This is a genomic window from Sharpea porci (genome assembly GCF_009695655.1).
Lineage (GTDB): Bacteria > Bacillota_I > Bacilli_A > Erysipelotrichales > Coprobacillaceae > Sharpea > Sharpea porci.
This window is the reverse complement of the sequence record NZ_VUNM01000005.1, coordinates 1-57,671: the sequence shown is the minus strand read 5'-3', so window position 1 is coordinate 57,671 and position 57,671 is coordinate 1. Positions and strand designations below refer to the sequence as shown.

Sequence of the window (57,671 nt, the reverse complement as noted above, 5' to 3'; positions counted from 1 at the left end):
TGCATCATTTCTCCTTCAGGTGTCAACATGACACCTTTAGAGAGTCTGATAAAGAGCTTTACATCCAATTCTTTTTCAAGGCTGTTGATGGCCTGTGAAACGGCGGATTGGGAGATATAGAGATGATGGGCTGCTTTGGAAAAAGAGAGAGTTGTCGCTGCTTCATTAAAGATACGATATTGTTCAAGTTTAGTATTCATGATATTAGTCCTCCTAATATCTAGTATTATATTTATTAATTTTACTTATATCAATAAGCATATTATAATAAGTATGTCATGAAGTCATATATGACAAGAAAGGATGAAATTTATGGCAGGAGTTGTAGTAGTAGGTAGCCAATGGGGCGATGAAGGTAAAGGTAAGGTCACCGATTATCTTGCGCAACAGGCTGATTTAGTTGTGAGATATTCAGGCGGTAATAATGCGGGTCACACAATCGTTTATGATGGAAAGAAGTTTGCCTTAAGACTTATTCCTTCAGGTATCTTTACAACAGGTGAAGTTGTCATGGGCAATGGCATGGTCATTAACCCTAAGGCTTTACTAGAAGAAATCAAATACTTAAATGATGCAGGTATTAATACAGATAAGATTCATATTTCTGATCGTGCACAGGTTTTACTTCCATATCATATTGAAATTGATGCAATGGAAGAAGCCTTACGTGGTGACGCAGCAATTGGGACAACTGGACGTGGTATTGGTCCATGTTATGTTGATAAATATGATCGTGTTGGTATTCGTATGGGTGACTTCATTAATGAAGAACGCTTTAATAAGAAACTCCATCAGGTTATTAGCTTCAAGAAAAAGCTTTATCCTGATTTAAAGGCTGATGCCGATCAGATCTTTGAAGAATATAAAGAATATGCGAAAGTCATCAAGCCTTATGTCTGTGATACAGGTGAATTCTTAGATGAAGCCTTTGAAGCCAACAAGAAAGTGCTCTTTGAAGGTGCTCAGGGGACAATGCTGGATATTGACTATGGAACATATCCATATGTCACTTCATCAAATCCAGGTGCCAATGGCGTAAGCTCTGGAGCTTCTATTGGTCCATTATATCTTGATGATGTTGTAGGTATTGTCAAAGCTTATACAACACGTGTAGGTGCTGGTGCTTTCCCTACAGAACTAGATGGTGAACTTGCCCATCAAATACGTGAAGCAGGACATGAATATGGCACAGTCACAAAACGTCCTAGACGTGTCGGCTGGTTTGATGCCGTTGTCGTTAACCAGAGCAGACGTATGTCTTCTTTAACTGGTATTTCATTAATGTTGTTGGATGTACTCACAGGTATTCCTACACTTAAACTCTGCTATGCTTATAAACTAGATGGCAAGGAAATTCATTCCTTACCAGCATGTGTAGAAGACTTAGAAAGAGTAGAACCACTCTATATTGAACTTCCAGGCTGGAGTGAAGATATCTCAAATGTTACTTCATTTGAAGAATTACCAGTGAATGCGCAGAACTATATTGATAAGATTTCTGAGTTAGTACATTGTCCAATTGATATGTTCTCAGTTGGTCCTGATCGTAAGCAGACAATTGTCTTACGTAATGTCTTTGAAGATAAGAAGTAATACTTTCTATATGTTTGAGTTTGTATTATAATGTCGTATAAATTAAAGAAAAGGAGAAATGCATGAAGAACGAATTAATGATTGTCATTGACTTTGGTGGTCAATATAATCAGCTCGTTGCACGCCGTGTACGTGAGAATCAGGTTTATTGTGAAATCTATTCCTATAAAACGGATATCGAAAAGATTAAAGCAATGCATCCTAAAGGAATCATCCTGACAGGTGGCCCTGATAGCTGCTATGTCGAAGGTGCTGCAACATATAGTAAAGAGCTCTTCAATCTAGGTATTCCAGTACTTGGCTTATGTTATGGAGCACAGCTTATGCAGCACTTGCTTGGTGGCAAGGTGGAAAGAGCTGACTTTAGAGAATATGGCAAGACGAATGTCCATTTTGATACAACAAGCCCTTTATTTAAAGATTTAAAGGAAGATTCTGTCGTTTGGATGAGTCACTTTGACTACATCAGTCAGTTAGGTCCAAACTTCAAGAGTATTGCCCATTCAGAAAACTGTCCTGTTGCCGCATTTGAATCAACAGACGACCGTCAGCTTTATGGCATTCAGTTCCACCCAGAAGTCTTACATACAGAACAGGGTACTGAGATGATCAGAAACTTTGTCGTAAATGTCTGCCACTTCTCACAGGACTGGATCATGGCTAATTTCGTTGATGAACAGATTAAAGCCATTAGAGAAAAAGTCGGTGATGGTAAGGTTTTATGTGCTCTTTCAGGAGGCGTTGATTCTTCGGTAGCCGCTGTCCTTCTTTCTAAGGCTGTTGGTAAACAGCTGACTTGTGTCTTTGTCGACCATGGACTACTTAGAAAGAATGAAGGCGATGAAGTCGAAGCAGTCTTTGGACCGGAAGGACCTTATGACTTGAACTTCATTCGTGTTGATGCCGCTTCTCGTTATTATGAAAAGCTTAAAGGCGTAACGGAACCAGAAAGAAAGCGTAAGATTATTGGTGAAGAGTTTATTCGTGTCTTTGAAGAAGAAGCCAAGAAGATTGGTGCAGTTGACTTCTTAGTTCAGGGAACAATCTATCCTGATGTTGTTGAATCAGGACTAGGTGGAGAATCAGCTGTTATTAAGTCCCATCATAATGTTGGTGGTTTACCAGATTATGTTGACTTTAAAGAAATCGTTGAACCATTACGTAATTTATTTAAAGATGAAGTACGTAAAGTTGGTCTAGAACTCGGTATTCCAGAATACTTAGTCTTCAGACAGCCATTCCCAGGTCCAGGCTTGGGCATTCGTATCATTGGTGAAGTTACACCAGAAAAAGTACGTATTGTCCAGGATGCTGATGCTATATATCGTGAAGAAATCGCTAAGGCTGGCTTAGATCGTTCAATCGGTCAGTACTTCGCAGCACTTACGAATATGCGTTCAGTAGGTGTCATGGGTGACGAAAGAACATATGACTATGCGATTGCATTACGTGCTGTCAATACCATTGATTTTATGACGGCTGAAGCAGCCAATATTCCATTTGATGTCTTAAGCACAGTCATGAGTCGTATCATCAATGAAGTTCGTGGTGTTAACAGAGTAATGTATGATATTACTTCTAAACCACCAGGAACTATTGAGTTTGAATAATGTATTATCGCTGGAAACGGGCATAAATACTGGACCTTCAAATTCTTTGGTTGCAGAAGTTGTTATCAGGGAAATGAAACCTTGTCTCGCTTCGTCCTGTCTTGACCGACATTGGACATAAACACGGGTGAATAGCAATGATATTATTAGTATAGAAAAAGCAAAGGCATTTAAGATGCGTGAGAAGAATTGATTCTCTTCCCACGCATTTTTTATATATTAAGAAATTGGTTTGTTCATAGTCGAAGCATTAATCGTGATGCAAAAAAACGAGAAAAATGTCAGAGAGCAGAAATAAGTTTGATAACAATATATAATCAATGCCTAGTGGGATAGTATCACCATGTCAAAGCGATTGCATAATGTTAAAATATTGATTTGAATTCTGGAAACCATTCTGAATTAAAAAACTGACTATTGAACTACTTCATGACAGGAATGTCGATGTTCATTTTACAGATAATGAATGGGAAATGATAGAAATAAAGGCTGCTGTTGCGTCAAGGGCTCAGACTCATAAAGAGTTTGTTGAAAAGCTTTATAAGATTAATCAAAATATAGAGGTTATAGATCATTTTATTAATGTCAATATACGGATACATGTACGCTGTCGTAAGTGTAATAATGAGTGGAATGCTATACCAGCACAATTATTATAAGGATATGGGTGCAGAAAATGTGGAACTGAGAAGGCTCATTCAAGTGTTCGAAAAACGCAGTTCGAATTCGTCAACGAAATGACTGACAGCAATCCTAATGTTGAAGTTATAGGAGAGTATAAAAGTCGACATAATAAGGTCGCAGTGTGCTGTAAGCTTTGTGGAAATGAATGGAATGCTGAGGCGAAGTGCAAAGCATAACATAATTAAGTTGCCGTAATAAGTGAAGCAATAAATGCCGTAATAGTTTTATTCACTATTGCTTGCAAATGATAAAACCAAGCGATAAAGGTGCAAACGCGCCTTGTATTGTAACGCAAATAGCGTTACAATTAAATAAAGAGGAGTTGATAGTATGGAGAAAACAGCAACACTTAATTTACGAGTTAATCCTTCAACGAAAAAAGCGGCTGAAGATGTACTTTCACGTCTTGGAATCCCAATGTCTACAGCTATTGATATGTATTTAAAGCAGATTACGCTTACAGGAGGTATTCCGTTTAAAGTAGTATTACCGCAGGCTCCAGATGCTATTAATGCAGATCTTATGACAACTGCAGAGATTCATACAAAATTACAGGAAGGCTTTGATGATATTGAAGCAGGCCGTGTACAGGATGCAAAGTCAGCATTTGCAGCTTTTAGAGAGAGTCACAAATGAGAGAATATGCTGTAAAAATCACTGATAAAGCACTGACAGATATAAATGGGATATATGAATATATCGCATTGAATTTGCAATCGCTGGAAAATGCTATGGGCCAGTACAACAAAATAGCTGATGCTGCACTCGAACTTGGCTTTTTCCCAGAGAAATTCAGACTGGTAGATTTTGAACCAGAACGCTCGCAAGGGCTTAGGCGAATGCTGGCAAATAATTACTCGATATTTTATGTATTCAAGGACGAGACTATCACGGTAACTAGAGTATTATACAGTGCCTCTGATATTGAAAAGAGACTGAAAGAAGATTATTAATTTCCGATTGCGCTTTGGTTGCAAAAAGTCATAAAAAGCAAAAAAATCGATGGAATAAACGTAAAACTACAACAACATATAGCTATAAAAGAAAATCAATTTCGCAAGATATTGATGCCTTTCTAGAGATGGAATAACGAGTGAGTAGTTCCAAGTGGTTTGCAAGTGTATAGAAAACCAGTAATATCAAGGGTTGAGAGCGTTCGTTCCCGGTCCTTTTTTATTATGATTCTATGATTGATTCTAAAATGATTCTGGAAAATGAGTTTATTTCTTTTACAGATATAGCATAATATAGGAGTGATTATGAAGGCCCTCGAATTCGAGGAGTTTAGAAGTCAGGCTGGTGATAATGGTTCTTTCAAATTTGGAAAGTTATTATGCTAAATGAAAAAAGGGGATAATAATAAATGAAAAAGGAGATCGTATTTGGACTTAGTGTGGGAGCAAGTTTAAGAGCTGCTCAAGATGTAGGAATAGGGGAAAACTCAATGGGTGCAAACGATATTACCTGTTTGGAATATAATCTTGCCTTTGGGGATATATCTGAAAAAATTCCGTCTGACAGGAGATATCAGTATTTATATAAAAGTATAAGTACTATGTATCCAGCGGGAATAGCCGGATCTCTTGCCAAAGATTGGATTGATGATTTAAAAAAGAAGAATAATAAATATTTACAGGAATTTAAAATTGCCATAAAAATGAGGAAGAAATACGAATATGGTATAGCAGTGCTCCTGATGAAATAAATGCCTTCTATTGGCTTATGAGTTTTTTGGATAGCCAAAAATATTATAAGAATATCAGTACAGTATTTATTCCACCGGATTATTGGACCGGTTCTTATTATTGTCGGGGAACGGCCATGCTTGGGCCTGAAATGTATTATGAAGCACTGAAGTTGGAAAAGGAAATTACAAAAAAGCAGATTGAGATTTGTTCTGATAGGTGGAAAGAACTTTGCAAGGAAAACGCACCGATGAGACTTATGGTTAGCGGAAATCTTGTAAGTTTACCGGAAGATTTCCTGGATTCATTTATCAGAAATACGACAATTAAGCTCCCGGAAAAATTTACAATTGCCAGGTTAGTAGGAGATGTAATGGGAGTATACGAATTAATGGTTGGAGATTTTTCTTTGTATGAGCGGGTTCTTTGCTTTGTGGAGCGTGGAGAACTTGAAATAGTTGAAGAATGTAAAGAAAAGCCAATGGTGACAAGAGTAAAGAAAACAATTTGATAAATGGATTGTAAATGGGGGTGTTTATAATCATTGATTTTCAGCACAAAAAATGAAAAGAGAATATATAAAATAATAGGTTTTTATTTAGGCGGAGAGAAATCTCCACTTTTTTGTATCATAGGAAATTGCTTTCTTATATAGTTGAAAAGTTCAAAATTTCGTTTTACAATAAAACCACACAATGAGTGGCTAACATAGGAGGCTATCATGGGAGAAAAAAAAGAAGAATTAAAAAACCAGATAGAAACTTTGAAGAATATTAGAGCGGATTTGGGACTTAATCGTAAACAGTTTTCCGAATATATGGATATTCCGCTTCGTACATTAGAGGAATGGGAAGCCGGAAGAAGAAAGATGCCAGACTATGTTTTGAGACTGATATTGTATTATTCCAAAATGGAAAAGATTTTAGAAGATAAGGGAAGTGTCAGGAGGGAGGATATAGATGGAACAGAATAATGAGATAATTTTATTTGAAACATCTGATAAGAAAGTGACATTGTCTGTGCCGATGGATGGAGATACGGTATGGCTTTCGCAAGCTCAAATGGCAGAGTTATTTGATACAACAAAACAAAATGTGAGTTTGCATGCAAATAATTGTTTTAAAGAAGGAGAGTTGAATAAGAAATCAGTTGTCAAGGATTTCTTGACAACTGGGGGTGCGTCAGGTGAAGATTGATTTCCTATGTCTACAACTATTGATATGTATAAAAATAAATTATGCCTATACCTTTAGGGTTACATTGCTGCTGTAAAAACAACTCATGAATTGAAACAATAGACATATAGCGATATAATGTGTCTATCAAGGAACGGAGATGATAATAATGTATGAATTAAAAGAAATAATTCGCCCATCAGCAGATCTTAGAAATCATTATAACGAAGTATCAAAACAGTGCCGTGAAAATAATGAGGCTGTAATCATCACAGTAAATGGAAGAGGTGATACAGTTTCTCTTGGCTATGAAGAATATAAGAGAATGAAGGCTAGAATAGAACTTTTAGAAATCCTGGCTGAAGCTGATGAAGATGTTAGGTGTAGAAGAGTAGCTCCGATTAAGGATACATTCGATGATTTGCGAAAGATACTTAAGGAGGGCTAAGCTTGAAGTATAAAGTTGAAAGAACGGATACAGCGGATTCCTTAATTCGTCATATAGTTTTGTTAATAGCTCAGAACTTTGGAAACGACGTAGCACTTGAGAAATTGGATTATTTGGAAAAATCTATTATGAATTTGGGGGAGAATCCTTACATCGGTGTACACCCAAGATACAATGTGTTAAAGCGTCAAGGATATTTAGGACTTATTTTAGAAAAAGATCTTGTCTTTTATAAAGTTGATGATGACAAAAAAGTTGTAACAGTTTATGCAGTGGTAGACCAGAGACAAGATTACTTAAGTATTATCCGAGGCCTTTAAGATTAAACCTATTCATGTTTATAGAGGCATGACGCTTTCTCTTGAAGTTCAGATAAATGAAATAGAAACAAATAAAATTGCCATTTATAGTAGTGTAGGAGTTAATATGAGCCTAACACAATTTAGGAGAGCCATAAAAGTTAAGGACGGAAATACCACCCAGTTTTTAAGAAAGTGATTTTGCGATTTTATCTGTATTGTCCTATATAATCCTGAAGTATATAAAAAGAGTACCGAGGTAGTTACAAGTTAGCAGCATAGAAAAGACGTTGAAGTTATTCTCAAACTTAACTTAGTACCACAAAATTATAGATACTATTTTTTACAGCTTTATAAAAGAATAATAGCGGGTGAATAAGAAAACTTGTGCAATATAATTATGTATAACTAAAATAAGCAATGTAGATGATTTTGTTGTAAATTTTCAAAAGAAATATAAAACTAATGTTGGAAAGCTTTTGTGAAATAAAGAAGAGATTAGAAGAATACTGTAAATAAGGTAGTGCTTGATTATTAATTGAATATGTGATAGAATATAGCTAATAGAAAGAGGTGGAAGGATGATTAACTTTTCTTGCAAATAAAACTGGAAGATGTGGTTGTACTTTTAATAGTACAACTATGCCTGTTGCAAGAAAGTTATAAGTCTATTTCATCTCAATATAGTTAATTGTCCCTATTAAAGGGCTTTATTTTGCTATGAAGAGCTGTAAGAATGAATTTCTTGCAGCTCTCTTTTTTTGAAAGGAAGTGGTACTAATGAGAATGGAGAAAAGTTGGCATATATGGTTTTAGTGATATAGGTTAGTGTTGAATTTATAAATTTTGAAAATTGAAAGGAGTATCATATTATGTCGATGATTAAAATAGAAAATCTCACCTTCTCCTATCCAACAAGCTATGAGAATATCTTTGAAAATGTTAATTGCCAGATTGATAGCAATTGGAAAACTGGCTTTGTTGGGAGGAATGGAAGAGGAAAGACAACATTATTAAAGCTCTTACTTGGTCAATATGAATATAATGGAAATATTGAAGCATCTGTTGAGTTTGATTATTTTCCTTATCCTATAGCAGACAAAACAAAGCTTACCAATGAAATATTCCTTGAAGTTGCACCAATGGCTGAAGAATGGGAATTAATGCGAGAACTGTCATATTTAGATATGGAAGCTGATGTGCTCTATCGACCATTCAATACACTTTCTCATGGCGAACAGACAAAGGTCTTATTAGCTGCTTTGTTTTGTAATGAAGAACATTTTCTCTTGATTGATGAACCGACCAACCATTTAGATGTAGAAGCACGTGAGATTGTTGCTGGGTATTTGAAAAAGAAGAAGGGATTTCTACTTGTCTCACATGATCGTCATTTCTTAGATGGGTGTGTTGATCACATTTTATCTCTCAACAGATCAACTATTGAAGTACAAAGTGGTAACTTCTCTTCTTGGATGCAAAACTTCACACAACAACAAAACTTTGAACTCGCCCAGAATAAACGTTTAAAAAAAGACATCAATAGATTACAACAATCCGCAAAGCGTTCGTCACAGTGGTCTGATCGTGTGGAAGCATCAAAAATTGGTGCAGCAGACAAGGGCTTTGTAGGCCATAAAGCAGCTAAAATGATGAAGCGTTCGAAAAACATCGAAGCAAGACAGCAACAAGCCATAAAACAAAAATTAAGTCTATTAAAGAATATTGAAACAGTAGAAAATCTCAAACTTTCACCACAAAAATATCATGCTAATACGCTTGTTTCTTATTCTGAAGTTGCTTGTTGTTATGATGGAAAGGTTATATCTGATCCTGTTACATTTACAATCCAACAAGGAGAACGTATTGCGCTTGATGGCAAAAATGGAAGTGGGAAGAGCAGTTTACTGAAGCTTTTAATCGGCGAGTCAATTGAACATACTGGTACAATACAACGTGGCTCTAGGCTTGTTATTTCTTATGTACCACAGGATACATCACACATTAAAGGCAGATTGTCTGACTATGCACAAGATAACTCTCTAGATGAAAGTCTATTTAAAGCAATACTAAGAAAAATGGACTTTGAACGCATACAGTTTGAGAAAGACATGCAGGATTTTTCAGCTGGACAAAAGAAAAAGGTCCTTATTGCCAAAAGTCTATGTGACCAAGCACATCTCTATGTTTGGGATGAACCTCTTAACTATATTGATATCTATTCCCGGATGCAAATTGAACAACTGCTTAAAGCATTTTCCCCAACAATGATATTTGTTGAACACGACAAAGCTTTTCGAGATGCCATCGCAACAAGAATAATTCAACTATAAGAAAATAGGATGTCAAAGTGTCTTGAAACAAAATGGCTAATCTTGACAATATGTTGATCTTTTTGTTTAAAGGCAGGGTATTGCTTCAATATTATAAAGTTTTCAGTACAGGAATAGCATCCTTAATTCTTGTGGGTGCATGATAAACTAGGAATGTAATTTGTTTCTATCAATCACCTGGCTTTATGATTACAAATGAGCGAAAATTATGTTCGTAAGAAACAATCGATAACAATATAAAACGCAATATGAAAAGTATTGGTTTATTGCTTATTAAGAAAGCAACAACCAATACTTTTTTCATCCATTTAACTTTAAAGAAACATATTTGAGATTAGTCCTTCATAGAACTTTTTTTCGTAGAAAACAGAGATATTTATAGAAAAATAATCATAAACATTTTTCTTAATCTGTCATTAGATAAATCTTTTCCTGATTAAAGCATATTTGTGATGTATGATTGAAGATTTGAATCATATCATCCATTCTATCTTCAAATACACTTGTTTCTGGATTGCCCAATGTCGCAAATGAACGTATCGCTTTTTGTTCTATTTTCATAGCATTTTTCTGCAAATGGGAACCTTTATCTTGCAAGAATTCATCAACAGGACCTTCTTTAATTAAAGGAATATTCCCAATAAATTTTCCCAAAGTATTACCAGCAGTTCCTATTCCCTTTACAATATTGGTTTCTATGCCAATATTAGCCATTTTTTCTAAATACAAAGAAGCTTTAGTGAATTGCATACGATATGTATCAGACATTGTTTTAACTTCTTTTTTGATTCTACAGATATAATCTTCTCTATAATTTTCACTTAGCATAATTTCTATCAATGATGCTAATGAGAAAATGTAAAGAGATAATCTGTAATACTTAAATTTCTTTTCTAATTCTGATAGGAATGCATTTATTTTTCCTTGGGCAACGACATATTGTTTTGATGAGAGTGAATCAGTGACTTTCTTTTGATAGGCATTCATGTTTTTTCTAGCACGATTTTTAATGTCAATAACAAGTTTATGACTACTTGCTATTGAGAGCTTGTTATCCCAATTATATTTGTAATTCGAAACAATACTCATAAGGGATTCAAGATCAGCTTCGATTTGCGATTCATTTTCTATTTCTAAGAATGACATGATCTTCTTTTGCGTTTTCTTTATTTCATCAAGATTCTTTTCTATAGAATATAGAGCTGCGGCCATTAACATCGTCCCTGGATTGAATGCAGCCACAGTTTGTGTTGTTGCATTCAAAGGACCTACTTCAGCAAATTTGGCCATTTTAGAACGGCCAGTTGCTGTTTTCATAGCTCCCCAATATGTACCATCTTTAGCTTGCTTTAAAATATCACCTGCCGCTGAATTTGCAACTCTGTATAAACCATCTGTCGCAATTGATGTTGTTTGCGTAACTGTATTAAATGCTGGAATCAATGAAGAAATACCTGCACCTAAAGTAGATAATTCTGCAATAGGAACACTTAATGTTTTATTGTTATGAATAGAAGCTTTAGCATCTCTTAACAAATCTTCAGTAAGCTCTATTAATTCGTTTTCAGTGTTAGTTATAGTGAGTTCGTTTGGGCTGATAATGCTTTCTTTTTGATTCATATTCTACCTCCAATTTATGAAAACTATTATTTCGTTAGAGACTATGTAAATTTCGCGAACAAACCCAGTGTTAAACTATTGATAGTGTTATCTAATTCAATTCTAACATAGGGAATAATTGAAATCAGTAAATTCAGGTGCTGTATAAAATATTTTGCGTATGTTATTCTTTTTGCAGCAACGTATATGAAATGTTTATAACGTAAATACTATGAAAATGATTTGCTTTGGGTGATTCAAGCTATGAGAATGCTTTGACTTGTGATGAATCTCGTTCTATCTTGACTCATCCTTAAAAGGATCTTCTCATTAGATGGAAAATGAGACATTATGACAAATGGTATAAGTTAACGAAATACTTACTTTCCTGAAATAAGTAGAAAATTATACTTACGCTTATCTCAAGAAGTCTTATGAACATCATTTGATAGTATTAATTGGTACTATCAATTTTTTTGAGAAAAATATAAGATATTATTTGTCATTAAGAATTTACTACAAAAATAGGAGACTGTATGAATATCAAGGAATATAAAATACTGCTTGTAGATGATGAAAAAGAAATCATTACACATATAAAACAAGAGCTTCTAAGAGAAGGCTTCTATAGAACAATTTCAGCTAGTACTGTAAAAGAGGCTAAAACATTATTTATGTCTGAAAGACCTCAATTACTTGTCTTGGATATTATGCTGCCTGATGGAGATGGATATGAAATATTACAATTTGCAAGAAAGTATGTAGATGTGCCAGTTATTTTCTTAACAGCTAAAGATGAGGATGTCGATAAGCTTGTTGGGCTTGGACTAGGGGCTGATGATTATATCACTAAGCCTTTTTTGATGAAGGAGCTCATCTTTAGAATTTCAGCGATATTAAGACGTGCTTATCAATTTGATCATTCAAGAGATCTGTTCTTTAAATTAGGAGAAGTGGAGATTGATTTCTCACAAAATCTTATTATTAAAGGACAAGAAAGTGTTGGCATGACAGCTACAGAGAGAACAATATTAAAAAAGTTATATGAAAATAAGAACCGCGTTGTGACAAAGGATGCACTTGCAGAAACCATTTGGGGAGAAGAAATGGATGGCAATGAACAGAGTCTTATCATGCATATAAGAAGAATTAGAAAGAAGATAGAGGCGCATCCATCTGAACCACAATATTTACTTACTATTAAAGGAATTGGCTATAAATTAAAAGTCTAACACGAATATCATGAAGAACATAATTAAAAGATATATCAAGATCACAGTAGTGATTGTTTCCATATTAATCATTATCAACACCATTTTTATTAAAGTATGGACTCATTCCATGGAAAGAAAAGATCCTGAAAGAATGATTCAATTTATTGATGGGATAAAGATAGATGAGAAGTCTTGTACAGTCAGCAAGAATAGCAAAAAGTATATCAACGATCATTATCAATGGATGATGGTTCTTAAAAAGAATGGAAGTTTAGCTTATTCATATAAACTTCCAAAGAAATTAAAAAGAAATTATGAATTGGGAGAACTTATTGATTATTCAAAATGGTATGTTGAAGACTATCCAGTAGAGATGTTGAATATACCAGGAGGGCTTGTTGTCTTGGGAAATGCGCCTGATAGTATCTGGAAGGCAAACCTATCTGTTGGAATTCAAGAGGCAAGAATGATTCTTGTGCTTCTTGTATTCTTTAATGTACTTATTACCATTGTATTAGCATATTATATGTCTTTAATATTTATGAAAGAACTGAATACTGTTGTATCTGGCATACTGGATGTATCGCAAGAAGAAGAGATTGCATTAGAAGAAAAAGGCTATCTCAAAGATATAAAAGCAGCTATCAACAAAGTATCAAAGAGACTCAACGAACAAAAGCTTATAGTCAAGAAAACAAATGCTATGAAAGAAGAATGGTTAGCAGGCGTGTCACATGATATCAGGACGCCTTTATCAGTTATTGTAGGAAAGACAGAGGAGCTTGGTGACTTAGAGCAGGACATTGAAAAGAAACAAATGCTAGAAGTGATTAAGAATCAATCATTCAAAATCACATTTCTCGTCAACGATTTAAATCTTATCAATCAATTAGACAATCAACAATTTATTCTTAAATCGAAAACTATTGATATATGTAGACTTATGAGGGAATGCATCGCTGATGTGATGAATATCTATGCATTGGATCAGTATGAATTTGTATTTGATCATGATTCTAAAAGAGGAAAAATCTATGTAGAGGGTGATGAGCATTTATTTAAGAGAGCTGTCGATAATCTTCTTATCAACAGTATTGTTCATAATGAACAGGGGTGTCGCATCTCTATTTATATCAAAGAAGAAGTTGATCATATAGTCATGACTTTTAGTGATAATGGTGTTGGGATGAATGAAGAGAAGGCGCAAAGAATAAATAATGGACAACAAAATATCAATGAAGTCCACGGTTGGGGAACGGTTGTTGTTAAGAGAATTATTGAATTACATTCAGGAACTACAGAATTTAGAAATCATAATGGAATGCAAGTAAATATCACATTGCCTAAAAAGTTAGGTTAAAGTGAGGATGAAGTTATGATTCTGTTATTGAGAGTTGATATGATTCCTTTAGGTAAGAGTTATAGAAAAAAGGAGAACATAAGATTGAAAAAAGTTATATGATAGGGAACTTCTCTCCGCTTTATGCATATTAAAATATGAAAGATAAAAAGTAGTGAATTCAATATTCTTGAGAGTTGTTCCGTATCAGATTCATATTTTAGACTCTTACCTAATTCTTTAGGAATGGTAATATATATGAAAAAATTTCTTCTCATTTTTCTTGTTGGACAAATGTTAGTATGTTCCTTTATTTATGGGCAGTCCTTTTATGATATTTATTTTCTCAATAATATGGGAGTTAGCCATTACAATAGCTATTATGTAGAAGAAGCCAATGGTGAGAACTTAGGGCAGCTCTATAATGAATTGCTGGCAAGAAATATCTCTGTAGAGATTATTAAAGAACCAGTATCCATGGATGGCATGCAGAAATATGAAGTTTATGATACGAAGGATATCTCAGTGTCTCCCTTAAAACCACTAAGTAAAGAAAAAGAAATCAAATATCTAACACTAGGTAAAGAGGATTTTATTGATTCAACAGGAACATTCAAAACCAATGCATCTTCTAAGCAACTAAGAGATATTGCCCAAAAACTAGGAATAACAATCAGTCCTGTAAAAAATGACAAGGTAAGCTATATGCAAGTAGCTAAGAATAATGCAATGAATCTATTGATACTTCTTCTCATATCACAATTTATTTTATTGGCTTATACAATATCTAGAATGAAAGTCAATGCTATTAAGAAACTTAATGGATTTTCATCGGGAAGAATGATTGTGGATTCATTTTCTGAATTTATCCCAATGGAGTTTATTGCTTTTGTTGTAACGTTCTTGTTGCATTTTAGTTATTGTATGTTGAATAAGAATGTAAGCAGGGATTACTTTATTGGCCTGTTGATAACATTTTGTGTGGTTGGAATAATGAATATTATTCAATTAATGTTTACCCAGTTTAGTATAAGAAACATTGATATCAATGCTGTGATAAAGAATCATATCTATTCTTCAACAATGAATAATGCCATTCATGTAATAAAAATTGTATTTATTCTTGTTGTGACGATATCAATTTCAATACTCTCTCATCAACTGAAAAACTATAATGCCTCAGTTCATACAATCAACAAATATAGAGTTCTATCAAAGTATTTCACATCCAATGGCTTTAATTCAGATGAGTATGACAAAGTATTTTCAGATCATAATCATATTGAGCATCTCGCAAAGAATGTGAAAAGCCTATATAGAGAATATAACAATCAGGCTTTACTTGTGGATGCGAATATGACATCTATCACCAATGATGCCTATTATAAAATACACCAGACAAGCTTTGAAAAATTAAATGATTCCTATTCTGATAATTATGTAGTTGTTAATGAGAATTATTATGAGAGGTATATGAATTTTGTGGGGGTGAATGGTAAAAAGTTATCTTTGCCTAAAGATCAAGCAGTTATATTAGTGCCTGAGAAATATAAAGGTGATAAAGATGTAGAAGCATTCTGTCATGAGCAATATAATGCCATGATGAACTATGACAATTACTATCTAGGTAAAGCAGAACAAGATCATCATGATTTTCAAATCATCTATATTCAAGATCATCAGATAACACCTTTACTTAATGAATACTTATTAGAAACAGGGAAGGAAATAAGAAATGCGATTGTCTTTATTGATCATAGACAGTTTGCAGGAACATGGTATTTATCAGAAATGTCTAATGGGAAACTGGCATTTGAGTTAAAAGATCGAGATGCGTACAAAATGCTTTTAAAAAAGTATGATCTTAACAATTTGCTTTCAGCAGGAACTATGTTGACACCGCTATCTGATGATATTAGATATTATGAATTTCTTGTTTATCAGTCTTTTGTTTTTGTAGCGTTATTTGTCATAACGTTGATAATGATTATATTCTTTTCAAACTATTTAGAGATAATGGTTAATAGAAAAAGATATGCTCTCAAATATTTAATGGGCTTTTCAAGAATAAAAAGTATGAAATACCAACTGATCATCGAAATGATTATTCTTGTTCTTGCAATCCCATTATTCCTCTTACAACAAAATATACTTATTATCTTTGTTTCAGTCTTCTTAGATTTTGTATTACTTTTTATTATGTTTAATAAGCTGATTTTATGGAATATATCCGAAATCATGAAAGGGGAATAGGAGATGAAGCCAATTATTGAAATAGAAAATCTTAATAAGACATTTGCAGGAACAACAGTACTACATAATATGAATATGCAAATCAATGAAGGAGAGATGGTTGCTATTGTAGGTGAGAGTGGATGTGGTAAAACAACATTACTTAATATCCTTGGATTAATCTCTTTGCCAACATCAGGCCATTATATGATAAAAGGGAAAACTATAAAGCATATCAATACAAAAGATGCTATGATGCTTAGAAGATATACAATAGGCTATTTATTTCAGAACTATGGTTTGGTTGAAGATGAAACTGTTGAATGGAATTTAAAACTTGCCTATGCTTACAAGAAGACTTCAAAGAAAATACAAAAAGAAGAAATGGAAAGACTTCTTGATGAATTCCAATTAACAGGTAAACTTAAAAATAAAGTCTATCAATTAAGTGGAGGAGAGCAACAAAGGCTTGCCCTAATTAAACTGATCATTAAAGATTGTGATATTATCTTAGCAGATGAACCAACAGGATCTTTAGATGCAAGCAATAGGGATCTCGTCATGCATAAATTACTTCAAATGAATCAACAACATAAAACAATTGTGATTGTGACACATGATATGAATGTCGCAAATAGCTGCCATAGAATCATTGAATTAAGTCATACATAAGCAATATGATATAAGCTTTGTTCATAGAAATGTGATAAAAATGATATTAGGTAGGATTGAAAGATTACATGCCTAAAAGACCTATCATTCGTTTATTCGACTGATAGGTCTTTTGTCTTGATCTTAATTTTAATGTTGAGTTTTTTCCATGCATCCTTGAATTGATTGACAAATTCAGCAGGATATGAACAACTTAGTTTCTTTATATTATTCTTTGCATATTTCTTTTGAGCCTTGTATTTATCTTCTATATTTTGTTCCTTCCTGTGATAGCTATGAGTTGATATACATAAGTATATCAAAATCTCGAATATGCAAAATCTAGAAGAGAGCATGTAAAGTTATAAGTGCTTTTTGTATCTTATAAATTCTTGAGGACATGTATGGTTTTGATGTCATATTTCATTAAAACTATGATAGTTTGTGCATTGATGACTTCACCAGGGACAATGGGAAGAATGGCAGGGGGACAGCCAATATGACATCTGACACAGATACGACCAATACATTTTTCATCAACATTGATTTCTTCTTCTGAAGCAAAAAGGACTTCATAAGGCTGATACTTCACTTCAGGAAGAGATGTTTTCATCCGCTTCATTCTATTTTGAAGATATTTTTCCTTATGAGATAAGGAGGCAAACACATGATTAATACGACTAAGATCTTCATCGCTATTAAAGGGAGTTAACATCAATACGACAAAGTCCGGATCAGCATACTCACATTCAATATGATGGGCAGTAAGGTCTGCCATCAAGGATTTTCCCTGATTAGGAACGGACAGCGTAATTTTGAATGGTTCATTCTCTCTTAAATGAAAACCTAATGCTTTGATATTTTGTTTTAATTTGCTTATTTTGATGGCAAATTGCTTATAGGCGTCAGGATGCTTAATGAGCCACTCATTTACATGATCCATTGACTCCATGATGAGATAAGAAGGACTTGTTGAACCAAACATGACACTATAATCCCTGATGGTAGCTGAGAGCTTGAGAAGAGCTGCTGGCGCATGCTTGCTTATATGAAGATAAGCTGCACCAGTGAGAGCAGGTAATGTCTTATGGGCAGAATCACAGACTAGATCAGCCCCAGCATCAATGGGGTGAATGAATGGTTCATCCATGAATTTCAGATAAGCACCATGTGCGTTATCGACAAGTAAGATCATATGATATTTATGACACACTGCAGCTAGCTCTTTGATATCTAAGATATTACCAAGATAGTCAGGACTTGTCAGGTAAAGCGCACAAGGCAATGCATCTAAAGAAGAGAGTGCTTTTTCAAGTGAAGCAGGGGTTATCTTGCATTCACATAAGGAATCATCATCGCTGCTTTCTAGCCATCTGATATCAAATCTTAGTAGCTGTGAGGCATGGATGAATGTCTTGTGGGCATTACGTCCAGCAAGTATCAAAGGGCGTTGTGTATGATTTTGGTAATGGTAGGCACAAGCTAGGGCACACATCGTTTTGATACATTGTGAAGAGCCTCCTGCTGAGTAATAGGTATGATAGGAACCAAATAGCGAAGTTGCAATCTCTTCACTTTGAAGAAGAATACCTTCTGCTTCATAGAGTGAATCTGCACCGGTGATTTCTGTAAGATCATGAGCATAGATGGCATCCTGGTTATCTGTTGGGGCTCTACCTTTATGACCAGGCATATGGGCACGTACTGTATGACTTTGAATATAGTCTTCGATAAAGTCGGCGACTGGGGTATATGTATTATGGGTTGGTTTCATGACAATCATCCTTTCGCTTTTCTATTCTAATTGAAAACTACCAAAAGGAAAAACTTTTGGTAGTCTATTTTATTTCGTTGTTGTGCAATCATCAGATGAGCAATCACTGCAGTCATCATCAGCTAAGTTTCCTTCACCAACTGAGAAGTTCGCAGACGTATAACCATGTCTTACTGATCCATCGATTCCTTCCAAGTCTTCCGCCACCTGCAACATGATGGCACATTCCATTCTCTTACGGAATAATTCACATCCATATTCATAGATGCCTTTCACACTACCAGTTGCATGGTAGGCGTTGGCAGCACAGCCACCTGAACAATAAAGCTTAGCCCAGCAATCCTGACAGTCAGGTCTTGCATAAGCATTACATGAACGGAAGTCTTCCTGAATTTCATGATTTGTAACACCGTGATAGATATCGCCTAATTTAAATTTCTCTTCCCCAACAAACTGATGGCAAGGGTATAAGTCACCCCAAGGTGTTACCGCCATATATTCTGTTCCTGAACCACAGCCTGAAATTCTCTTATAGATACATGGTCCTGATTTCAGGTCAATCATATAATGATAGAATGTGAAACCTTTCCCTTCGCGGTCGCGTTTTAACATTTCTTTTGCGAGTATTTCATACTGTTCTTTGATGATAGGTAAATCTTCTTCTGTTAAAGCAAGAGGATCACCTGGCTTAGAAACAACAGGTTCCATTGACAATTCTGTGAAACCAAGATCAGCCATATGCAAGACATCGTTTGTGAAATCAGTATTGGCATGGGTGAAAGTGCCACGCATATAGTAGTTCTTTCCACCACGTGCTTTCACGATTTTCTGGAATTTAGGAACAATCTGGTCATAACTGCCATTTCCTTTGTAGTCAACACGTGTGCGATCATGGACTTCCTTACGTCCATCTAATGAAAGAACAACATTGCTGATCTCTTTGTTACAAAAATCAATCATGTCATCATCAATAAGCATACCATTTGTCGTTACAGTGAAACGGAAATGTTTACCTGTTTCTTTTTCTCTTGAACGGGCATAGGCAACAACCTGTTTACATACATCCCAGTTTAATAGTGGTTCACCTCCAAAGAAGTCAACTTCTAAGTTGTGACGTGTGCCTGAGTTTTCAATTAAGAAGTCAATAGCTCTTTTACCCACTTCAAAGCTCATTAATGCACGATCACCATGATATTTCCCTTGGCTTGCGAAACAGTATTCACAATTTAGATTACATGTATGGGATACATGTAGACATAATGCTTTGATGACCCCGACATTTCTTTTCTTGAATTCTCCAGCAAGTGGTTCATAGGTGTCAGGGGTAAATAATTTGTGATTATTCTTTAAAGTTGTAATGTCTTCAATACAAAAGCGAATATCTTCAGGAGTCACATCCGGCCTTTCGCCATATTTCTCCATCATCGCATTCACAATTTCTTGTTCATCATGATCAGGATACATGGCAATGATGTCATAAGCAACATCATCAACAGAATGTACTGAACCTGAACAAGTATCAAGAACAATGTTATAATTGTTCAATTTATATTGATGTACCATTTATCATTCACTCCATTAATTAATCAATTTTTTGTTTTTATTGTTTGGACAATAAAAGAGCCGCCTTATCGGCGGCATGGGAATTTGCCTAAAGACAATTATTTGTTCTTATTTTCACACTGCTGGTTAGCAACACCACAGCTTGTCTTACAAGCACTCTGGCATGAAGTCTGGCATTCGCCACATCCACCAGTTTTTGCACTTGCGCAAAGGTCTTTAGTTTCAAGTGTTTTAATTCTCTTCATAATGAATCTCCTCCAAATTCTTGAATCCTCTTTATTTACGAGAATTGTAGCACAATATGATATTCTAGACAATACACAACTAGTGCTATCGCACATAAAGAGTTTCAATATTAGCACTTTACTTAGAAGCTATGATTATAATTGGTGAAATGAAAAAGCATTGGTTTATAGTCTTTCACTCAACTTCATAAGATCATGTTTGATATAACTCCTTCATATTAACAATCAACCCATATAATATCTTTTTCTATTTCATAGAACGTTTTTCCATAGAAAACAGGGGTATTTAAAAATGCATTTTGTTTAAAGTTTGTTTTTGTTGCTGTAAAAAATTACGTTGAATATTTCGAAATATATTATATACTAAGGGTAGAAAGATTTATTAAAAGAAAAGGAGTTGAAAGATTATGTCTCATATTTTACCAGTATCTGACTTGAGAAATTATAATGAGGTTTTAAAACACTGCCATAAAGGAGAACCAGTATTTCTTACAAAAAATGGCAGAGGTCGTTTTGTAGTGATGGACATAGAAGATTACGAGCGAGAACGTGCAGAAAAAAAGCTTCTAATGAAATTACAGGAAGCAGAAGAAGCAGTGAAAAATGGTGATGGATGGTTAACTTTAGAAGAGTTAAAAGCAGCTGTGGGTAAATAAAGATGTTAAAACTTCGAATCAATCCAGTTGTTATAAATGATTTGACGGATATTTTTGACTACATTGCAGATGATAATAAAGAATACGCTACTAAAACGATCGGTATGATTTATGATAAGTTTGAAAATCTTCGAATGTTTCCAAAAATAGGTTCAGATTTATCTAAGCGTGTTACCTTTCATACGAAATATAAGTATATTATATGGAAGAATTTTATCATTATTTATATGGTTAATAATGACTATTTGGAAATCTATCGTGTAATTAATCGTTATCAAGACATAACAAAAATTTTTGATTCCTAAACGCTACACTTGCTATAAAAATTTAACTTATTTCTTAAAATATATAGAGACAGGAAGGGGGGCTTACCCTGTTTCCTTATAATAATACTTGAATGAGAGCTAGAAAAATCATGATCTTATCTGCCTGGTAAGCTTTAGATTTCTAGCTTTTTTGTTGAATGAAATGCTTATTTTAGATATCTCGATTAAATAAGAATTTCATGACTTTCCATGATACTTATAAGCGAAGCTTCATAAATGAGAAGAAGGAACAAAAAAGTGAGTCACCTTTTTGTTCCTTCTTCTTTTTGTATTTTAAAAGATTAAAAAGGAATATGAAATTGAGAAAAAAAGGGCATATTTTTGATGTGGTTAAAAATATACAATCTTCTTGGACATAAAGAACATGGTTTTTATTACAGGAAGGGAGCTATATTCAATGAAAACAAAAAATATCAAAATAGCTGTCAGTATCTTTCTAACGGCATTTGTATGCGGAATGTATTGAAGGTAAATCTAAATATATTCATATGATTGATGACTTTGATTGTACAAAATGTGGTAAGTGTATTGCTGTATGTGAAGAAAAAGCAATTATTCAGACATCAGGAAAACTTCCCAAGCTACCTAATAGACTTACAAAAGTTGGACGTTTTAAGAAAAGATAAAAGAAAAGAGCAAGCATTTCGAATACTTGCTCTTTTAAAACAGATGAAATTAATCATTTTCAATATCAATATCACCATTATCAGTTTGTGCAGTAATCTTTTGAGAACCATGACCAACTTGAATTGATCCAGAGTCATAGTCATTATCACCAATAGAAATATCACCTGAATCACTTTTCACTGAAACAAAATAATTATTAAGATGATCAGCTAGACTGACAGAAATATCACCATTGCTTGTTTTTAAGCTGGATGTTGTCAAGCTGCTATCTTCAACATCGATATCACCATTAGATGATGTTGCTATTAGATTATTGACAATGCTTTGTTCTAAATCAAGATCACCATTACTGCTATCCATCGTCAATGCATGAATGCTTAATTTATTGATTGGGTCAATAGTGATATCACCATCACTGGATACAAGAGAGACATTCTCAAGCGTGTTGATATTCTTTGGAATAGTGATGACTAATTCAGGATTATTATTGCTTAAAGAATGAGTATGGCTTTCTTTTATAGTAAGTAGGCCATCTTTGATTGTGGCAGTAGGACATTCGTCTTTCTTGCCATGATAGAACAGGGCATAGTTATTGCCACTTTTAAGCTCAATATCTGCATTGTTGAGTTTGATGTCGATGCTGTCAAAGGCTTCAAGATTTTTATGGACAGTAGCTTTTTTAGGGGAATCCATGGAAATACTGAAACGACCATTATCCATAGTTATATCTAAATGTCTCATTGCCCCATAAAATAAAGCAACAATACCAATAACAATGATTATAACTAGAAAAATAATATGCTTTCTTTTCATTTTATACTCCTTCTATTCTATTTTAATAGAATGTGAATAATACAGGTGGTGGACCTGATGGCTTTATTGTAAAACATGGTACCTTGGTTGACAAGGATTATGAATAGTTCATTAAAGAAACTCTAAAAAAGGCAGGATTTAAAAATATTGATTGTTTTCATCATGAAAGAAAGCCATGGATTACAGTTATAGCTATCAAATAGGAACTATAATAAAAAGGCTATAGGAGCGATGCCCTATAGTCTTTTTGAATGTAAAGCTAGTTATGATGGTTGTTTTTAATAAGTGAAAGAAAGTATTCATGAATTCTAGGATCATTTGTAAGTTCGGGATGAAAGGAGAAGCCTAACTGATTGTGATATTGAACAGCGACAATATGGTCATTGACAACACCAAGAATATCAACATCATCATTTACAGATTCAATATAAGGTGCACGGATAAAAACAGCGGGATAAGAACCAACAGGCTTAATGTCAATATCTGAAGTAAAGCTGGCCAGCTGTCTTCCATAGGCATTTCGTTTAATGACGATTGGCAATGTGCCTAGGTGGGCGCTCTCTTCGCCATCTATTGTTTTAGCTAGAAGAATAAGACCAGCACAAGTCGCAAGAACAGGTAAACCTTCATTGATGAGCTGTTGAATTGGCTTAAGTAAGTTAAGCTGTCTTAAAAGCTTACCCTGGACTGTGCTTTCGCCTCCTGGAAGAATCAGGCCATCAATGCCATCAAGATCTTTTAATTGTCTTATTTCAACAACTTCTGCACCTAAATTTTGGATTATCTTTTCATGTTCAATAAAAGCTCCTTGTAAAGCTAATATGCCAACTCTCATAATTATTGTCCTCTTTCTTCCATGATCACCTTGATTTCACTTGGATTAATACCTACCATTGCTTCTCCAAGATCTTCTGAGAGTTTTGCGATAAGAGCTGCATCCTGATAGTTTGTAACTGCCTGAACAATGGCTGAAGCACGTTTTGCGGGATCTCCAGACTTAAAGATACCTGATCCGACAAAGACACCTTCGGCTCCTAGCTGCATCATTAAAGCGGCATCGGCTGGTGTGGCAACACCACCTGCGGCAAAATTGACAACAGGAAGTCTTTTATGTTCATGAACATAAAGTACTAAGTCGTAAGGAACACGAAGCTGTTTAGCTTCTTCAAAGAGTTCATCTTTTTCCATCGCCACAATTTTTCTAATTTCAGCGTTCATCTTACGCATATGACGGACTGCCTGAACAACATCACCAGTACCAGGTTCGCCCTTTGTACGAATCATTGAAGCCCCTTCATTAATTCTTCTTAAAGCTTCACCTAAGTCTCTTGCGCCACAGACAAATGGTACTTTGAAAGTTGTCTTATCAATATGATAGACATCATCAGCGACAGAAAGTACTTCGGATTCATCAATATAATCAATATCAATAGCTTCAAGAATCTGTGCTTCGACAAAATGGCCAATACGGCATTTCGCCATGACCGGAATGCTGACAGCTTCCTGAATGCCCTTAATCATTTTTGGATCACTCATTCGTGAAACTCCACCAGCAGCTCTGATATCAGCAGGTATTCTTTCAAGTGCCATGACAGCACATGCTCCTGCCTCCTGGGCAATTCTGGCTTGTTCTGGTGTTGTGACATCCATAATCACACCACCCTTAAGCATTTGTGCCAGCCCTTTATTCAATGCATATCTTTCATTACTCATATTTTTATTCCCCCTTGTATTCTTCTTGGTGATATCATACAATTTAACTGGTTATATAAAAATATCCAAATTAAATAAATATAAGATGCCAGAAGGAGAAGATAAAGATGCTGACCTATACCTTTACAAACAAAGATATCCCCCTATACGAACAAGTTTATCAGGCCATAAAATCCGATATTATCAGTGGTCAACTCGCCCCAGGGACAAAGCTGCCCTCCAAACGAAGCTTTGCTTCCCATCATGGCATGAGTACCATAACGATTCAAAATGCCTATGACCAGTTGATCAGTGAAGGCTATATTTACACTTATCCAAGAAAAGGATACTTTGTCTCACAGATAGAAGGACTGAAAAAAATGCCCCAAAAACTATCCATTAATCTCGATATAAAAGTTCCCCAACCACCAAAAACCTATACATACGATTTGTCTAATAATATGATTAATCCTGATAACTTTCCTTTTTCTATCTGGGCTAAGCTATCAAGAGATAATTTGTCACATAAGCGAAAGGAATTAATGAATGTTGCACCAGCTAATGGACTCTATGAATTAAGGGAAGCTATCAGTAAGCATCTCGCATCTTTCCGGGGAATGCGTGTTGATCCTAATCAAATTATCATTGGCGCAGGTACGGAATATCTCTATGGGCTTCTTATTCAGCTATTAGGAAATGATTATTGTTATGGTATAGAAAATCCTGGCTACAAGAAACTCATGCAGATTTATCAACAATATGGTGTTGAGTGCGTTTATGCCAATATTGATGAAAATGGCATCATGCCTTGTGAGCTAGAAAATCAACATGTTGATATTGCCCATATTTGTCCTAATCACCATTTTCCGACAGGCATTACCATGCCGGCAAGTCGTCGTTATGAAATCTTAGGCTGGGCGAATGAAAAGAATGGACGTTATATTATTGAAGATGACTATGATAGCGAGCTAAGAAGCCATGGCAAGCCCCTTCCAACACTCTTGAGTATTGATGGCTGTGAAAAGGTCATCTACATGAATACCTTCTCCAAATCCCTTGCTCCAACAATGCGCATCAGTTACATGATTCTTCCTGTTCATCTTGCCAATAAATACTATGAGCATCTTGCCTTCTCTTCATGTACCGTTTCAAATATAGAACAATATACCTTAGCTTCATTCATCAACGAGGGCTATTTTGAAAAACATATTAATCGCATGCGCCTCTATTACTCTAGAAAACGTAAAAAGCTACTTGAAATCTTGAATGCAAGTCCTTTGCATACTATTTGTGAGGTCCATGAAAATGAATCAGGCTTGCATTTCTTAATGAAACTTAAAACGGATCTATCAGAAGAAGAGGTAAAGAGAAGACTTGAAGAAAAGGGCATTCATATGCAGTCTTTATCTGATTATTATATGGATCATCATACAAGTCATAGGCATATGTATATTATTCACTATTCTAATCTTGAACTCGAACATATGGCAGAAGTCTTTGATTGTATTTATCATCTTGTTCATGATGTAAGAATATGAGATATTCATATTAGAATTGGAGAAAAGAATGATGGATGTCAAATATGCAAAGAAAGAAGCACTCACATTTATTGGTTTTCATAAAACAATCAAACAAGAAGAAGGCTATAAAGAATGTCCTGCCTTTTGGCAGAAGGCATATAGTGAAAGATTCTCCCATCTCTTTCAAACCCAATAACCTGAAAACACCTTGGAACAAGCAGTTATTGATCAATAAGATTGGTGCGTTTGGGATTTGTGAAAACAAAAAGGTGATTGTTTTGAGTACTAGATTGCTGGATTATACAATGGTGGAGAAGTCGTAGAAGGTTGAAAACTTCTTGAATATCCTGCTTGCATGTGGGCGATTTTTACAACGTACGGCCCTTTGCCTGATAGCCTGCAAAAACTTAATACAGAAATATGGCAGGATTGGTATCCACGAGAAGGACAAAAGCGACAGCTGGATTCATCATTGATGCTTGAAGTCTATCAAGCCGATGATATGCAGGATGCGCAATATGAATTGTGCAATTTGGTTGCCATTAAAGGGATGTTGATGCATCTCTTTTTTTGTATTTGTATGAAAACAATTGACACTTGAAAGGGCTTACGTTATGATTATGGTATAGAAAATGACCAATGGTCAATTATTGATTAAGGAGGACATCTTATGTATTACAGTAGTGGTAATTATGAAGCTTTTGCGAAGCCTGAAAAGCCTGAAGGCATAGAAAAGAAACATGCTTATATCGTTGGTTCTGGCCTTGCCGGTTTAGCTGCAGCTTGTTTTCTTATTAGGGATGCACAAATGCCCGGTGAAAACATTACAGTCTTTGAATCTCTTCCAGTAGCTGGTGGCTCTTGTGATGGTCTCCATGACCCACAAAAAGGCTATATTATGCGTGGTGGCCGTGAAATGGATAATCACTTTGAATGTATGTGGGATCTCTTTAGATCCATTCCTTCCATTGTCAATCCTGGTGAAACCATTTTCTCTGAATATTACAAACTTAATAAAGAAGATCCAAACTATTCTCTTTGTCGTGTAACAGAAAAACAAGGCCAGGATGCCCATACTGATCGCCAATATGGATTAAATAAGAATGCGGAAAAACAGATTCTTAAGCTTATGCTTTCAACGGATGAAGAACTTGCCGACAAGACAATTGATGATGTCTTTGATGAAGATTTCTACAAGACAAACTTCTGGATTTACTGGCAGACAATGTTTGCCTTTGAAAAATGGCATTCAGCTCTTGAAATGAAGCTCTATATGCAAAGATATATTCACCATATTGATGGTTTACCTGACTTAAGTGCCCTGCGCTTTACGCGTTATAATCAGTATGAATCCATGATTCTTCCAATGTTGAAATATATCGAAGATGCCGGTGGTAAGATTGCCTATAATACACAAGTTACCGATATCCAGTGTGAAACATCTCCAACAAGAAAAGTAGCTCGTTCTATCGCCTATGTACAGGATGGTGTGGAAAAACACATTGAACTTACAGACGATGACTTTGTATTTATTACCAATGGTTCACAAGGTGATGGCAGTGCTTATGGTGACCAGACACATGCCCCAGAAATCACAATCAAGAATGGTCAGGGTCCTTCCATTGAACTCTGGAAGAAGTTAGCAGCGCAGGATGATGCTTTTGGACATCCTGATAAATTCTTCAGAGATATCAAGGAAACAAGCTGGGAAAGCTGGACTGTTGATACAGCAAATAAGCAGATCTTAAGTGCAATTGAAAAGATCTGTCATCGTGACCCATTAAGTGGTAAGGTTGTTACTGGTGGTATTGTTACGGCAAAAGATTCATCATGGTTATTAAGCTGGACAATTAACCGTCAAGGACAGTTCGTTGATCAGCCTGACGATCATTGCTTGATCTGGGTTTATGGCTTGAATTGCTGGGATGATGATGGTGATTATGTGCATAAGCCAATGTATAAGTGTACTGGTGAAGAGTTATGTCAAGAATGGCTCTATCATATTGGTATTCCAGTTGATGAGATAGATGCACTTGCCAAAGAATGCAATACAACACCATGTATGATGCCTTATGTCACATCATTCTTTGAACCACGTGCTTATGGCGATCGCCCATTGGTTGTACCTGAAGGTTCAGTCAATATGGCATTTGTCGGCCAGTATGCCGAAACACCAAGAGACACAGTCTTTACAACAGAATATTCCATCCGTACAGCTATGGAAGCTGTCTATACATTATGTAATGTTGATAGAGGGGTTCCAGAAGTATGGGGATCTATCTTTGATGTGCGAGAATTGATTAAAGCGGGCGTGAAGATGAATGATGGCAAGATGATCAAGGACTGGCCATTGCCTGCAAGTCAGAAAGCTGCAATAGCTGGTGCTTTCAAACTCATCAATAATACAGAAATATCTAAGCTATTGATAAAACTTGGAGCAGCAGAGAAAAAGGACTTTGCCCCAATCGTAAAAATGCCTAAAGTCAAAGTCGAAGTGACTTCGAAAGTCTCTGAACTCAAAGATTCAAAGGCGGCAAAGATTGGTGCAGGCGTGACCGTTGCTTCACTTATGACTGTTGCAGCATTGTTGCATAAAAAGAAATCCTAAACTTTTCAGCTTGTATTTATGTCAAAAAAGATTAAAATAAGGTAATAAAGTGTAACCCACAAAGAAGAAATAAGTCTTAATTGGCGTAGTCTCCTAGAGGCTGCGCTTTATTTATTTCTACTTTGAGGAGGATAGATGTTATGAAAAAAATGCAAAGTATGATTTTTAGCCTCATTATGTCCTATTCAATGGCTATTGGTATGGAAGTCTATAATATTGCTTACAAGCTAGGCTATCATATGCAGGTGGGTGGGTTTTCATCGATGCATAATGATGTCTTTCTAGCTGCTTTAAAAGAGGCAAGCTATATGGGTATTATTGTCTTTATAATTTCAACACTCTATGGCAATCGTCTTGGTCAACATCTCGCAAACAGTCTTTGTGATCAGGAGAGTGATCCTTCCTACTTCTGTATGTTGATGCGTCAGGGAGCAACAATTATGATTATGTGTCCATCCATGAGTCTTATTGCTTCTATTCTTTTTAGTATTATTCTTGGACATCAGCCTCTTCTTCAGTTACCTGCTATTTTTGTAGGCACACTTATGGAGAACTTCCCCATGGCCTTCTTCTGGAATATCTTTGCCGCTTCACCTTTTACTAGAAAACTAACAAAATGGTTATTCGCATGAATGGAAATCTTTTTGTTGAAGTAGGATGAAAAGGCTCTTACAATATTCAAGGAAGTGAGAACATGGATCAGAAGACTCAAATAGGAAAATACATTGCTTTTATTTTAAGGCACAAGCCACAGGCCATTGGTATCACTCTAGATCAACATGGATGGGCTAAGGTGGATGAGCTGATTGCTGGCATACAACGCAAATATCCAAATTTCAACAAAGATCTTCTTGAAGATATTGTGGCTTCAGATAATAAGCAGCGATATAGTTTTAATGAGGATCATACGATGATACGTGCTAATCAGGGCCATTCTATTCCTGTTGATGTCGAACTGAAAGAAGTTGTTCCCCCGGATATATTATGGCATGGAACGGGTGAAAAGTATGTTGCCTCGATAGATGCAATAGGACTCATTCCTAAGACAAGACTCTATGTGCATCTCTCTTTAGATACAGAGACAGCACAGAAGGTTGGCAGCAGGCATGGAAAATGTGTCATCTATAAAATTAATGCAAGAAAGATGTATGAAGATGGCTATCATTTCTATCTTTCTGTCAATCATGTCTATCTGACAAAAGAAGTACCTGTTCAATATCTACAAAAACAATAAGCGAGGCAATAATATGTATAACTATCGTAAAATGAGACGTTTTAAACAAGAAATAACAAGGGAAGAATGTATTGAGGTTTTGAAAAAAGCACCACGAGGTGTATTATCGATGCATGGTGAAAATGGCTTTCCTTATAGTGTTCCTATCAACCAATATTATGATGAAGAAAATGGCAAGCTTTATTTCCATGGCGCAAAAGAAGGATTAAAACTGGATTTGTTGAGGGAAAATAATAAAGTGTGCTTTACTATCCTTGATGAAGGCTATCAAAATGAAGGGGAGTGGCCAATGCATTTTCATAGTGTTATTTGTCTTGGGACAATTCATGAAGTCACTGATCAGAAAAGCCTTATCTATCATTTAAGAAAGCTTGGTAATAAATATTATCCTAGTGAAGAAGATGTTGAAGACTTAATAGCTAAAACGATATCTCGTATCTGTATGCTGCAAATGGATATTGAGAAAATGACAGGAAAGCATGTCAAGGAATCATAAAGATGGCAAGATGCAATGACATCTCGTCATCTTTTTTTTCGCTATTGAAAAGACAGTGTTATTTTTTACTCTGTATTTCATGAATACGCTCATTCATGCTCTTGACGAGCTTTTTATTTTGAAGACAGTAGATCAACCAAATCAAGATAGATATCGCTATTTCTAGAACAATCATGAAGATTGCAGTTGAAAGGCCATAATTCAAGGGAATCCAGCCCACAATAATCATCACGATAACACCAATTCTCATATGAATCAGTGTTTGTACAAGTAAGGAATACTTCTCATTTTCATAGATGAAGGACGGTATCGAAAAGCCAAAACCAACAAGCATTGCCCCAATGACCATCTTTGTGAATTGGTAGGATGTCAGTGAAAATGTCCCACTATAAATACATTCAAAAATCATACAATCAATGGATATACCTTCAAAAATACTTTTCAATAATCGTCTTTTCATATTTTTCTTATAGACCTAAATACTTTTTTATGCAGGCAAATATTTTCTTGAAACATAATCAAACTGATGGTTCTTCAGCTTGATTAGAAAAGTGCCACTCCAGGAGGTTTCAACACTTTGTAAGTAGGTAAAATGAATAATTGTTTGTTTTGAAATCTGCATAAATGTTTTATCGACACTTTGATAGATTTCATAGAGTCTTTTCTTCGATTGATAACAGGCATCAGATGTATAAATCATGGTCTTTCCACCTTCAACACGAATCAGATAGATATCTTCTTGTTTGAGAATGATAATACGATCTTCCTGCATAGCTCAAAGTGGGGAATCTTTATTGTCGAGATAATCAACAACTTTTTGAATTTCTTCAGTCATCGTATTCGTATAGATGATGGCATAGGGTTCTTTTAGAGAACTGTCAATTTCTATTTTCACATACATTTTCTTCACCTCTTCGACTCAAGCATACATGATTATTGTCTTAAAGGTATTGCTAAGATGCAAAAATGGAGTGTTAAGATGCAAGAAGAAATAGATTGGAGGAAGAACAGTTTTCTTGTAGAATAAGAGAAGGAAGAGGTGAAATGCGTGAAAAGACAAACGACAAAAGAAATCCTTGTAGCTTCCTTTCAGGAACTTGCTTCAAAAAAGCCAGTCGACAAGATTACGATTCAGGATATTGCGGATGAAAGCGGCTATTCACCTGCTACCTTTTATCGCCACTTTAGTGATAAATTTGATTTGATTGCCTGGGATTATAGCCAACATTCAAGAAATATCATGGAACAGGGTGAAGACTGGAAATCAGGACTGAAAGAGGGTTTAGTTTATCTCTATAATCTGAGGAAATATATACGTAATTTATTGTTGCATACAAGTGGGATGGACTCTTTTATCGGTTATATGGCTTATACTTGGATAGAATTGCTTAGTGATGAGGTATCAAAAAGACAAGACCTTGATCAAAGCCTTAAAGCCATTATTAAAATCTATGCATATGGAAGTGTTGCATTGATATGTGAATGGCTTTTAGATGAAGAAAAGATATCAATTGATCAACTATTGGATGATATGATACTCGCTTTACCAGAAAGATTAAAGGTGCTGCTTTTGTAAGTGAGAGAATAATGTATATTTCTCTCATTATGAGAGAAAGCATCTTTTTTCTTTATTGTTTTCTTATTTAGATTGTGTACAATGTAATTGTAGTTGAGGACAACTTAATTACACACAATTAAAATGATAAGGAGATAGAAATATGGAAAACAAACAGTATTTAGAAGGATTACAGATGATCATTACACAGTTATCACAGCAGGCCGACGGCCACATGATTCAGTCAAGAGTATTCAAGGCTGAAGGCTTCAATAAGCTTGCAGACAAGTATGCAGAACATGCCACTGAAGAAAGAGGCTATGTACAGCAGTGTATCGATCGTTTGCTTGACTTAGGATGTGAAGTAAAGCTCGAAGCTAAGGCTGAAGGTAAAGTATGCAAAGATCCAGTTGAATGGATTAAGTATGACTTACAGGTTTCTAAAGACGGCCTAGCTGCTTTAGCACCAATGATTGAAGAAGCACGCCAGGACTATACAACATATGACATCTTAGTGAAATATTACCAGGATGAAGAAGAAGACATGTACTGGGGTGAAGCTCAGCTTGAATTAATTGAATGTATTGGTAGAAATAACTGGTTAGTTCAACAATTATAGGAGGCGTAAGTATGAACTGTGCAGTACGTTATTATTCGAGATCAGGCAATACAAAACTTGTGGCTGACGAGATTGCCAGAAGCTTAGATATTAAAGCTGTTTCTGTTGATGATTCAGCAGGCAAACTTAATAAGCCTGTTGATGTATTATTTATCGGTGGTGCACTTTATGCTTATGGTATTGATCAACATCTTAAGTCATATTTGAAAGAAATAGATGCAAAGAATGTAAAGAAGGCAGCTGTCTTTTCTACTTCTTGGATTTCAAAACATGCCATCGAAGTCATCAAAGAAGAACTAAAACAAAAGGGCATTCAGGTTGCGGATGAAGTGTTCTATGTGCGTGGAAAGGCTAATGATACACAAATCAAAGAAGCTCAGCAGTTTGCGAAAAAGATGCTTTAATGGGCTGGCTATATGCACATTGATTTTTCATAAAGGAAGTTCTTGATACCTTGCGCACGTTCTGCTTACTTTTGTCAATGCATTGTCATTAACATTCTTGCTTGGAATGACATTTCTCTAATGGTGAGACAAGTCTTAAAGAGATGATGAACTGTTAGCGATGCGCACACAATGGGACAATACTTTTCGAAAACGGCTTGCATTCTAGGCGTTCTTCCTATAGAATAGAGCTTGCTTAAAGAAACAAAGCTACAAATTTGGCTATTTCTGAGAAAAATAGTCGGGTTTGTAGCTTTTTTTATGTCAGGAGGATATTTATGAATCAAATGAAAGATAAACCTATTTTCCCTTTATTGATGTCGATGGCATTTCCCCCAATGATCTCCATGTTGATCCAGTCACTTTATAATGTAGTCGATAGTATTTTTGTCGCAAAGCTAGGAGAAGATGCGTTAACAGCTGTTTCACTCATCTTTCCTTTACAGAATTTCTCGCTAGCGATGAGTGTTGGTTTAGGAGTGGGCATGAATGCACTTATTGCCCGTCATTTAGGTGCCAATGAGGAGAAGAAGGCTTCCTATATCGCAACACAGGGTATTTATATGAGTTTCTTGCACTCATTAATCTTTGTGATTATTGGACTTTTTCTCATTCAGCCTTTTCTTTCTCTTTTTACGACAAAGCAATCCGTTCTTGATTATGGCAGACAGTATGGGATGATTGTTATTACGTTGACATTTGCTTCTTTTATTCATATTGCGATTGAAAAGATGTTTCAGGCTTGTGGTAATATGGTTGTTCCAATGATCATGCAGATGGTTGGTGCGCTCGTAAATATCATTCTCGATCCGATTCTTATTTTTGGCTATTTCCATATGCCAGCTTTAGGCGTTGCTGGGGCTGCTATTGCCACTATTATTGGACAGTTTAGTTCCTGCATTCTTTCCATCATCCTCTTTACTTATTTAAAGACACCCATTCATCTTCATCTGAAAACACGTCTCCATTTTTCAGCCTTTAAAGAAATCTATGCGATTGCGATTCCATCATGTTTAATGATGTGCTTGCCATCCATCCTTGTATCTTTGTTGAATATGATTCTTTCGCTTTCATCACAAACTGCGGTTGCATTCTTTGGTATTTATTATAAGCTGCAGACATTTGTCTATATGCCATCCAATGGTGTTATTCAGGGTATGCGTCCTATTATCAGCTTCAATTATGGTGCCCGTGATTTTAAGCGTATGAAAGAGACCATTATGATTACGACAAAGACAATCGGGGCTATACTCTTAGCTGGCACAGTCCTCTTTATTGTTGCGACAAAACCAATATTATCCTTATTTAGTGCCAATGAAACAATGATGACCATGGGTATTCCTGGCTTGCGTGTCTTAGCCCTAGGTTTTGTGATTTCAACATTCGGTATTGTGATGTCCGGGGTCTTTGAAGCTATCGGCGAGGGTAAGTATTCGCTCTTTATTTCTCTGCTGCGTCAGTTCATTCTGACCATTCCCTTATCCTTTATACTCATTCGCTATTTTGGTGTCATGGGTGTATGGATTACTTTCCCAATATCAGAAGCCATCGCTCTCATTGTTTCCTGGATTCTCTATAAAAGTGCTTATCATCATCATATCTATCAATTGGACATCGCTTAGATGTCCTTTTTTTATTTTTAATATTTGAACTTCAAAATAAGAAATCTTGTGTTATAATGACGCACATAAAGGGGAATCCAAATATAAAGAATAAGACAAATTGTATCGTTGAAAGAGCGATGGCTATTGCACTGCTGGTTATTGGTGCACAAATAGTAATCTCATTCCCAGGTATGGTTCCTATAAGTCTACAGACTCTTGCGATATATGTCATTGCCATGACTTTCAACAAGAATCAGGCTTTGATGATGACATTGGTCTATCTATTTATGGGGGCAATCGGCTTGCCTGTTTTTGCAAACTTTACCGGTGGTATTGATCATCTTATTGGACCTAATGGGGGATTTTTATTGGCTTTTCCTATTATGGCTTATGTCAGCAGTTGGTTTGTCCATAACTATGATCACAAACTTAGGAATCTTGTGGGCATGATTGTTGGTACAGATATTTCCTATAGCGTGGGATGTGGCTATTTTATGTATCTTACAAAACCATCTTTCAACAATAGTTTTCTCGTTTGTGTATTGCCATTTCTTGTTGGTGATGCTTTAACACGCCGTGAGCAAGAAATCCCCCACCTCTATAGGTGGCGGGATGAATTGCGATAAACACGGCGTTTTGCTGACAACCTGCCCGCTGCATGCTCATGACTTCAGTCATGAGCAAGGCCGGCACCTGCCTTTCATATCGCCTGCACAAGGTGGACGGTGAGCAATGCTCATGGTATAATATTGCTGTACAGGAAGGGAGACGACAGCCATGGCTCAGGACACGGTCAGGTACATGGCCCATACAAAGAACATGGGCTACGATACGGCCAGATGTATCAGGAAGGATTATTAATGCCTACAAATCAGCGAGCAGCCGTATCATAAAGAAGGAATTTCCTGAAATACGCAAATCCTTATGGAAAGAGATGTTCTGGTCACAGAGCTTCTGCCTGCTGACCGCAGGCGGGGCCACAGCAGATATCATTAAGCAATATATAGAGTCACAGGGAGGGAAGGATGGCAAACAAGGCAATTAAGTACAGAGTATATCCTACAGCTGAACAAAACATTATGTTCTCTAAGACCTTTGGCTGCTGCCGCAAGGTCTATAATCTCATGCTTTCCGATAAGATTGAAGGCTATAAAGCAACTGGCAAGTTTCCTGATGTAACGCCTGCTCGGTATAAGGATGAATATCCTTATCTCAGGGATGTAGACAGTCTTGCCCTTGCGAACGTACAGATGAACCTGCAGGCAGCATTTCGCAACACATTTGACAGATCTCGCAAGAAGAAAAACGGATTTCCTAAGTTCAAGTCTGCAAAGCACAGCCGCAGGTCCTACACGACAAACAATCAGAAAGGGACAGTTGCGATTACAGACAACAAGTACATCAGGCTTCCTAAGATTGGCAAGGTCAAAGCTGTCATCCATCGTATCCCTGACAGCAGCTGGATTATCAAGTCGGCTACTGTATCTCAGGAATCAGATGGCAAGTATTATATTTCTGTGCTTTTTGAATTTGATAAAGTGGAAAATACTTATATAGCGGATAAAGCCAATGCCATTGGACTGGATTATGCATCTGACGGCTTATATGTAGACAGCAACGGTAATGTTGGTACTAATCATAAGTACTACCGTGAAAGCCATGACAGGCTTGCCAAGGCACAGCGCAGGCTGTCCCGCATGCAAGGCTATAAAAAGCATGAAGATAAATCCAATAACTATATCAAGCAGCTCCGTAAAGTAAATAAAATTCATAGACACATATCAAATCAGCGTCTGGACAACCTGCATAAAATATCTGCTGAGATAGCCAATCGGTATGATGTTGTATGCGTGGAATCTCTAGACATGAAGTCTATGGCGAATCGCGGGTTCGGCAACGGCAAAGCGACCCTGGATAACGGATACGGCATGTTCCTGTCTATGCTTGAGTATAAGCTGTCCGACAGGAACAAGTATCTTGTTAAGGTAGATAAGTGGTATCCATCATCACAGATATGTCATTGCTGCGGTACATTGCATCCCGAGATGAAGGATTTGTCTATCCGCAAGATGACATGAGACTGCGGACTCACGATAGGCCGTGACCAGAACGCAGCCATCAATATCCTGAATGAAGGCCTGCGGCTGCTTGCCGGGGCAGCCTAGAACTAAATGTTGCAGTAGGGATGGAATAGCCCGAACTCATACGCCTGTGGACATTGTGTAAGACATTGAGCTGCGTAACATCGCAGCCAACGCAGTAGTGGCTGAAGCAGGAAGCTCCGACTTCTATAAGTCGGAGTAGTTCACAGATGGTTTGTGCCTTGGTGATTGTATGAAGTCTAAAGAAAGTTTTTGTGGTTAGAGAAGTACTATTAAAGACAAGTGGGTCGAATTGAAGGATTATGGTCGTGTATCATTTATCGATCTGGAGGTAGATGGACAGGTAAGTATGAAATGTGATGAAGGTATTGTTTCTTTGTCTCTTAATGAAATTACGATTAGAAAGCTATAAGCAGAAGCTTATAGTTTTTATTATATTGACAATTATCTATGCGAGATTTATTATTCATATAGATAAATATCAATGTGATAGAGGAGTAAACATATGGGAACATTTATCCAGAATGAAATTCTTGCCATGCATTGGCTCAATAGACTTGTAGCCTTCTTACTTCAAACAATAGGCATCAATATCAAAACAAAAATAGGTGGCTCATTACAGTTCTTTTTCTATGATGTCATAAAGATCACAATACTACTTTGCCTATTGATATTCCTCATTTCCTACATTCAGAGCTATTTTCCCCCAGAAAGAAGTCGTAAGATTATGGGGCGTTTTCATGGAATCTTTGCGAACATGATAGGGGCATTATTGGGAACGGTGACACCATTTTGTTCGTGTTCATCAATTCCACTCTTTATTGGCTTTACGAGTGCCGGTTTACCTCTTGGTGTGACTTTCTCATTCCTGATTTCTTCACCAATGGTTGATCTTGGCAGCCTGATTCTATTAATGGGCATTTTTGGCTATCGTGTAGCGATTGTCTATGTAATTATGGGATTGTTGATTGCTATTATTGGTGGCTCGCTTATTGAGAAATTAAAGCTTGATGATGAAGTTGAGGACTTCATCAAGAATGCCCGAGCAGTCGAAACGAGGGGTGTGACACTTACAAAGAAAGATCGTCTTGATTATGCCTATGAACAAATGAGTTCCACTTTCAAGAAAGTCTTTCCTTATATTCTGTTAGGAGTTGGTATTGGTGCGATTATTCATAACTGGATCCCTGAAGATATGATTGAAACGATTCTTGGCAACAAGAACCCATTTGGTGTTGTTCTTGCCACAATTGTGGGTGTGCCCATGTATGCTGATATATTTGGCAGTATTCCTGTTGCTGAAGCATTGCTTTCAAAGGGAGCTCTTCTTGGTACTGTCCTAAGTTTCATGATGGCTGTTACAACTCTTAGTCTGCCTTCATTGATCATGTTAAGAAAAGCGATTAAGCCTAAGCTGCTTGGTATTTTTATCGCTATTTGTGTGGTAGGTATTATTGTTGTTGGTTATCTCTTTAATATTTTGCAGCCATTACTTATTTAGGGGGTTATTATGAATGAAATTGATGCATCATTAATATGTAAGGCGTTATCCGATGCCCATCGTCTCAAGATTGTCAAAATGTTGACAGGAGGGGAGCTTTGTGCATGTAAGCTACTCGAAGCTTTCCAGATTACCCAACCAACGCTCTCACATCATATGAAAGTCTTGGTTGAATGCAATCTCGTCACAACGAGAAAGCAATGGAAGAATACTTATTATTCATTAAATTGTGAAACATTAACGGCCTTTAGAACATTCATTGATTCATTGAACTGTTCTCAAGCTTGTCAAAAAAAGGATTGTTGTCAGGAGGATGAATAAGATGGTGAAGAATAAAGATATTTCTATATTCCAGCGTTATTTAAGTGTCTGGGTCATATTATGTATGATTGCGGGAGTGATGATTGGGCACTTCTTTCCTGCCGTTGTCCAAGTGTTGAATAAAATGCAGATTGCCGGGATATCCATCCCGATTGCGATTTTGATCTGGATTATGATTTATCCTATGATGATCAAAGTTGACTTTCAAAGCATTCGTCAAATCAAAGATAATCCAAAAGGTCTCTTTTTGACATGGATTGTCAACTGGCTTATTAAGCCTTTTACTATGTACCTGCTTGCTTCATTCTTTCTCTTCTATGTTTTTAAAAGTTTTATTCCCCAAAATTTAGCGCGTCAGTATCTTGCTGGAGCCGTATTACTTGGTGCCGCACCTTGTACCGCAATGGTCTTTGTCTGGAGCACTTTAACACATGGCCGTGCTGCCTACACTGTTGTTCAGGTGGCTACCAATGATTGTATTATTCTTTTTGCCTTTGTGCCTATTGTGAAGTTCTTACTTGGCGTTTCAAAGGTCAGTGTGCCTTATAGTACATTATTTGTCAGTATTTTTCTCTTTGTTGTGATTCCACTAGCCGGAGGTATACTAACTCGTGTTATAATGGTGAAGAAGAAGGGAAAAGACTATCTTGAAAATGTCTTTGTTCATAAATTTGACTATGTAACAACAGCTGGTCTCTTATTGACATTAGTCTTGATTTTTACATCTCAGTCCGCTGTCATCATCAGTAATCCCATCCATATCCTATTGATTGCGATACCACTGATCATACAGACATTCCTTATTTTCTTTATTGCTTATCTTTCTGCCAAAGCCATCCATTTGCCATTTGATATTGCTGCACCAGCTGGAATGATTGGTGCATCCAATTTCTTTGAATTAGCAGTTGCGGTTGCCATTGCCTTATTTGGGACAACAAGCCCAGCAGCCCTGGCTACAACAGTGGGGGTTTTGACAGAAGTTCCTGTTATGTTGACATTAGTAAATATCGCAAATAAGACACAAAATTGGTTTGTCAAGGAGGATTAGACAATGCGCGTGAGAGTATTAGGAGGCGGCTGTAAGAAGTGTGAAGCACTCTTAAAAGCCACAAAAGAAGCCCTCGCAAATACGGGCTTAAAGGGAGAAGTTGAATATATTACAGACTTTAGTGAAATGGCCAGCTTAGGCATTATGACAACGCCAGCACTCATGTTGGATGATGAGATTGTTTCAACGGGGCGTGTGCTTAAGACAAGTGATATTGAATCGCTCATGATTGCCCATCAGGGATTATAGTATTCCTTACAAAAAGGTGCTTTTGCGCCTTTTTCTTTTCGCTGAAATTCTATCTTGTTTGTGCTAGAATGGGGCAAGAGGTAAAGAGATATGAACAATAAAGTCTATGAATATGATGGCATCATTCATGAAATCCCAGAAAAGGGTGGTGCCTATGTAGAATTTCCTTGGGATATTAGAGAAGAATTTCAAAAAGGAAGAGTGAAAGTTCATGCAACCTTTGATGGTATCGCCTATGATGGCAGTATTGTCAACATGGGCTTAAAGCATGATGATGGCACCATCTGTTATATTATTGGTGTGTTAAAAAGCATTCGTACAAAGCTAAAGAAAGGTGAAGGTGACAGTATTCATGTTGTCATCCAACAACGTGCATGACACCTAAAGATTATTTAGAAATCGTTCATATTATTAATGAGCTCAAAGACACACCAAGACATTGTGTCACAAAAAATAACCGCATAGAGAGTGTAGCTGAACATAGCTGGCGGATAGCCATGATGGCTTTACTTCTCGAAGAGACGTTTAGCGATGTTGATATAAATAAGGTCATGCGTATGTGTGTGATTCATGATCTTGGTGAATGTTTTACTGGTGATATTCCTGTCTTCTTAAAGACCGATGAAGATCGTCAACAGGAAGCTAAGCTACTTGATGTATTTCTTAATACACTTCCTGATCAATTATCGCAAAATATGCATGCGCTTTATCAAGAAATGGAAGCATGTCAAAGCAAAGAAGCCAAAATCTTCAAAGCCCTCGATAAGCTTGAAGCCGTCATCCAACATAATGAAGCGCCCATTGATTCATGGGAAGATCATGAATATGATTTGCAACGACATTATGCCTTTGATGTTGTGGAATTTTCTTCCTGGCTAAGTAAATTGCGTGATGAGATTTTAAAGGAGACCGAAACCAAAATCCAACAAGAACAATAAGGAAGGGTCAACATGTTGATTAATGAGGCACTAGATTATATTAAAAATAAATATGCAAGCTCTTGTAATCTTGAAATACAACAGAATCTTTATTTAGTTAATGATAAGAAAACGAAGAAATGCATGATTTATTTCATCACTTTCTTTGATCAGGAAACAAGTAGTCAGAAGGCTTATTGTAATCTTCTGTTAGATGAATTGGGATTGGATCTATCTCTGCAGCAGGCTATAAAAGATGTCAAGATGGAAAGCATTGGTAAGTTTCTCACTCTTGATATGAATAAAATTCATGATACACGATTGCTTTTTCAATTAATTGACCAAGTCTTCCTTATTTATGATGATCATCTAATTATCCTTGAAGATGATCATGATGATTCTAGCTATCATGAAACAGCTATCCCTAAAAAAGAAATCAGAAGACGAAAACATATTCATGCTGCTCATCCTCAAAATCCCAAAACCACTACTAAAGAGATTCCTGAGAAGTTAAGAGAAATGTATGCCTTAGCGAAAAGTAATGCTTATTATGAATGGGTGCCTAATTTTATAAGACAGGGAAAGTTTATGGTTGACTATGAAGATGATTATCCCTGGAGCGAAGACTATAAGAGTTATTTTCCTTGTTATTATGATATGCCACCAGAAATATTAAGAGGTTATTTTTCATGGCGTAAGAAAGTCAGGGAGGGAGAATATCTTCCCATAGCCACTTCCCTTAGTTATCTTTATGTCTATGAGCTATTAAATGGAATAGGCTGTAAAGATGTACAAGAGCGTTTTGACAAGCTCGAGGAGTTCGTAGAGCGTTTTGTAAGACCAATAGCTCATGATCAACGGATGGAAGATAGGGTTGAAGAGTGGATTTTTGAACTTGCCTTAGATATGCATTTTCCTATTGAACGCGTAAAAGCCTATTTTCCTGACGGCATGTTAAAGCTTGATCAAAATTTGATGACTTTAAAGAAAGTCAAAGAACACACACCTTCAGAAATCTTTGAAAGTATCATGGCTTTTTCTGATCGTTCTTTTTATAAATCGCCAGTCTATAAAAAAGAACCTGAAAAGACAAAGGAAATAGCTGGAATGATCATCAAGAATGCTTTTAAAGATTATCGCATAAAGAAGAAAACACTCTTCAGTTTTATCTTCAAAGGACAGCGCACGACAAGCTTTTATCCAGTTTCCAATGCCCTATATGAAAGAAATAAAGAAAAGGACATTCTCACTTATGATATTGATCCTATTCGCATTTATCATTTAGATAAATATAACAACTGGAATATCAAAGCTTTTCAAATTGAAAAATGCGATTCTAAATTCATCAAAGGCTTGATCAGAGAAATAGACCGTTTTCTTCGTGCCTATTTTGAAGTAGGTAGAAAGCTTAAAGTCGATGATGCTTTTGATTTTATGGAATCTTATGAAGAAATGGCAATCAAAGACTATGAAGAAAAACATAAACAAATGGATTTCAATCTTGCCAGCCTGCAAAAGATACGTTATGAAGCAGCTTTGACAAGAGAAAGCTTATTGACAGAAGAAGAGAAGGAAGTGGAGGTCAAACCAGTTGTTGAAAAAGAAATAGATGATCAGGATCAGATGACTGAAGTTATAATCAAAAAGCTTCTCAAGAATGAAGATGTAACTTCATTCTTAAAAGAACATCATCTCTTTATTGAAGTAGTTGCTGATGAGATGAATGAAGCTTATTATGATGAAATAGGTGATAATATTGTTGAAATAGAAGATAATCGTCTTGTATTGATAGAAGATTATAGAGAGGATGTTGAAGAATTACTTTATGGACGTAAATAGAAAAATACCTAAACGTATCGCTTCGATTGTCATGAATTCCCTAAAGGGTGGGGTGGTTCCTAGAATTGGCCTGCCCTATATTACGGTGGGGAGAAAGAATGAAATAGAAGCGTTATTACATGATGTTGAAATGATTAAGGATGGTGGCGCAAGTTTCCGTTTTATCGTGGGACGCTATGGCTCAGGAAAGAGTTTTCTGATACAAAGTATTCGTAATTATGTGATGGATCAGGGCTTTATTGTTGCTGATGCAGATTTGTCTCCAGAAAGACGTTTGCAAGGGACAAGAGGACAGGGATTAGCGACTTATCGTGAGCTGATTGCTAATCTTTCCACGAAAACAAAGCCTGAAGGTGGAGCTTTGGCTTTGGTGCTTGATCGCTGGATTTCTCAGATTCAAAGTGAAGCTGTGACACAGTCAGGTTTAAAGGTTGGTGACATAGCGTTAAGTCGTCTAGTCGATCAGAAAATTTATGAAGTCACAAGCCAAATGAGCGAACTTGTTCATGGTTTCGAGTTTGCATCCTTGCTTTCACGTTACTATCATGCATATTTACAAGGTGATGATGAAACCAAGGCACTTGTTTTGAAGTGGTTCAGGGGTGAATATAGCCTTAAAAGAGAAGCTAAAAATGAACTGGGTGTCAATATCATTATTACGGATGATGATTGGTATGAATATATTAAGCTTTTTGCGTCTTTTTTCACGCTGGCTGGTTATGCTGGGATGATGATTATGATTGATGAACTTGTCAATATCTATAAGATTCCTAATGCCATTACCCGTCAATACAATTATGAAAAGATCTTGATGATGTATAATGATACACTTCAAGGGAAAGCAAAGCATCTTGGCATTATTATGGGTGCAACGCCACAGGCATTAGAAGACAAACGTCGTGGTGTCTATAGCTATGAGGCATTGCGTTCTCGACTTGCTGAAGGGAAGTTTGCCAAGGAAGGCGTCCGTGACTTACTTGCCCCCGTTATTCATCTTGAGCCTTTGAATCCTGAAGAAATGCTTGTATTATGTGAAAAGCTTGCCGATATTCATGCGACAATGTATCGTTATGACAAGAAAGTGACAACGGATGATATTGCTCTCTTTATTCAAATTGAATATCAGCGTATTGGTGCAAGCAGCAATATTACTCCTCGTGAAGTCATTAGAGATTTTATTGAACTTCTTGATATTCTCTATCAACATCCAGATATGAAAGTGAAAGATCTCTTAAATAGTGAAGAATTCAATTATCATGAAAGTGATGTCCTTTCTAATAAAACCAATGATGGCTTTGCCGAGTTTACAATTTAGGAGTTCATTATGAATATCTTTGATCGTTATGCTCCCTTCATTCAGAATTATATTTATCGCCATAATTGGCACTCTTTACGTTCTGTCCAGAATGGAGCAGGAGATGCTATCTTTCATACAGATAAGAATGTCCTGATTTGCGCTTCGACAGCATCGGGTAAAACAGAAGCAGCTTTCTTTCCTATTCTCACTCTTCTTGAAGAAGATCCTCCCTCTTCCGTAGGTGTTCTCTATATTGCTCCCCTCAAAGCATTAATCAATGATCAGTATGAACGATTAGAGGAAATATGTGAAGAGAGCGATATTACAGTTACCAGATGGCATGGCGATGCCCCCGCCACGGCAAAAAGAAAACTGCTGAAGAAACCTCAAGGTATCTTACAGATTACCCCTGAATCACTAGAAGCTTTGATGCTAAGAAAACATATGGAAATACCTTCACTTTTCCATGATTTGCGTTTTATTGTCATTGATGAATTACATGCGTTTTTAAGACAGGATCGAGGAGGTCAGACATTCTGCTTAATCGAACGTCTTTGTCAGGAAGCAGGTTGTGATCCCCGTCGTATTGGCTTATCGGCCACGATTGGTGATATGAAAATGGCAGCTGATTTTTTAAATGTAGGGAGTCATCGAGGCAGTATTATTCCAAAATTTGATAGTGGCAAGGAAGTATGGCGTCTATCGATGGAGCACTTCTTTAATCAGGCTCCCCAGGCAGGAGAGGAAGAAATGGTGGAGGAAGTTCATGCTCTTGATGCACCAACTGACAAAGCCCCCTTTGCATCTGATCCAGGAATGGGCTATATCTTTGAACATACCAGAGGGAAAAAGTGTTTAATTTTTACGAATAGTCGTGAGGAATGTGAAAGTGTCTGCCAACATTTAAGACAATATTGTGAAGCTAATCATGAACCTGACCGTTTTCTCATTCATCATGGCAATCTCTCTTCAAGCTATCGGGAAAGTGCTGAAGAAGACATGAAGGATGAACATTCTTCTATGTCCATCTGTGCAACCGCAACACTTGAATTAGGTATTGATATTGGTAAGCTTGAACGTGCTTTTCAGATAGATGCCCCCTTTACAGTCTCGAGCTTCCTGCAAAGAATGGGCAGAACAGGCAGAAGAGGGGCACCAAGTGAAATGTGGTTTGTGATGCGTGAAGATCATCCTGAAGCAAGAGCTCTTTTACCCGAAAGCATCCCTTGGTACCTTATTCAGGGCATTGCCCTCATCCAGCTCTATATTGAAGAGCGCTTTGTTGAACCGCCAATCAAAAACAAAATCCCTTATTCCTTGCTTTATCATCAAACAATGAGCATTCTCGCTTCTCTTGGAGAGATGAGTGCAGCAGAACTTGCTTCAAGAGTGCTGACACTATCCATCTTCCATAATGTTTCCCAGGATGACTATCGGATTCTTTTAAGACATTTGCTTTCTATCGATCATATTAATCAAACAGAGAATGGTGGACTGATAGTCGGCATTGCTGGTGAACGAGTTGTCAACAATCATAAATTCTTTGCCGTCTTTGCGGAAAATCTTGAATATACAGTTCATGCTGGAAGCGAAGTCTTAGGGACGATTGTCAAGCCACCACCAATTGGTGATAAGATTGCGATTGCGGGAAGAGTATGGGTTGTAGAAGAAGTGGATCATCATCGCCGTGAGGTTTATTGCAATCTTGTCAAGGGCAATATTCCGGCTTATTTTGGTGATGTTCCTGGTGATATTCATACGCGTATTTTAGAGAAAATGTATGATGTTTTAAGTAGTGACAAAAGTTATCCCTATCTTATGAATCAAGCCATCTATCGTTTAAAAGAAGCACGGCATACTTTTAAGAATGCCGACATCATCCATCATCCTCTTGTTAATATAGGTGGTAAGATGTGGGTGCTTTTCCCTTGGCTTGGCAGCTATGGTTTTCTTGCGATGGAGCGTTTCTTGAAAATAAAGTGCCGCAACAGATTGCGTCTGAAGGGCCTCAATAGCCTGCGCCCTTACTACATCATGTTTACGATGGATGCAGATGAAGAAACATTCTTTAACATTCTTGAAGAAGAAGCCCAGAAGGACTTTGATCCTCTTGATTTACTGTATGAAAAAGAAATGCCCGTCTTTGAAAAATATGATCAGTATCTTCCTGATGAACTTGTCCGCAAATCTTTTGCCTACGGTGTTCTTGATATTGAAGGAATGAAAAAACGCATTCATCATTGGGCCCATCATCAATTCCTATAAGAATAACAGGTCTCCATGCTTTTTTATTTTCATTCTCTTGACATTTTGGTATGATGCATTTGATTGCTTTGTCGAAATAAGGAGGAATGAATTTATATATGTGGCTATTTTTTGCCTTAACCACAACATTTATGTGGGGCTTAGCCGAACTGTTCTACAAGAAAGGGGCACGACCTGATGAAAAGTATGCCCACTTAAAGATATCAGTAACAGTTGGCGTTGTGATGGGGGCCCACGCTATTTTTACATTACTGACAAAGAATATTCATTATGATCCGATGAATCTTATATACTATTTTCCTGTATCATTTTGTTATATTCTTTCCATGACATTATCATATTTTGGTATGCGCTTTATCGAAGAATCTATATCTGACCCGATTGAAAACACTTCGGGTGGGATTGTCTTTCTTCTTTGTATTCTTCTTCTCGCTGAGAAAGTATCTTGGATTTCTGTCCTGGCTGTCATTGCCGAAATGATTGGGGTGATTGGTGTTGGCTTCTTGGATAACCATGGCGCAACTGACCGTAAGAAGAAAATAGGCAAGAAGATGGCTATTATTGCCTTTGCGATGCCATTCTGTTATGCCATCTTGGATGCGACGGGGACATTTATGGATGATATTGTCTTAGAGATGTCGACAACAACCTTAACGCATGTCAATGAAAATACGATTGAGCTTGTTGCCAATACATCTTATGAATTGACTTTCTTAATTGTCGCTGTGATTTTGATGATCTTTATGTGGTGTAAGGGCGTGAAGTATAACTTACCTAAGCAGGGTGATAAGATCCTTGCTGCTGTATGCGAAACAGCCGGACAGTTTACTTATGTCTTTGCGATGAGTGGCAATGGTGCTATTGCTGCACCCATTATGGATTCGGTTGTTGTTGTGTCTTTACTGCTTTCTAGAGTTGTTTTAAAAGAGCGCTTGACAAAACGACAATATTTCTTTATTTTCATGATTGTTGCAGGGATTATAACCCTTGCAATTACTGAAGCGTGATATTTCTAATTGAGACTTATCAAGAAAAAGTGTACAATACAAATGAATTAAAATAATTTAGATTTAGGAGTGAAAAATATGGCTATTTTAGCAGGTGATTTTAGAACAGGTCTTACATTGACAATTGATGGAGATCCTTGGCAGGTTCTTGAATTTATGCACGTTAAACCAGGTAAGGGTGCAGCAATTCTTAAAACAAAAATGAAAAACTTAAAGACTGGAGCAACACAGGAAAGAAACTTCAATGCTTCAACTAAGTTTGAACCAGCAAATATTGTAAAGAAACAAGCAACATTCTCATATGAAGCAGATAAGATTTATTATTTCATGGATACTGAAACATATGATATGTATGAATTAAATGAAGATTTAATTGGTTTCCAGAAGTATTTCATCGTTGATGGCATGGAAGTAAACCTTTTATTCTTTGAAAATGATTTATTAAATGTACAGATTCCTGAAAAGGTTGAGCTTGTGATTGCCGAAACAGCACCAGCAATCAAAGGTGCACCATCTAACCAGACAAAGGACGCTGTCACAAATACAGGACTTAAGATCTTAGTTCCTCAGTTTATTGCTGAAGGAGAACATGTTGTTGTTTATACAGCAGATGGTAAATATGCAGGAAGAGCTTAATAAGCTCTTTTTTCTCTTATGGCAAAAGTTGTATTAGTGACTGGTGGTGCGACCGGGATTGGTGAAGCCATTGTCAGAGAGCTAGCTCAAGTGGGCTATGATATCGCTATTGCCTATCATACTTCCCACCAACAAGCCCAAAGCCTTCTTGAAGACATCACTTCAGCCTATCCCATTCATGCCCATATTTATCAGGTTGATGTTTCTAGTGAAGATCAAGTCAAAGATATGATGACAGCGATTGAGGAAGACATGGGTGGTGTTGATATTCTTATTAATAATGCTGCTATTGATTTACCCAATCTCTTTGAATTAAAGACAGCCGAAGAATTTAGAAAGGTGCTTGATGTCAATGTGGTCGGGGCCTATAATTGTGCCTCAGCACTCTATCGTCATTTTGTCGATAACAAGTGGGGACGCATCATCAATATTGCTTCTACAAATGGCATGAATACCTATTATCCGATGTGCTTTGATTATGATGCCAGTAAAGCAGCACTGATCTCATTGACCCATAATCTTGCTTTACAGTATGCACCCTATGTCAATGTCAATGCCATTGCCCCAGGATTTATCGGGACAAAGCATGAACTTGAAGGCTATGATGAAGATTTCTTGAAAGAAGAATGCGACAAGATTCTTGTCAAGCGTTATGGTGAGCCTGAGGAAGTTGCCCATTTAGTGAAGTTCTTAATCAGTGATGAAGCCAATTATATCAACAATACTGTCATTCGTATTGATGGCGGACAGATGGGTTCTTATTAGCTAGGTGATCCTAGCTTTTTTGATCATATCATGATAAAAGATGTTAGATGAAAACAAGCCTAGAAGATACTCTTCTAAGCTTGTTTTACTTTTGATAGGGCTAATAGGATGGAAAGACGGCCATATTCAAAGGAAAGACCACCTTGCATATAGAGCGTATAGGGGGCAATGGCAGGTGCATCAGCTGAAAGTTCAATTGTTGAACCTTGAGTAAAGCTGCCTGCGGCCATGATTTCATCAAATGGATATCCAGGCATTGGTGCAGCCATGACTCTGACAAAGGAATCAATGGGTGAAGCAGACTGAATGCCCTGGGCAAAATGTGTAAGGTTTTCAAGTGTACCTAGTTCGACCGTCTGGATGATATCTGTACGTTCTTCATTATAGCGTGGGCTGACATTTTTGAAGCCTAGCTTTTCTAGCATATAGCTAGCGAAAACCTGTGTCTTTAAAGCATTCTTAACGGCATTTGGGGCCATGAAAATCCCTTTAAAGAATTCGTTGTTTTTATTGAAGTTGGCACCTTGGGATTTACCAATACCAGGGGCAGTTAAGCGTTCAGCCACCATCTTGATGAGATCTTCATCACCAGCGACATAGCCACCAGTCTGGGCAATACCTCCACCCAAATTCTTCATCAAGCTACCAACACATATATTGGCCCCCACATCACATGGTTCCTTCTCTTCGACAAGTTCACCATAACAGTTATCAACCATAATAATTACATCTTTATTCACTTCACGAATTTTACTAATAATAGATGCAATACGACTTATTGTTAATGACTTACGATGGGAATAGCCTTTGGAACGTTGAATTTCGACAAGCTTCACATCGTTTCTTTTCAAACGTTCAACAATTTTTGTTTCATCAAATTCATTATTGATTAAGTCAATCTGTTCATATTTAACCCCATGGGCTTTAAGGGATTGTGATGATGAACCAAATAAACCAATCATTTCCTGCAGGGAATCATAAGGATCACCGGTTAAAGAAATCATTGTATCACCATATTTTAATAAAGCAGAAAGGGTTAAATAAATAGCATTTGTCCCACTCATGATTTGTGGTCTGACTAATGCATCCTGTGCACCGAGTACTCTCGCAAAGATATTTTCAATTTTATCACGGCCAGGATCAAAGTCCCCATAACCATTCACATCCGCAAAATCAGAATAGGAAACACCATTTTTAATAAAAGCCGAAAGGACTTTGTTTGAAGCTTTAAGACTTAAGGCTTCGATTTTCTTATATTCTTCTTGTAATGCTTCATCTGCCTCTTTCGCAAGACTAAGCAATTCTTGATCAATATCATCTAAAATCATTCATTATACCTACAACTTTCTTAACATTGGACATTATACACACAAACAGAAATAATGGATACTAAATTATCGATAATTGTCTTAATAATCAAGTTTATTGAAGGCAACATTATAGAAAGCAGGATAGTTTTTAGCGAGATATTCACTATTACCAATCCAATTAATCAGCATTAAGCGTAAGACCTTGGCAAAGTCCGCATTAAGATGAGCAATATCAGTTGGAGAGAGCGCCTCCCATTCTCCTCGCAAACGGAATTCATCAATTAAATGAAAAACACCCCAAAGCATTTCCGTAAAATATTCGTGGTCAAGTATTAAGGGGTTGGAACTGATGACAAGAAGGTTTGTCTGGTTAGAAAGGATGAGATTACGTGCTTTTTCATAGCCTTCTTTATTGAGCTTAACTTTGATTTTATGATGTTCAAGTTTTTGGATGATTTCATCTTCTGTCATGTTGTCAATATGGCCGCCATTTCTTGCCACAAGATGCAAAAAATCATCCTCTTGGGTCATAGAAAGTGTATAATGGGCAAGGATAGCACCTATTTCTGTAAAGAATGTACTTGTCAACATACGTGTCTTTTCCTTGCGTTCATTCTTTTCACGCCAATTGAGCACTTCACCAACCATGAGTGTCGCAAAGGCAATCGTAATAGGCATAAAGGCTAAATCTTGCAGAATATAGAAGAAGGTCGTCCGTGGATCATTAAAGATGAGAATCTGGATGAGATAAATAATAATTGAGAGAATAAGCAGAATGATGGTTGTTCTGCGCATAGCTTTTAGATTCATAAATACCTCACTTTCTCAAGTATTGTAATAGAAAGTGATAGAATCGACAATAAAAAAGCATGCAGTGAGGAGTTATTATGAATGAGAATAAAAGAAGAGATGAAGTTGTCAAAGCAGGAACACATGCAGCGATTGTCAATGTGCTGTTAGCTTTACTAGAAGCATTAGAAGGGTTGTTTGTAGGCTCTTTTGCGGTTATGTTGGATGGATTGTCACATATCACTGAAGCAGCTGGTTCGGTAATTACTGTTTTAGGAACAAAGTATGCTGGTAAACAGGCTGACCATAAACATCCCTTTGGCTATGGACGCATAGAATATATGAGTGGATTAATTGTTGCTGGCTTAGTCACCTATGCAGGCATTACAGCATTTATTGAATCATTTGATAAAATCCTGCATCCTTCTGAACCAGAAATGCATTTCTATACGCTACTTGTCGTTGTCATTTCTTTAATAGCACGTATATTTGTGGGTCGACATGATATTCATACGGGTCATCTCTATCAGTCCAGTGCCTTAGTCCATGCGGGTAGGGAAGAACTGACCCATTCACTCATTTCTCTTGGGACACTTATTTCTGGTGTTGTTTATATGCTTTTTCATATTCAGCTTGCGGGTATTGTTGGCTTGTTGATATCAATCATTATTATATATAGTGGTGTGATGATGTTAAGGGATTCGGTTTCACGTCTTCTAGGCGAACATCTTGATAAAACATTGATTAGTGAAATTAAAGATATTATCAATAGTCATGAGGCTGTTAAAGGAACATATGATGTGGTGATTAATAACTATGGACCAGTAGCCCATACGGGATCTGTTCATATTGCGGTACTCGATACGATGAAGGCTGAAGACATCGATGTATTAACCCGCTGGATTGTCAGCGAAGTGAAACAAAAGACTCATGTTTTTCTTACTGGTGTCTCCATCTATTCTATTAATACAAGCGATAAAGAGGTTATTCGTTTAAGAAATGATGTTCAAGCGATTATTGACAATGAGCCCCATGTTCATGAAATGCATGGATTCTATTATGATAAAGAAAAGCATGCTGTTCGCTTTGATGCCGTCGTTGACTTTGATCACAACAACCCCCAAGAAACAAAAAAGACCATCAAGAATAAAATTCTTGCTTTACATCCTCAATTACTTGTCTATATCACAATCGATCCTAATTTAGCTTAATCATCTTTTCTTCCTTCTTCTTGTGATGCATAATAGTAGTAGGAGGATTTGTTATGAAATATTATCAATTATCTAATACGCAATATCATGTTTCTGCCATCGGTATGGGTTGTATGCGCATTGCGAATAAGAGTGTACAAGAAGTCGAAGAACTGATTGATACAGCTCTTGATTGTGGCATTAATTTCTTTGATCATGCGGATATCTATGGTGGTGGAAAGAGTGAAGAAATCTTTGGCGAAGTGCTTGCTAAACGCCCTGAACTAAGAGAAAAAATGATTATTCAGAGTAAGTGTGGCATTGTGCCTGGAAAACGTTATGATTTCTCAAAGGATTATATTATCAATGCAGTTAATGGAACGCTAGAAAGACTGCATACGGATCATCTTGATCTTCTTTTATTACATCGTCCTGATGCCCTTTGTGATTATGAGGAAGTAGCTGATGCATTCAACACCTTAAATAAACAGGGCAAAGTATGTCAGTTTGGTGTTTCCAATCACACGCCTGGCCAGATGAGACTTTTACAGATGTATGCCAACCAGTCCATTGTCGCTAATCAACTCCAATTCTCTATTGTTCATTCAGGGATGGTCGATAGTGGCTTACATATGAATATGACTGAAGACCTCGCAATCGATAAAGATGGTGGCGTACTTGATTTTTGCCGTTTTAATGAAATTATGATTCAAGCCTGGAGCCCTTTACAGGCAAGCTGGAGTGAAGGTACGTTTATTGATCATCCTGACTACCCACGATTAAATGAAGAACTCGCAAAACTGAGTGACAAATATCATGTGACAAAAGCTGCTATAGCCGTAGCTTGGATCTTAAGACATCCGGCTTCTATGCAAGTAATCTCTGGTACAACGTCACCCATTCATTTAAGAGAAATGTGTGAAGCAACCAACATTCAGCTGACAAGACAGGAATGGTATGATCTCTATCTTGCAAGTGGCAAGACATTGCCATGATTGTGTTGTAGTGAAAAGTGTATCTTGTAAATGATGAAAGTGACGATCTCAAAATCAAAGTATATGAGGTCGTCACTTTTTCTTTTGAGGCAGTAGATATTTTAGTCTTTCATAGTTTCCTTCTTTTTAATCAATCACATCCTGATTGATGAGGAGAACACAATGAGTGCTCAGAAATGTCTATTAAGATGAATCTTTTTCTTTTATGCTTTTTCTTTCATTGTGATAGGAAAGGTGTTAAAGTAGGGGGAAATACGAGGAGAAAGAAATATGGCCTATTTTGGAAAGTTTTATCTTGATAAAGAAAAGGATATCATTGTTACACTTGATATGCAGGGGGATGATTTATCCTATGTCATTACTTCGCCACATCATCAAACAGGTAATTTAATAACGAATCTCGCAAAGGTCTGTGAGCTAGAAATTCGTTATGATGACTATGGATATAAAATTATTAAAGGTGATGTGCCTTGTTTTTATGATGGTGATAATGAAATGGTCTATATTTTACGTTTCCATAATACAAAGGTGGCAAATATTTATCCTGATGGACGCATAGAGCGTAAGGCCTATGTGCCAGCCATTGCGAAAACTCTGATGAGTCAGACTAAGGACTATAAGCTTGATATTGAGAAGACACTTGTAAAGACTTATATTCGTAAAGAAGTGAAGTTCCATAGTGATCTTCATACCCATCGTTCTGCGAATCTTTCGCCCGATATTCTTATTGCCTTAGCTATTCATCATCAGTTACGTTATCCTTATTATTATATTAAGAAACTACAACTCAATATCACCCCTACACAAAGAGCACTATTAGAAAATCGAAGACAGACTATTGCTCGATCATTTGCTTATAGTCAATTAAAGGGAAAATACTTAGATCGTAAGATTGATGATCATACCTATCTCAATTTCGCAAGTCTCATTCTGGAAAATCTTGAACATGCTTCAGAGAATATAGCCAAGATCAGAACTTCACTCGCTGTTATGAAAGATGGTCAGGCTGTTTTCACAAATCTTGAGAAAGTCTATATTTATCGTTATGTCTTTACCAAAGGGACAAGTGTACTTGATCCTATTGCCTTAGAACATATTGAAGATATTGACGATGAAGATATTGTTAATGCATTAAAACAAATGGACTTAGATCGTCGAAATCCTGTCTATCGTTATAATACTCTTTATCAAGATCAATTACTTTTTGTTGCAAGAAGTTATCAGAAGGTTGGAGTGACTTATGCAGAAATATCGGATACAGCGCTTGTCAAGGCAAGTGAAGCAGCCCATACCCTTGCACAAATCCATGAAGTCATGCCGGCAATCACAAAGGAAACAGGCGTAACATTACGTTTTCTATGTGCTTTTAGACGTATTCCTTTGACGATTGTCAAAGATCGGGTAAGTCAGAATGTCTTTAATGAAAATCTGCAAGTATTAAAAGCTGTAGCTAATGATCCCTATGTTGCTGGAAGTGATTTCGTGGGTGAAGAAATGAATGATATTCGTGAGCTCTCTTCAGTTATACAGGCGATTGTCGCTATAGCGAAAGATATTCCTAGCTTTGTCATCAGATTCCATGCCGGAGAGAATGACTCCCTGCCAGATAATGTCCTCAATAGCGTGCTTGAAGTAGAAAAGGCGCTCGCACCCGGTCAGTTCTTTCCCCATGTACGCTTAGGTCATGGTCTCTATACGCCTGCTCTCGATAGTAAAAAAGGCAAGCTACTTTTAGAAAAGCTTAAAGATTATCGAATAGCTCTTGAATTCCAAATTACATCCAATGTAAGACTTAACAACCTGACAGAATTAACGCATCATCCCTTAAAAGACTATTTAAGAAATGATATTCGCTGCGTTCAGGGAACAGATGGTGGTGCGCTTTATGGGACGAATTCCATTGATGAGCAGTTGTCTCTTGAACGGATGCTTGACTTAAGCTTTGATGAAATGAAGAAAATGCATGATGTTGAGCAGACGATTTGTCATACAGCTATGCAAGAATTTCATGAGAAGATGAAAGACTTTAAGGAAGCACTTGGCACACAAAGCGTGGTCAACTATTACAATGAACGTCTTGAAAAAGAGAAACATCATATGATTACATTGATGCCTACAAGCCGTAATATTGAAGCTTCTCTCTTTCTTGTCACAAAGATTCATCCATTGCCACTTCATAAGATTCCTATTGTGATTGTTGGTGGATCATTTAATAATGTCAATCATCAAACAGAACTAAAAGAAGATGAATGTCATCTTCTTGATGAACTCATTGAAAGTGTGAATAAAGAAGAGGTCTTCTTTGTGATTGGTTCAAGCATGTCCGGTTATGAGAAATATCTTTTGGATCATGCCAAAGGATTTGAAGTCTATAGCTTTGTCCCTAAGATGCTGACAAGTAAGGAAGCAGAACGTATCAAAAAGGAAGATGTTGGTGTACGCATATCCATTGAATCATCCCCACTAGGTGTTTATAAGAGCTTTGCTTTTGAAATCTTTAAGCGCCGACCATCCTTGCTTCTTGCTTTAGATGGGCATAGTGCAGCTAGTAATATGATTCAGGATGCAAAAAATAGTCAGTATAAATGTTGGATTGTTGTTGATGAAAGTGTGCCATCATTGGTTGAAAAAGCAAGTTCTCTTGAAGGCTATGTCACTTTCTGGAAGCCAGGAGATGGCGTTTCTGGTATTTGTGAAATGCTGAAGAGAACAATTATTGATTAATCATGTTTCTAGAGCGAAGTGGTAAAAAGTGCTATACTCATAGAAAAGAGGAGTGATAAAAAATGGCAGAGACATTAAAAGAACGTAAAGATATGGATCCTGAATATATGTGGGATTTATCAACACTATATAAAGATGATGAGACTTGGGCTAAAGAAAAAGATCAGCTTGAAGATATGATCAACCAGCTTAGTCTTTATCAAGGAACACTTCATAATGCAAAGAATCTTCGTGCATTCTTTGATTTTGATACAAAGCTTTCTCGTAAGCTCTCTGATTATTATTGTTATGCATCATTAAGAAATTGTGAAGATACACGTAATAATGATGGTCAGGCAATGGAAGCTAAAGCTATTGAAATCTATACAAAATATGCTACTGCAATAAGCTTTGCTGAACCAGAAATCCTTTCCCTTGATGAAAAGACAATGGAAGATATTATGCAGGATGAATTGCTGAAGCCTTATAAGTTTATAATGCAGAAATTACTTGATGCAAAGCCACATGTCCTTTCATCAAAAGAAGAAGCCCTGTTAGCTGCCTATACAGAAGTTTTGTCCGCTCCTGGCAAGATCAGTGAAAACCTACAGGATGCTGACATGACTTTTGATGATGTTGAAGACAGTCATGGAGAGAAGCATCAGCTAACAGAAAGTAATTATATACTCTTAGAGACAAATACTGATCGTATGCTTAGAAAGAATGCTTTTGAGAGCTTCTATAAGAGTTATAAAGGACATATCAATACTTTTGCCGCTACTTATAATGCCAATGTTAAAGAAGCAGTAGCCAGTGCGAAAGTGAGACATTATTCATCTTCACGAGCAATGAGCATGGCTCATGAACATGTGCCTGAAAGTGTCTATGATGGCTTAGTAGATACAGTTCATGAATATATGAATCAGATGTATCGCTATGTTGCTTTAAGAAAAAAGATGCTTCATCTTGATGAATTACATTACTATGATCTCTATACACCATTAATGCCAGGTTCGACAAAGCATTATACTTATGAAGAAGCACAGGAGATGGTTTTAGAAGCTGTTAAGCCGCTTGGTGAAGATTATGTCAATCGTGTTAAGCAGGCTTATCATGATGGCTGGATTGATGTCTATCCAAATGCTGGTAAGCGTGGTGGGGCTTTCTCAAGTGGAACCTACGATTCCAACCCATTCATTCTGACAAACTTTACAGGTACTTTGGATTCAGTAAGTACGCTTGCACATGAAATGGGGCATTCCCAGCATACATGGCTAAGCAATCATACCCAGGAACCACAAAATGCCGATTATACATTATTCGTTGCTGAAGTGGCTTCAACAGTTAATGAAAATCTCTTAATTGAACAATTGCTTGCCAAGACAACCGACCCAAAAGAACGTCTTGCTCTCTTGAATCAGTATCTTGAAGGCTTTAAGGGCACTGTTTACCGTCAGACGATGTTTGCGGAATTTGAACGTGATGCGCATAGAATGGCTGAAGCAGGAGAGGCATTGATAGCTTCAAGTCTTAACAATCTCTATAAGAAACTTATTCAAGAATACTTTGGTGAAGACTTAGTTATTGATGATGAAGTGAAGTATGAATGGGCAAGAATTCCACATTTCTATCGTCCTTTCTATGTCTATAAATATGCTACAAGCTATTCAGCAGCTGTTGCTTTAAGTGAAGCTATCTTGAATGATGGTGATGAGGCTGTAAAGAAATATCTTGAATTCTTATCAATGGGTGGTTCAGCTTATCCACTTGATGAATTAAAACATGCTGGTGTTGATTTCACAACATCTGCACCAGTGGCAAGAGCACTCAAGAAATTTGCGAGTATCTTGGATGATGTTGAAGAAACATTAAAGAAATTAGAAAATTCATAAGATTGACACTCCCCATGCCTAAAGGCAGGGGATTCTTGCTACCTGCCACTACATAGTGGCTGACCATTACATTTCTGTTAAGTCGTAGTGCAAGGTATGGGTGTGCCATCACCCATCATAGGGCAGAACATATAGTTCCCTACGCAGTATGTCTGATATTACTATCGCCAACATACTCAGTTGAGTTGCAGATGTTCATGGCTCCAAG

Annotated in this window: 60 protein-coding genes and 1 pseudogene (1 of these 61 running past the window's edge); 48 read left to right on the top strand and 13 right to left on the bottom strand. The window is 36.6% G+C overall.

Annotated features, from left to right (window positions below):
- A protein-coding gene (locus FYJ79_RS03885) for a LysR family transcriptional regulator (protein ID WP_154514656.1) crosses the window boundary here: on the bottom strand, positions 1-200 show its beginning. Its footprint begins 709 nt before the window's first position; 200 of the gene's 909 nt are visible here — the first part of the coding sequence; its start codon is at positions 198-200; the stop codon falls past the left edge of the window.
- Between the two features lie 112 nt (positions 201-312).
- Here FYJ79_RS03885 and FYJ79_RS03880 point away from each other — a divergent pair, with 112 nt between their 5' ends.
- The 11 genes from FYJ79_RS03880 to FYJ79_RS03830 all read left to right on the top strand — a co-directional run bounded on the left by FYJ79_RS03880 (position 313) and on the right by FYJ79_RS03830 (position 9,827).
- The gene (locus tag FYJ79_RS03880) at positions 313-1,593 is read left to right on the top strand and encodes an adenylosuccinate synthase (RefSeq protein ID WP_154514654.1); all 1,281 of its coding nucleotides are present in this window, start codon (positions 313-315) and stop codon (positions 1,591-1,593) included.
- 62 nt (positions 1,594-1,655) lie between these two features.
- Complete coding sequence (gene guaA, locus FYJ79_RS03875) at positions 1,656-3,203, top strand: glutamine-hydrolyzing GMP synthase (protein WP_154514652.1); 1,548 nt, start codon at positions 1,656-1,658, stop codon at positions 3,201-3,203.
- Positions 3,204-4,217: 1,014 nt separating this feature from the next.
- Positions 4,218-4,523 carry a type II toxin-antitoxin system RelB/DinJ family antitoxin gene (locus FYJ79_RS03870; RefSeq protein WP_154514650.1) on the top strand — a complete coding sequence of 102 codons (306 nt, stop codon included), beginning with the start codon at positions 4,218-4,220 and terminating at the stop codon, positions 4,521-4,523.
- The gene (locus FYJ79_RS03865; RefSeq protein ID WP_154514648.1) at positions 4,520-4,840 is read left to right on the top strand and encodes a type II toxin-antitoxin system RelE/ParE family toxin; all 321 of its coding nucleotides are present in this window, start codon (positions 4,520-4,522) and stop codon (positions 4,838-4,840) included. The genes FYJ79_RS03870 and FYJ79_RS03865 overlap by 4 nt, the downstream gene beginning before the upstream one ends.
- 410 nt (positions 4,841-5,250) lie before the next feature.
- Positions 5,251-5,592 (top strand): hypothetical protein, encoded by a 342-nt coding sequence (locus FYJ79_RS03860; RefSeq protein WP_154514646.1) that lies wholly within the window; start codon positions 5,251-5,253, stop codon positions 5,590-5,592.
- Positions 5,593-5,708: 116 nt separating this feature from the next.
- Positions 5,709-6,083: a DUF3658 domain-containing protein gene (locus tag FYJ79_RS03855; RefSeq protein WP_195837011.1), complete on the top strand. Its 375-nt coding sequence runs from the start codon at positions 5,709-5,711 to the stop codon at positions 6,081-6,083.
- A 210-nt stretch (positions 6,084-6,293) separates the two neighbouring features.
- Positions 6,294-6,545 carry a helix-turn-helix domain-containing protein gene (locus tag FYJ79_RS03850; protein WP_154514644.1) on the top strand — a complete coding sequence of 84 codons (252 nt, stop codon included), beginning with the start codon at positions 6,294-6,296 and terminating at the stop codon, positions 6,543-6,545.
- On the top strand, positions 6,532-6,768 hold the full coding sequence (locus FYJ79_RS03845; protein WP_154514643.1) for a hypothetical protein: 237 nt from the start codon (positions 6,532-6,534) through the stop codon (positions 6,766-6,768). The genes FYJ79_RS03850 and FYJ79_RS03845 overlap by 14 nt, the downstream gene beginning before the upstream one ends.
- 148 nt (positions 6,769-6,916) lie before the next feature.
- Positions 6,917-7,195 carry a type II toxin-antitoxin system Phd/YefM family antitoxin gene (locus FYJ79_RS03840; RefSeq protein ID WP_154514642.1) on the top strand — a complete coding sequence of 93 codons (279 nt, stop codon included), beginning with the start codon at positions 6,917-6,919 and terminating at the stop codon, positions 7,193-7,195.
- Between the two features lie 2 nt (positions 7,196-7,197).
- Entirely contained in the window at positions 7,198-7,515 is a 318-nt protein-coding gene (locus tag FYJ79_RS03835) for a type II toxin-antitoxin system RelE/ParE family toxin (RefSeq protein WP_154514641.1), read from the top strand.
- An 851-nt stretch (positions 7,516-8,366) separates the two neighbouring features.
- Positions 8,367-9,827 carry an Lsa family ABC-F type ribosomal protection protein gene (locus tag FYJ79_RS03830; RefSeq protein ID WP_154514640.1) on the top strand — a complete coding sequence of 487 codons (1,461 nt, stop codon included), beginning with the start codon at positions 8,367-8,369 and terminating at the stop codon, positions 9,825-9,827.
- Between the two features lie 405 nt (positions 9,828-10,232).
- On the opposite strand, the gene FYJ79_RS03825 is transcribed toward FYJ79_RS03830, so the two are convergent.
- Positions 10,233-11,447, bottom strand: a complete 1,215-nt coding sequence (locus tag FYJ79_RS03825; RefSeq protein WP_154514639.1) for a hypothetical protein — start codon at positions 11,445-11,447, stop codon at positions 10,233-10,235.
- A 515-nt stretch (positions 11,448-11,962) separates the two neighbouring features.
- Here FYJ79_RS03825 and FYJ79_RS03820 point away from each other — a divergent pair.
- The 4 genes from FYJ79_RS03820 (at position 11,963) to FYJ79_RS03805 (ending at position 16,883) form a co-directional block, all read left to right on the top strand.
- The gene (locus FYJ79_RS03820) at positions 11,963-12,658 is read left to right on the top strand and encodes a response regulator transcription factor (protein ID WP_154514638.1); all 696 of its coding nucleotides are present in this window, start codon (positions 11,963-11,965) and stop codon (positions 12,656-12,658) included.
- Between the two features lie 109 nt (positions 12,659-12,767).
- Entirely contained in the window at positions 12,768-14,000 is a 1,233-nt protein-coding gene (locus FYJ79_RS03815; RefSeq protein WP_195837010.1) for a sensor histidine kinase, read from the top strand.
- A gap of 237 nt (positions 14,001-14,237) precedes the next feature.
- Positions 14,238-16,232: a hypothetical protein gene (locus FYJ79_RS03810; protein WP_195837009.1), complete on the top strand. Its 1,995-nt coding sequence runs from the start codon at positions 14,238-14,240 to the stop codon at positions 16,230-16,232.
- Positions 16,233-16,235: 3 nt separating this feature from the next.
- Positions 16,236-16,883, top strand: a complete 648-nt coding sequence (locus FYJ79_RS03805) for a putative bacteriocin export ABC transporter (protein WP_154514635.1) — start codon at positions 16,236-16,238, stop codon at positions 16,881-16,883.
- Positions 16,884-17,244: 361 nt separating this feature from the next.
- On the opposite strand, the gene FYJ79_RS03800 is transcribed toward FYJ79_RS03805, so the two are convergent.
- From FYJ79_RS03800 to scfA, 3 genes are all read right to left on the bottom strand, one after another.
- A complete protein-coding gene (locus tag FYJ79_RS03800; protein ID WP_195837008.1) occupies positions 17,245-18,636 on the bottom strand; it encodes an aminotransferase class V-fold PLP-dependent enzyme in 1,392 nt (463 codons plus the stop codon).
- Between the two features lie 69 nt (positions 18,637-18,705).
- The gene (gene scfB, locus FYJ79_RS03795) at positions 18,706-20,199 is read right to left on the bottom strand and encodes a thioether cross-link-forming SCIFF peptide maturase (protein WP_154514633.1); all 1,494 of its coding nucleotides are present in this window, start codon (positions 20,197-20,199) and stop codon (positions 18,706-18,708) included.
- A 98-nt stretch (positions 20,200-20,297) separates the two neighbouring features.
- Positions 20,298-20,444, bottom strand: coding sequence for a six-cysteine ranthipeptide SCIFF (scfA, locus tag FYJ79_RS03790; protein ID WP_154514632.1), 147 nt, complete (start codon positions 20,442-20,444; stop codon positions 20,298-20,300).
- Between the two features lie 407 nt (positions 20,445-20,851).
- On the opposite strand from scfA, the gene FYJ79_RS03785 reads away from it, so the two are divergent.
- From FYJ79_RS03785 to FYJ79_RS12815, 3 genes are all read left to right on the top strand, one after another.
- Positions 20,852-21,100, top strand: a complete 249-nt coding sequence (locus tag FYJ79_RS03785; RefSeq protein WP_154514631.1) for a type II toxin-antitoxin system prevent-host-death family antitoxin — start codon at positions 20,852-20,854, stop codon at positions 21,098-21,100.
- Between the two features lie 2 nt (positions 21,101-21,102).
- A complete protein-coding gene (locus FYJ79_RS03780; RefSeq protein WP_154514630.1) occupies positions 21,103-21,405 on the top strand; it encodes a type II toxin-antitoxin system RelE/ParE family toxin in 303 nt (100 codons plus the stop codon).
- A 509-nt stretch (positions 21,406-21,914) separates the two neighbouring features.
- Positions 21,915-22,052 (top strand): hypothetical protein, encoded by a 138-nt coding sequence (locus FYJ79_RS12815; protein WP_407695589.1) that lies wholly within the window; start codon positions 21,915-21,917, stop codon positions 22,050-22,052.
- Between the two features lie 49 nt (positions 22,053-22,101).
- Here FYJ79_RS12815 and FYJ79_RS03770 read toward each other — a convergent pair whose 3' ends face one another.
- The 3 genes from FYJ79_RS03770 to pdxS all read right to left on the bottom strand — a co-directional run bounded on the left by FYJ79_RS03770 (position 22,102) and on the right by pdxS (position 24,579).
- Entirely contained in the window at positions 22,102-22,866 is a 765-nt protein-coding gene (locus FYJ79_RS03770; protein WP_154514629.1) for a DUF4097 family beta strand repeat-containing protein, read from the bottom strand.
- A 259-nt stretch (positions 22,867-23,125) separates the two neighbouring features.
- Positions 23,126-23,701 carry a pyridoxal 5'-phosphate synthase glutaminase subunit PdxT gene (pdxT, locus tag FYJ79_RS03765; protein ID WP_154514628.1) on the bottom strand — a complete coding sequence of 192 codons (576 nt, stop codon included), beginning with the start codon at positions 23,699-23,701 and terminating at the stop codon, positions 23,126-23,128.
- Between the two features lie 2 nt (positions 23,702-23,703).
- The gene (gene pdxS / locus FYJ79_RS03760) at positions 23,704-24,579 is read right to left on the bottom strand and encodes a pyridoxal 5'-phosphate synthase lyase subunit PdxS (RefSeq protein WP_154514627.1); all 876 of its coding nucleotides are present in this window, start codon (positions 24,577-24,579) and stop codon (positions 23,704-23,706) included.
- A 107-nt stretch (positions 24,580-24,686) separates the two neighbouring features.
- Here pdxS and pdxR point away from each other — a divergent pair, with 107 nt between their 5' ends.
- From pdxR to FYJ79_RS03725, 7 genes are all read left to right on the top strand, one after another.
- Positions 24,687-26,096: a MocR-like pyridoxine biosynthesis transcription factor PdxR gene (pdxR, locus tag FYJ79_RS03755; RefSeq protein ID WP_154514626.1), complete on the top strand. Its 1,410-nt coding sequence runs from the start codon at positions 24,687-24,689 to the stop codon at positions 26,094-26,096.
- A gap of 28 nt (positions 26,097-26,124) precedes the next feature.
- Positions 26,125-26,274 (top strand): hypothetical protein, encoded by a 150-nt coding sequence (locus tag FYJ79_RS03750; RefSeq protein WP_154514625.1) that lies wholly within the window; start codon positions 26,125-26,127, stop codon positions 26,272-26,274.
- A 159-nt stretch (positions 26,275-26,433) separates the two neighbouring features.
- Positions 26,434-26,679, top strand: a complete 246-nt coding sequence (locus FYJ79_RS03745) for a GyrI-like domain-containing protein (protein WP_154514624.1) — start codon at positions 26,434-26,436, stop codon at positions 26,677-26,679.
- A gap of 69 nt (positions 26,680-26,748) precedes the next feature.
- Positions 26,749-28,686 (top strand): oleate hydratase, encoded by a 1,938-nt coding sequence (locus FYJ79_RS03740; RefSeq protein WP_154514623.1) that lies wholly within the window; start codon positions 26,749-26,751, stop codon positions 28,684-28,686.
- Between the two features lie 140 nt (positions 28,687-28,826).
- Positions 28,827-29,318, top strand: coding sequence for a hypothetical protein (locus FYJ79_RS03735; RefSeq protein ID WP_154514622.1), 492 nt, complete (start codon positions 28,827-28,829; stop codon positions 29,316-29,318).
- A gap of 62 nt (positions 29,319-29,380) precedes the next feature.
- Positions 29,381-29,920 carry an RNA 2'-phosphotransferase gene (locus FYJ79_RS03730; protein WP_154514621.1) on the top strand — a complete coding sequence of 180 codons (540 nt, stop codon included), beginning with the start codon at positions 29,381-29,383 and terminating at the stop codon, positions 29,918-29,920.
- A 13-nt stretch (positions 29,921-29,933) separates the two neighbouring features.
- Entirely contained in the window at positions 29,934-30,416 is a 483-nt protein-coding gene (locus FYJ79_RS03725) for a pyridoxamine 5'-phosphate oxidase family protein (RefSeq protein ID WP_154514620.1), read from the top strand.
- A gap of 58 nt (positions 30,417-30,474) precedes the next feature.
- Here FYJ79_RS03725 and FYJ79_RS03720 read toward each other — a convergent pair whose 3' ends face one another.
- Genes FYJ79_RS03720 through FYJ79_RS12680 form a run of 3 tightly spaced genes read right to left on the bottom strand, consistent with a single transcriptional unit; the run spans position 30,475 to position 31,317 of the window.
- Positions 30,475-30,876, bottom strand: coding sequence for a DUF3021 domain-containing protein (locus FYJ79_RS03720; RefSeq protein WP_154514619.1), 402 nt, complete (start codon positions 30,874-30,876; stop codon positions 30,475-30,477).
- Between the two features lie 27 nt (positions 30,877-30,903).
- Positions 30,904-31,188, bottom strand: a complete 285-nt coding sequence (locus FYJ79_RS03715) for a LytTR family DNA-binding domain-containing protein (RefSeq protein WP_229771304.1) — start codon at positions 31,186-31,188, stop codon at positions 30,904-30,906.
- Positions 31,189-31,191: 3 nt separating this feature from the next.
- Entirely contained in the window at positions 31,192-31,317 is a 126-nt protein-coding gene (locus tag FYJ79_RS12680) for a hypothetical protein (RefSeq protein ID WP_268233734.1), read from the bottom strand.
- A gap of 147 nt (positions 31,318-31,464) precedes the next feature.
- Here FYJ79_RS12680 and FYJ79_RS12750 point away from each other — a divergent pair, with 147 nt between their 5' ends.
- The 19 genes and pseudogenes from FYJ79_RS12750 to FYJ79_RS03620 all read left to right on the top strand — a co-directional run bounded on the left by FYJ79_RS12750 (position 31,465) and on the right by FYJ79_RS03620 (position 48,584).
- Complete coding sequence (locus FYJ79_RS12750) at positions 31,465-31,992, top strand: TetR/AcrR family transcriptional regulator (protein WP_154514618.1); 528 nt, start codon at positions 31,465-31,467, stop codon at positions 31,990-31,992.
- A 142-nt stretch (positions 31,993-32,134) separates the two neighbouring features.
- Positions 32,135-32,590 (top strand): ferritin-like domain-containing protein, encoded by a 456-nt coding sequence (locus FYJ79_RS03705; protein ID WP_154514617.1) that lies wholly within the window; start codon positions 32,135-32,137, stop codon positions 32,588-32,590.
- Between the two features lie 11 nt (positions 32,591-32,601).
- Positions 32,602-32,994, top strand: coding sequence for a flavodoxin family protein (locus tag FYJ79_RS03700; RefSeq protein ID WP_154514616.1), 393 nt, complete (start codon positions 32,602-32,604; stop codon positions 32,992-32,994).
- 317 nt (positions 32,995-33,311) lie between these two features.
- The gene (locus FYJ79_RS03695; RefSeq protein WP_154514615.1) at positions 33,312-34,655 is read left to right on the top strand and encodes an MATE family efflux transporter; all 1,344 of its coding nucleotides are present in this window, start codon (positions 33,312-33,314) and stop codon (positions 34,653-34,655) included.
- 119 nt (positions 34,656-34,774) lie between these two features.
- On the top strand, positions 34,775-35,263 hold the full coding sequence (locus FYJ79_RS03690; RefSeq protein ID WP_195837007.1) for a biotin transporter BioY: 489 nt from the start codon (positions 34,775-34,777) through the stop codon (positions 35,261-35,263).
- Positions 35,264-35,487: 224 nt separating this feature from the next.
- Positions 35,488-35,682 (top strand): annotated as a pseudogene (gene tnpA / locus FYJ79_RS03685) (IS200/IS605 family transposase); the annotation flags it as partial.
- On the top strand, positions 35,663-36,715 hold the full coding sequence (locus FYJ79_RS03680) for a transposase (protein ID WP_229771303.1): 1,053 nt from the start codon (positions 35,663-35,665) through the stop codon (positions 36,713-36,715). The pseudogene tnpA and the gene FYJ79_RS03680, both read left to right, overlap by 20 nt.
- 529 nt (positions 36,716-37,244) lie before the next feature.
- Positions 37,245-38,240: a permease gene (locus tag FYJ79_RS03675; RefSeq protein ID WP_154514613.1), complete on the top strand. Its 996-nt coding sequence runs from the start codon at positions 37,245-37,247 to the stop codon at positions 38,238-38,240.
- Between the two features lie 9 nt (positions 38,241-38,249).
- Positions 38,250-38,561 carry an ArsR/SmtB family transcription factor gene (locus tag FYJ79_RS12670; protein ID WP_154514612.1) on the top strand — a complete coding sequence of 104 codons (312 nt, stop codon included), beginning with the start codon at positions 38,250-38,252 and terminating at the stop codon, positions 38,559-38,561.
- 1 nt (position 38,562) lies between these two features.
- Positions 38,563-39,609, top strand: a complete 1,047-nt coding sequence (arsB, locus tag FYJ79_RS03665; RefSeq protein ID WP_154514611.1) for an ACR3 family arsenite efflux transporter — start codon at positions 38,563-38,565, stop codon at positions 39,607-39,609.
- Between the two features lie 3 nt (positions 39,610-39,612).
- Positions 39,613-39,858, top strand: coding sequence for a thioredoxin family protein (locus tag FYJ79_RS03660; protein WP_154514610.1), 246 nt, complete (start codon positions 39,613-39,615; stop codon positions 39,856-39,858).
- Positions 39,859-39,948: 90 nt separating this feature from the next.
- Complete coding sequence (locus tag FYJ79_RS03655) at positions 39,949-40,236, top strand: DUF1905 domain-containing protein (RefSeq protein WP_154514609.1); 288 nt, start codon at positions 39,949-39,951, stop codon at positions 40,234-40,236.
- Positions 40,233-40,796 (top strand): HD domain-containing protein, encoded by a 564-nt coding sequence (locus tag FYJ79_RS03650; protein ID WP_154514608.1) that lies wholly within the window; start codon positions 40,233-40,235, stop codon positions 40,794-40,796. Before FYJ79_RS03655 ends, FYJ79_RS03650 begins: the two co-directional genes overlap by 4 nt.
- A gap of 12 nt (positions 40,797-40,808) precedes the next feature.
- The gene (locus tag FYJ79_RS03645) at positions 40,809-42,614 is read left to right on the top strand and encodes a TerB N-terminal domain-containing protein (RefSeq protein WP_154514607.1); all 1,806 of its coding nucleotides are present in this window, start codon (positions 40,809-40,811) and stop codon (positions 42,612-42,614) included.
- Positions 42,601-43,929, top strand: a complete 1,329-nt coding sequence (locus tag FYJ79_RS03640) for an ATP-binding protein (protein WP_154514606.1) — start codon at positions 42,601-42,603, stop codon at positions 43,927-43,929. Before FYJ79_RS03645 ends, FYJ79_RS03640 begins: the two co-directional genes overlap by 14 nt.
- Positions 43,930-43,938: 9 nt before the next feature.
- Positions 43,939-46,176 carry a DEAD/DEAH box helicase gene (locus FYJ79_RS03635; protein WP_154514605.1) on the top strand — a complete coding sequence of 746 codons (2,238 nt, stop codon included), beginning with the start codon at positions 43,939-43,941 and terminating at the stop codon, positions 46,174-46,176.
- A gap of 86 nt (positions 46,177-46,262) precedes the next feature.
- A complete protein-coding gene (locus FYJ79_RS03630; RefSeq protein WP_154514604.1) occupies positions 46,263-47,183 on the top strand; it encodes an EamA family transporter in 921 nt (306 codons plus the stop codon).
- 78 nt (positions 47,184-47,261) lie between these two features.
- The gene (gene efp, locus FYJ79_RS03625; protein ID WP_033161591.1) at positions 47,262-47,819 is read left to right on the top strand and encodes an elongation factor P; all 558 of its coding nucleotides are present in this window, start codon (positions 47,262-47,264) and stop codon (positions 47,817-47,819) included.
- Between the two features lie 18 nt (positions 47,820-47,837).
- Complete coding sequence (locus tag FYJ79_RS03620) at positions 47,838-48,584, top strand: SDR family NAD(P)-dependent oxidoreductase (RefSeq protein WP_154514603.1); 747 nt, start codon at positions 47,838-47,840, stop codon at positions 48,582-48,584.
- A 74-nt stretch (positions 48,585-48,658) separates the two neighbouring features.
- Here the strand turns inward: FYJ79_RS03620 and FYJ79_RS03615 are convergent, their stop codons facing one another.
- Together FYJ79_RS03615 and FYJ79_RS03610 are read right to left on the bottom strand one after the other, a co-directional pair.
- Positions 48,659-49,912: a methionine gamma-lyase family protein gene (locus tag FYJ79_RS03615; RefSeq protein ID WP_154514602.1), complete on the bottom strand. Its 1,254-nt coding sequence runs from the start codon at positions 49,910-49,912 to the stop codon at positions 48,659-48,661.
- 81 nt (positions 49,913-49,993) lie between these two features.
- Positions 49,994-50,704, bottom strand: a complete 711-nt coding sequence (locus tag FYJ79_RS03610; protein WP_154514601.1) for a hypothetical protein — start codon at positions 50,702-50,704, stop codon at positions 49,994-49,996.
- 77 nt (positions 50,705-50,781) lie between these two features.
- Between FYJ79_RS03610 and FYJ79_RS03605 the strand changes: the two genes are divergently transcribed.
- The 4 genes from FYJ79_RS03605 to pepF all read left to right on the top strand — a co-directional run bounded on the left by FYJ79_RS03605 (position 50,782) and on the right by pepF (position 57,463).
- Positions 50,782-51,894 carry a cation diffusion facilitator family transporter gene (locus tag FYJ79_RS03605; protein ID WP_154514600.1) on the top strand — a complete coding sequence of 371 codons (1,113 nt, stop codon included), beginning with the start codon at positions 50,782-50,784 and terminating at the stop codon, positions 51,892-51,894.
- A gap of 53 nt (positions 51,895-51,947) precedes the next feature.
- Entirely contained in the window at positions 51,948-52,868 is a 921-nt protein-coding gene (locus FYJ79_RS03600) for an aldo/keto reductase (protein WP_154514599.1), read from the top strand.
- 270 nt (positions 52,869-53,138) lie between these two features.
- Positions 53,139-55,592 carry an amidohydrolase family protein gene (locus FYJ79_RS03595; protein ID WP_154514598.1) on the top strand — a complete coding sequence of 818 codons (2,454 nt, stop codon included), beginning with the start codon at positions 53,139-53,141 and terminating at the stop codon, positions 55,590-55,592.
- A gap of 62 nt (positions 55,593-55,654) precedes the next feature.
- The gene (pepF, locus tag FYJ79_RS03590) at positions 55,655-57,463 is read left to right on the top strand and encodes an oligoendopeptidase F (RefSeq protein WP_154514597.1); all 1,809 of its coding nucleotides are present in this window, start codon (positions 55,655-55,657) and stop codon (positions 57,461-57,463) included.
- Positions 57,464-57,671 lie beyond the last annotated feature (208 nt).

What these genes read in the sequence shown, in the direction of transcription:
- FYJ79_RS03880 (WP_154514654.1), top strand. Translation starts at nt 313, where the DNA reads ATGGCAGGAGTTGTAGTAGTAGGTAGCCAATGGGGCGATGAAGGTAAA.
- guaA (WP_154514652.1), top strand. Translation starts at nt 1,656, where the DNA reads ATGAAGAACGAATTAATGATTGTCATTGACTTTGGTGGTCAATATAAT.
- FYJ79_RS03870 (WP_154514650.1), top strand. Translation starts at nt 4,218, where the DNA reads ATGGAGAAAACAGCAACACTTAATTTACGAGTTAATCCTTCAACGAAA.
- FYJ79_RS03865 (WP_154514648.1), top strand. Translation starts at nt 4,520, where the DNA reads ATGAGAGAATATGCTGTAAAAATCACTGATAAAGCACTGACAGATATA.
- FYJ79_RS03860 (WP_154514646.1), top strand. Translation starts at nt 5,251, where the DNA reads ATGAAAAAGGAGATCGTATTTGGACTTAGTGTGGGAGCAAGTTTAAGA.
- FYJ79_RS03855 (WP_195837011.1), top strand. Translation starts at nt 5,709, where the DNA reads ATGCTTGGGCCTGAAATGTATTATGAAGCACTGAAGTTGGAAAAGGAA.
- FYJ79_RS03850 (WP_154514644.1), top strand. Translation starts at nt 6,294, where the DNA reads ATGGGAGAAAAAAAAGAAGAATTAAAAAACCAGATAGAAACTTTGAAG.
- FYJ79_RS03845 (WP_154514643.1), top strand. Translation starts at nt 6,532, where the DNA reads ATGGAACAGAATAATGAGATAATTTTATTTGAAACATCTGATAAGAAA.
- FYJ79_RS03840 (WP_154514642.1), top strand. Translation starts at nt 6,917, where the DNA reads ATGTATGAATTAAAAGAAATAATTCGCCCATCAGCAGATCTTAGAAAT.
- FYJ79_RS03830 (WP_154514640.1), top strand. Translation starts at nt 8,367, where the DNA reads ATGTCGATGATTAAAATAGAAAATCTCACCTTCTCCTATCCAACAAGC.
- FYJ79_RS03825 (WP_154514639.1), bottom strand. Translation starts at nt 11,447, where the DNA reads ATGAATCAAAAAGAAAGCATTATCAGCCCAAACGAACTCACTATAACT.
- FYJ79_RS03820 (WP_154514638.1), top strand. Translation starts at nt 11,963, where the DNA reads ATGAATATCAAGGAATATAAAATACTGCTTGTAGATGATGAAAAAGAA.
- FYJ79_RS03815 (WP_195837010.1), top strand. Translation starts at nt 12,768, where the DNA reads ATGGAAAGAAAAGATCCTGAAAGAATGATTCAATTTATTGATGGGATA.
- FYJ79_RS03810 (WP_195837009.1), top strand. Translation starts at nt 14,238, where the DNA reads ATGAAAAAATTTCTTCTCATTTTTCTTGTTGGACAAATGTTAGTATGT.
- FYJ79_RS03805 (WP_154514635.1), top strand. Translation starts at nt 16,236, where the DNA reads ATGAAGCCAATTATTGAAATAGAAAATCTTAATAAGACATTTGCAGGA.
- FYJ79_RS03800 (WP_195837008.1), bottom strand. Translation starts at nt 18,636, where the DNA reads ATGAAACCAACCCATAATACATATACCCCAGTCGCCGACTTTATCGAA.
- scfB (WP_154514633.1), bottom strand. Translation starts at nt 20,199, where the DNA reads ATGGTACATCAATATAAATTGAACAATTATAACATTGTTCTTGATACT.
- scfA (WP_154514632.1), bottom strand. Translation starts at nt 20,444, where the DNA reads ATGAAGAGAATTAAAACACTTGAAACTAAAGACCTTTGCGCAAGTGCA.
- FYJ79_RS03785 (WP_154514631.1), top strand. Translation starts at nt 20,852, where the DNA reads ATGTCTCATATTTTACCAGTATCTGACTTGAGAAATTATAATGAGGTT.
- FYJ79_RS03780 (WP_154514630.1), top strand. Translation starts at nt 21,103, where the DNA reads ATGTTAAAACTTCGAATCAATCCAGTTGTTATAAATGATTTGACGGAT.
- FYJ79_RS12815 (WP_407695589.1), top strand. Translation starts at nt 21,915, where the DNA reads ATGATTGATGACTTTGATTGTACAAAATGTGGTAAGTGTATTGCTGTA.
- FYJ79_RS03770 (WP_154514629.1), bottom strand. Translation starts at nt 22,866, where the DNA reads ATGAAAAGAAAGCATATTATTTTTCTAGTTATAATCATTGTTATTGGT.
- pdxT (WP_154514628.1), bottom strand. Translation starts at nt 23,701, where the DNA reads ATGAGAGTTGGCATATTAGCTTTACAAGGAGCTTTTATTGAACATGAA.
- pdxS (WP_154514627.1), bottom strand. Translation starts at nt 24,579, where the DNA reads ATGAGTAATGAAAGATATGCATTGAATAAAGGGCTGGCACAAATGCTT.
- pdxR (WP_154514626.1), top strand. Translation starts at nt 24,687, where the DNA reads ATGCTGACCTATACCTTTACAAACAAAGATATCCCCCTATACGAACAA.
- FYJ79_RS03750 (WP_154514625.1), top strand. Translation starts at nt 26,125, where the DNA reads ATGATGGATGTCAAATATGCAAAGAAAGAAGCACTCACATTTATTGGT.
- FYJ79_RS03745 (WP_154514624.1), top strand. Translation starts at nt 26,434, where the DNA reads ATGTGGGCGATTTTTACAACGTACGGCCCTTTGCCTGATAGCCTGCAA.
- FYJ79_RS03740 (WP_154514623.1), top strand. Translation starts at nt 26,749, where the DNA reads ATGTATTACAGTAGTGGTAATTATGAAGCTTTTGCGAAGCCTGAAAAG.
- FYJ79_RS03735 (WP_154514622.1), top strand. Translation starts at nt 28,827, where the DNA reads ATGAAAAAAATGCAAAGTATGATTTTTAGCCTCATTATGTCCTATTCA.
- FYJ79_RS03730 (WP_154514621.1), top strand. Translation starts at nt 29,381, where the DNA reads ATGGATCAGAAGACTCAAATAGGAAAATACATTGCTTTTATTTTAAGG.
- FYJ79_RS03725 (WP_154514620.1), top strand. Translation starts at nt 29,934, where the DNA reads ATGTATAACTATCGTAAAATGAGACGTTTTAAACAAGAAATAACAAGG.
- FYJ79_RS03720 (WP_154514619.1), bottom strand. Translation starts at nt 30,876, where the DNA reads ATGAAAAGACGATTATTGAAAAGTATTTTTGAAGGTATATCCATTGAT.
- FYJ79_RS03715 (WP_229771304.1), bottom strand. Translation starts at nt 31,188, where the DNA reads ATGCAGGAAGATCGTATTATCATTCTCAAACAAGAAGATATCTATCTG.
- FYJ79_RS12680 (WP_268233734.1), bottom strand. Translation starts at nt 31,317, where the DNA reads ATGTATGTGAAAATAGAAATTGACAGTTCTCTAAAAGAACCCTATGCC.
- FYJ79_RS03705 (WP_154514617.1), top strand. Translation starts at nt 32,135, where the DNA reads ATGGAAAACAAACAGTATTTAGAAGGATTACAGATGATCATTACACAG.
- FYJ79_RS03700 (WP_154514616.1), top strand. Translation starts at nt 32,602, where the DNA reads ATGAACTGTGCAGTACGTTATTATTCGAGATCAGGCAATACAAAACTT.
- FYJ79_RS03695 (WP_154514615.1), top strand. Translation starts at nt 33,312, where the DNA reads ATGAATCAAATGAAAGATAAACCTATTTTCCCTTTATTGATGTCGATG.
- FYJ79_RS03690 (WP_195837007.1), top strand. Translation starts at nt 34,775, where the DNA reads ATGGCTATTGCACTGCTGGTTATTGGTGCACAAATAGTAATCTCATTC.
- FYJ79_RS03680 (WP_229771303.1), top strand. Translation starts at nt 35,663, where the DNA reads ATGGCAAACAAGGCAATTAAGTACAGAGTATATCCTACAGCTGAACAA.
- FYJ79_RS03675 (WP_154514613.1), top strand. Translation starts at nt 37,245, where the DNA reads ATGGGAACATTTATCCAGAATGAAATTCTTGCCATGCATTGGCTCAAT.
- FYJ79_RS12670 (WP_154514612.1), top strand. Translation starts at nt 38,250, where the DNA reads ATGAATGAAATTGATGCATCATTAATATGTAAGGCGTTATCCGATGCC.
- arsB (WP_154514611.1), top strand. Translation starts at nt 38,563, where the DNA reads ATGGTGAAGAATAAAGATATTTCTATATTCCAGCGTTATTTAAGTGTC.
- FYJ79_RS03660 (WP_154514610.1), top strand. Translation starts at nt 39,613, where the DNA reads ATGCGCGTGAGAGTATTAGGAGGCGGCTGTAAGAAGTGTGAAGCACTC.
- FYJ79_RS03655 (WP_154514609.1), top strand. Translation starts at nt 39,949, where the DNA reads ATGAACAATAAAGTCTATGAATATGATGGCATCATTCATGAAATCCCA.
- FYJ79_RS03650 (WP_154514608.1), top strand. Translation starts at nt 40,233, where the DNA reads ATGACACCTAAAGATTATTTAGAAATCGTTCATATTATTAATGAGCTC.
- FYJ79_RS03645 (WP_154514607.1), top strand. Translation starts at nt 40,809, where the DNA reads ATGTTGATTAATGAGGCACTAGATTATATTAAAAATAAATATGCAAGC.
- FYJ79_RS03640 (WP_154514606.1), top strand. Translation starts at nt 42,601, where the DNA reads ATGGACGTAAATAGAAAAATACCTAAACGTATCGCTTCGATTGTCATG.
- FYJ79_RS03635 (WP_154514605.1), top strand. Translation starts at nt 43,939, where the DNA reads ATGAATATCTTTGATCGTTATGCTCCCTTCATTCAGAATTATATTTAT.
- FYJ79_RS03630 (WP_154514604.1), top strand. Translation starts at nt 46,263, where the DNA reads ATGAATTTATATATGTGGCTATTTTTTGCCTTAACCACAACATTTATG.
- efp (WP_033161591.1), top strand. Translation starts at nt 47,262, where the DNA reads ATGGCTATTTTAGCAGGTGATTTTAGAACAGGTCTTACATTGACAATT.
- FYJ79_RS03620 (WP_154514603.1), top strand. Translation starts at nt 47,838, where the DNA reads ATGGCAAAAGTTGTATTAGTGACTGGTGGTGCGACCGGGATTGGTGAA.
- FYJ79_RS03615 (WP_154514602.1), bottom strand. Translation starts at nt 49,912, where the DNA reads ATGATTTTAGATGATATTGATCAAGAATTGCTTAGTCTTGCGAAAGAG.
- FYJ79_RS03610 (WP_154514601.1), bottom strand. Translation starts at nt 50,704, where the DNA reads ATGAATCTAAAAGCTATGCGCAGAACAACCATCATTCTGCTTATTCTC.
- FYJ79_RS03605 (WP_154514600.1), top strand. Translation starts at nt 50,782, where the DNA reads ATGAATGAGAATAAAAGAAGAGATGAAGTTGTCAAAGCAGGAACACAT.
- FYJ79_RS03600 (WP_154514599.1), top strand. Translation starts at nt 51,948, where the DNA reads ATGAAATATTATCAATTATCTAATACGCAATATCATGTTTCTGCCATC.
- FYJ79_RS03595 (WP_154514598.1), top strand. Translation starts at nt 53,139, where the DNA reads ATGGCCTATTTTGGAAAGTTTTATCTTGATAAAGAAAAGGATATCATT.
- pepF (WP_154514597.1), top strand. Translation starts at nt 55,655, where the DNA reads ATGGCAGAGACATTAAAAGAACGTAAAGATATGGATCCTGAATATATG.